The following is a 47,557-nucleotide window of genomic DNA, read 5'->3' as shown; positions in this document are numbered from 1 at the left end:
TTGCCACTTATATTTACTTGTCATGATACCTATTGCTTTTTAATTATTTTCTAATTACCTATTGACTTTTGATAGCTGGTCTCGGTTCGGAACATCACAAGTTGCGTCGTCATCACTCGCGATCTGCCCCAATTGCGATGTTGGTACTATCGTAAAACCCTAAAAGCGCGGCGCTGACTTAGCAAGGTTTGCGTGTCCTCGCTTCGACGTATGATGATACTTTGGCGAAGTGCGGCATGAAGATGCCGCGGGAAGCTGCGACAGTACCTGTCGCGGGAAGCGGTTGCGAAGCAATTGTTAAGAACTAAGGACCAACTGATTTGCAATCGATTCCCTACTGACTCCCGTCGGATGTTTTTCCGACAGATATTGCGTCATCATCATCCACGCTCTGCCCCAATTGCCACCTCCCGTATGCCACTGAGCTGGATCTGAATTTGCTTTATGAGCTATTTTTTGCACCACCCAACTGATTTGCCATCGATTTGCAATTGATTCCCAATAGACTCCCGGCGGGTGCTTTTCCCGCCTGCTTCCCCTTCTTGACAAAGTTGACATTATGTGACAAACTACACGAAATTTCAGTGAAAGGGGCGCAATGAATGCCTAAACTTCGTGAGTTTAATTTTGCAGGCTTTTATTACTTTTATTGCTTTACACGCAATAAAAGCGATTCGTGTTGCATAAACTCACATACTGAAGGCATATAAAAACGCCGGACTGAAATAATAAGTCAACAGTAAGAGGCCGCACGGGATCGAAATCCTGCGGCCTCTTTTTAATTTTGCAGAAGGGGTGATTTCAATGATCGCAATATTGAAAGAGGGAACTACGGTACAACAGAGGGAAAGCCTTTGCGACTGGTTCAGGTCGATGGGGCTTGAGGTGCATATTTCGCAGGGAGAGTATAAGACGATCATTGGACTGATCGGGGACACTACCAAAGTTGACATCAACCTTGTCGAAAGCCTCAACATGATCGAGTCGGTGAAAAGGATCACCGAACCCTTCAAAAACGCCAACAGGAAATTCCACACGGATGATTCAGTTGTGGACATCAATGGTGTCAAGATCGGCGGCGGCAGCTTCCAGATCATAGCAGGACCGTGTTCAGTAGAGTCGCGTGAGCAGATAATAGCTGTTGCGGAATCCGTGAAGGCTTCAGGCGCGACCCTTCTGCGCGGCGGAGCATTCAAGCCCCGCACCTCCCCCTATGATTTTCAGGGGCTCAAAGGAGACGGCCTTGATCTTCTTTTTGAAGCCAGGAAGCGTACAGGACTGCCGATAGTTACTGAGATCATGAACGTAAGGGATATAGATCTCTTCGAAGATATCGACGTGATCCAGGTTGGAGCCCGAAACATGCAGAACTTTGACCTTCTCAAGGAGCTGGGAATGACAAAGAAGCCGATCCTTCTGAAGAGAGGGCTTGCCAATACTCTCAAGGAACTTCTTATGAGTGCCGAATATGTCATGTCCGGGGGCAACGAGAACATTATCCTGTGTGAGCGAGGTATCAGGACATACGAGACGTTCACGAGAAACACGCTTGATCTCTCCGCAGTTCCTGCTTTGCACGAGTTGACACATCTGCCTGTAGTGGTGGATCCGAGCCATGCGACAGGACTTGCAAGGCTTGTCGAACCTATGGCTATGGCAGCTGTTGCCGCAGGTGCGGACGGCCTGATGATCGAAGTCCACAACGATCCGCAGCATGCCTTGTGTGATGGTGCTCAATCCCTGACGCCGGAACAGTTCAAAGCTCTTGTTATCAAAATAAACAAAATAAGGGAGGCGATCACATCATGAAAATTGGAATAGTCGGACTCGGCCTTATAGGCGGTTCTCTTGCCAAAGCCTACAAAAAAAATTCGAATCACCGGATCCTCGGATATGACAAGGATCTCTCTGTTGTAGAATTTGCGCAAATATACGGAGCAGTCGACGAGGCTATGGATAGAAACAACATCGGTGAGTGCGATGCTCTGCTTATAGCCATCAACCCCAAGGACACAGTGGAGTTTCTTAATGAACACGCCCCATTGGTATGCCCAAAGACCCTAGTGATAGACTGTTGCGGTACAAAGCGCATAGTCTGCGGCGAGGGATTCAGGCTTGCGAAGGAACATGGATTCACCTTCATAGGCGGACATCCCATGGCTGGCACCCACAAGTCAGGTTTTGCCAACAGCAGCGAGGACCTCTTCACGGGAGCGCCAATGGTACTGGTCCCTCATGTATTCGATGACATACAGCTTCTGGATAGGGCGAAAAAGGTGCTGGAGCCGATAGGGTTCGGCTTTCTCCACGTAACGACCGCTGAAAAGCATGACAACATAGTCTCCTTTACCTCACAGCTTGCTCATGTTGTCTCAAACGCTTACATCAAAAGCCCTACTGCCAGGGAGCACAAGGGAGTCTCCGCAGGAAGCTACAAAGACCTCACACGTGTTGCGTGGCTAGACCCGGGCATGTGGGCGGATCTCTTCATCAACAACAAAGACAACCTGCTCCGCGAGCTCGATTTCCTTATCTCCTCCCTTTCCAAATACAGGGATGCGCTTGATGCTGAGGACTTCCCGGCCCTGCGCGATCTTCTGAGAGAGGGCAAGAAAGCCAAGGAAGAGGTCGATGGACAGTGAGGAATGTATTAGTCGATACAGGCAGAAAGAGATACTCCATACATATCGGAGCCGGGCTTTCCCATAAGACCGGCAAACTTGCAGCGAAGTTGACCGGACCGACCAAGGCCGCACTCATAACCGATGACAACGTAGACCGCCTTTGGTCAGAACAGATAACGAAATCTCTCGAAAGCGCCGGCTTCAAGGTATCCGTGCATGTTATCCCAAACGGAGAGTGCTCCAAGAACATTGAAAATTACATAAAGATACTCGCTTTTCTGTCTGACAACAAATTTTCAAGGAGCGACACGGTCTTTGCTCTTGGCGGTGGCATGGTGGGAGACATAGCGGGATTCGCCGCGTCCACATACCTAAGGGGGATACGCTTTGTCCAGATACCGACGACACTCCTTGCCATGGTGGACTCTTCTGCAGGAGGAAAAACTGCCGTAAACCTGGATTCCGGTAAGAACCAGGTCGGGACCTTCTACCAGCCTGACCTTGTGGTATGCGATCCGGGACTCCTCTCATCCCTGCCCGACGATATTTTCAGGGACGGGTGTGCCGAGGTCATCAAGTACGGAGCAATAGCAGACAGGCAGCTGTTTGCCATGCTCAAAGAACCGGTCAGGGAACAGATGGAAGAGATCATTGAGCGCTGCCTCGCGATAAAAAGCAGGCTGGTATACGAGGATGAGTTCGACACAGGGGCAAGGCAGCTTCTCAACTTCGGCCACACCTTCGGCCATGCTGTAGAAAAGTGCAGCGGCTATGCCATATCGCACGGAAAAGCGGTCGCCATCGGAATGGTAATGGCCACCTCCGCCGCGGAAGAGATGGGTATATGCAATGCGGACTGCAGGATAGAGATCAAAGATATGGTCATATCATTCGGGCTTACGCACAAAACAGACCTGAGCGGGACAGAGCTTCTGGATGCAATGATATCGGACAAAAAAAGGTCACTTGAAGAAATGACCCTTGTCCTGCCGAAAAAGATCGGACACTGTGTACTTAAAAAAATACCGGTCAATGACCTGGATCCGGTAATAAAAGCCGCTATGAAGGCTGGATAGGCATAATGAAAATCACGGTCCTGCCTTCTCTCATAAAGGGAAATATACGGGCGATACCGTCAAAATCCTTCGCTCACAGGCAGCTCATCTGCGCTGCTCTTGCGGATAAAGAGACGAAGATATCATGCAGCAGCCTTTCAGAAGACATCAGCGCGACAATAAGATGTCTTGCTGCTCTTGGATCGGGGATAGAATTTACAAACGGCATCATTTCTGTCACCCCAATAAAATCTCCGGTATCGGGGGCCGTGCTAGACTGCGGCGAAAGTGGGTCGACGTACAGGTTCCTTGCTCCGGTTGCAGCGGCGCTTGGAACAGAGCCGACATTCATTCTTCGCGGAAGACTGGCGGAGAGGCCTATGGGTCCGTTGTGGGAGACGCTTGAAAGATGCGGGATTTGTATAGAGGGCAAGGGGATGGAAAAAGTCTCCTTTTCCGGCAGACTCTCGGCCGGGGAGTTCACAATACCCGGCGATGTAAGCTCACAGTTCATTAGTGGGCTTCTCATGGCGCTGCCGCTTCTCGGGAAAAAGAGCAGGATAAAAATTACGGATACGGTAGAGTCCGGAGGATATATAGACATGACTATGGATGTGCTTGGTACCTTCGGTGTAAAGACGGAGCTTAAGGAATGTTCCATGGAAGTTTCCGGGGAGAAGGGGTTTGTATCGCCCGGAAGCATTGTTACAGAGGGAGACTGGTCAAACTCGGCTTTCTGGCTTTGCGGGGCAGCTGCCACCGGCGGAAGCCTCACATGCGGGGGGCTGAATATAAATTCCTCTCAGGGTGACAGGACAATAGTAAGTGTGCTTCAAGAAATGGGAGTTGAGGCTGTTTACGGGGAAAAATCTGTAAGTGTAAAATCCGGCACCTTAAGGCCTGCACGCATAGACGCAATGGACATCCCGGACCTGGTCCCGCCTATGGCGCTCCTGGCATGCGCTGCCAACGGGGAGACGGAAATATACAATGCGGGGCGCCTGCGACTCAAGGAGAGCGACAGACTCTTCACAGTTGCCGACACGCTCAGGAAGCTTGGCGCGGACATCTCTGAAGAAGCTTCTTCGCTTCGGATCAGGGGGGGAAGGCCCCTTACAGGGGGAGAGGTACATTCACACGGCGACCATAGGATAGTTATGATGGCGGCTCTTGCTTCACTAATATCAGAGGATAACATAGTGATAAAAAGTGCAGAAGCCGTTGGAAAATCATACCCCGGATTCTTTGAAGATTTTAAATCTCTGGGCGGATCAGTCAGAAAGGAGAACTAATATGAGCTCAACATTTGGAAAAAACATCCATATATCCATATTTGGTCAGTCTCATTCCGACTCGATCGGAGTAGTTATAGACGGACTCCCTGCAGGGCACGTAATAGATCTGGAAAAGCTCGGCCAATTTATGGCAAGGCGTGTGCCGGGCAGGGACGAATTTTCGACCCAACGTTCCGAGCCTGACATACCGGAGATACTTTCAGGCATCCGGGATGGAGTCCTCTGCGGAGCTCCCCTTGCCGCAGTGATAAAAAACACTGACGCAAGATCCCGTGATTACTCTGAAATTGCGGACAAACCACGCCCGGGGCATGCCGATTTCACTGCTCAGATGAAATTCCATGGAGTACAGGACTATTCCGGGGGCGGGCATTTTTCAGGCAGGCTTACAGCTCCTCTATGTATAGCAGGCGGGATAATGCTCCAGCTTCTGGAAGAGAAGGGGATCACAGTAGGAGCGCACATCTGTGAGATAGCCGGTGTGAGTGACACCCCCTTTGATCCTGTCAGTGTATCTGAGGATGACATCGTCCGTGTTAGAATAAGCGCTTTTCCGGTAAATGATGCTGAGGCCGGAGAGTTAATGAAGAGCGCGATAAGCGCAGCAAAAATTGCGGGGGATTCTGTGGGCGGAATAGTAGAATGCGCTGCCATCGGTCTTCCTGCGGGAGCAGGCAGTCCTATGTTCGGAGGAATGGAGAACGTGATCGCCAGTGCCCTTTTTTCAGTTCCGGCTGTCAAAGGCGTTGAGTTTGGAAGCGGCTTCGCCGGGAGCAGGTCAATGGGTAGTGCCAACAACGATCCGTTCACTTACAAGGAAGGCCGGATAATGACGCTTACAAACAACCACGGCGGTATCCTCGGCGGCATAACATCCGGTATGCCCCTGATATTCAGGGCGGCGGTAAAGCCTACCCCTTCGATAAGCATTGAACAGGATACTGTCAGCTATTCAAAAAAAGAGAACGCAAAGATAAGCACAAAGGGCAGGCATGACCCTTGTATAGTTCCAAGGGCTGTCCCATGCGTGGAATCAGTTGCGGCTATAGCCATATATGATGTGCTGCTTGGCTCGGGAATATAGAGATAGGGGTGAAATTTGATGAGTCTGGAAAAACACAGAAAGAGGATAGATGAAATAGACGAGAAGCTTACGCAGTTGTTTCTTGAACGCATGGAGGTATCGGCGGACATTGCGGCATTCAAAAAGGAAAATGGCCTGCCGATAAGGGATCCGGGGCGTGAAAGGGAAAAACTTGCCTCGATAATGGAAAAGGCATCCGATGAGATGCAGCCATATCTCAGATCACTTTACCTTACGCTCTTTGAGGTCGGCCGTGCACACCAGCACAGGCTTAGCGGAACAAGCTCCAACCTTTATGAGAGGGTCGAGGCGGCTATAGCGGAAACTCCAAAGATACTGCCTGATGCTCCTTTGGTGGCATGCCAGGGAGTAGAGGGAGCCTATTCGCAGATTGCCTGCGAGAAGATGTTCACTGCACCAAGCATAATGTACTTTTCCAACTTTGAGAGTGTCTTCTCAGCTATAGACCAGGGGCTCTGCCGTTACGGCGTGCTTCCTCTCGAAAACAGCACTGCCGGTTCTGTAAACGCCATATACGACCTCATGATGAAATACGATTTCAGCATAGTCAGGAGCGCAAGGATAAAAGTCGATCATTGTCTTCTCGTAAACAGAGGATCCTCGATAAACGACATAAAGGAGATTTTTTCGCACGAGCAGGCGTTTGCTCAGTGCGCCGGTTTTATCAAGTCACTTGGAAAGGTCAAGATAACGCCTTGTGAAAACACTGCTGGTGCTGCAAAGATGCTCTATGAGTCGGGCAGAAAGGATGCTGCTGCACTATCTTCATCCTCATGCGCAGAACTCTACGGATTGGAATGCCTTCGCAGCTCTGTCCAGGATCACGGCGGCAACTTTACCAGGTTCATATGCATCTCAAAGAAGCTTGAGATATATCCGGGAGCGGACAAAACCAGCGTCATGCTCATACTTCCGCACAAGCCGGGATCCCTTTATCATGCACTTTCGAGTCTCTACGCACTGGGCGTCAACATAAACAAGCTTGAGAGCAGGCCCCTTCCTGAGAGCGACTTTGAGTTCATGTTCTATTTCGACCTCTCGACCTCAGTCTACTCAGAGTCCTTCAAACAGATGCTGGTCCGGCTTGAGGAGAGCAGCAAAATGCTCAGGTATCTTGGGAGCTACATGGAGGTAGTTTAGGTTGAAAAGCTTTGGTCTCCTTGGGGAAAAGCTTGGACACAGCTTTTCGCCCAGCATCCACTGGATGCTGGGAAGCTATTCCTATGAGCTCTGTGAGATATGCCCCAAAGATCTTGAAAATTTTTTGAAGGATAACAGCCTTGACGGTTTCAACGTGACGATACCCTACAAACAGGATGTCATCCCATACTGCAGTGAGCTGTCAGAGAGAGCGAGCGCGATTGGAAGCGTAAACACCATGCTAAAAAAAACTGATGGCTCATACCTTGGGGAAAACACCGATTATGACGGTTTTCTATTGATGATGGAGCCGGTAAAGGAAAATATCCGCGGGAAAAAAGCCCTGATACTTGGTTCCGGCGGAGCCTCAAAGACAGTGAGGACAGTTCTAAGTGACCTAGGTGCAGATCCTCTGATCACAGTATCAAGAAGCGGCTCCGTGAACTACGAAAACATTTCTGGTCAGAGCGATGCGGCCATCATAGTAAACACAACGCCGGTGGGGATGTATCCGGACAACGGAATATCGCCGATCGATCTGAGCCTCTTCAAGGAATGCAAATTCCTTGCCGACCTAATATACAACCCGGCAAAAACAGCGCTCATGCTGCAGGCAGAAAGGCTCGGCATCCCATTCCTTGGAGGTATCCTAATGCTTGTTGAGCAGGCAAGAAGAGCATCTGAGCTTTTTACTGGGATTTCCATCCCGCGCGAGAACTCGAACGTGATAGCCGAAAAGATAGAGAGGCAGACCAAAAACATAGTCATGATCGGAATGCCGGGCTCCGGCAAGACCGCGATTGGAAGACACCTTCACGACCTGACGAAAAGAAAATTAGTCGATATCGACCAAGAGATAGAAAGCAGGGAAGGAAGAACTATCCCTGCCATATTCGCCGATGCAGGCGAGGCTTATTTCAGGAAGGTAGAGAGCGAAGTCCTTGCTCAATTTTGCAAAGAAAGCGGTCTTGTAATATCCGCAGGCGGGGGAGCTGTCACATCTCCGGAAAACAAAGATATAATGAGACAGAACAGTACGGTCGTCTTTATTAAGAGGGAACTAAAATATCTCGCGACATCTGGCAGACCTGTTACAAAAGCAAAGGGGACAGAACAGATATACAGCGAACGGGCAGGACTATACGAAAGCTGGAGTGACATTTCCGTAAACAATCGGGATCCGCTTCAAGCCGCTAAGAAGATAACGGAGGTGCTCAAATTATGAAGATCCTTGTTATAAACGGACCTAACCTAAATATGCTTGGCATAAGGGAGCCGGAGATATACGGCGATGAGACCCTTGAGGATCTCATTGACTATGTTATCGATTACTGTAAGCCGAGGAATGTCGAGGTCGAATTTTACCAGTCAAACCACGAGGGCGATATCATTGACGCGATCCAGGGGGCACTTGATAAGTTCGACGGCATAATCATCAATCCTGCCGCCTACACTCACACAAGCATCGCCATCCCCGATGCAATAAAGGCAGTAAACCTGCCTGCTGTGGAGGTCCACCTTTCGGACATCAACAACAGGGAGGATTTCAGAAAGATCTCATATACAGCTCCTGCCTGCATTGCAACGGTAGCGGGCAAAGGGTTTGATTCCTACATCGATGCCATTGAGATCCTTCTGGCCTGGATGGTCGGCGCATAGCCGCAGCCACCTTACTAATTTTTGATGCCTGTTTGATTTTATGCCTTTTTCATCCTCACATTAATTAAGATTAGGCCAGGCACCAAGTTATTAGGATAATTTATATCCGCATTCTGAGCAGAACCGCAGTCCGGGCTCGATCTCGGCTCCGCATTCGGGACAGGATTTATTCTGCTTCTTTAAGACAATTTTTGCTCCGCAATGACTACAGAATTTTGCGCCCTGTGCATTTTCCCCTCCGCAATCAGGACATTTATTCAGTGCAAGAGAGGCTCCGCAATGGCCGCAGAACTTTCCGTTGCCTGCCGGTTTACCACAGGCCGGACATACTGTGGTTTTGCTTTCGATCATTTCACTCCACACAGTCGCAGACTCCGCGGCATCGTCGATATTGCGCCGCATTGCTTCTGCCCTGGCTTTTGCTACATATATTTCCTGACGGGGGGCACATTCTGTACATAGTCCTTCGTTCTCGTTGAAGCAGGCGTCACAGACCCAGCTGTTGCATGAATGACAGCGGTGAAAATGTTCTTTTGCCTCGGTCTGGGCTTTTTCAAAAGCAGCCTGATGTTCTTTATGCCAATCGGGCGACATGCCCTCGAATCGTTCTGATAGTACATTGATGCTGCGCTCAAGTGTATAACCAATATCTCCTGCACTGCCGCCGATCAGTCCGCCTATCATGTTTACACCTTGTACCAATCCTCGCAGGCCTCTGCCCTTCCTGTATGTGGTGGATTGAACAAACTCACTCTTATAGCCGTCACCGCATATATCACAATCAAAGGTAAACTGAAAACCCGCATCTGTGGAATTATCTTCGTAATTGTCATTGAAAGATTTCATCTTCCGGATCCCTCATCTCTTTTGTTGTTAATATCTGCTTGTAAAAGTCATGAGCTAAAAGGCTGCTGTAACTCTATTCAGGATGGCCGTGATGATTTTATCACTTCAGAATGGTGTACGCTAGATGAGTAGTCAGCCTGCCTAAAACGCCTTTGGAAATTTAGGATCGCTGTTGCAGTAATTTTCTGCATTTAAGAATACCTTCCATAAACAGATTCGAAGTCATTGAGGATAGTCAGCAGGCGCTTGTCGAGAAATGTTAACGCACTTTCGCGGATGTCAACAGGAATGCCATAAAAGGCTTCTGCGATGCCGCCGGTTATAGCTGCCAGTGTATCGCTGTCGCCGCCAATGGAGATCGCGTTGCGTATCGCGTCTTCAAACCCTTCAGATTCGAGAAAGGCCATGATAGCTTGGGGCACCGTCTCCTGACATGTCTCATTGAACCTGTATGTTGGCCGTATCTCTTCCAGTGTGAAATCCATGGGGTAGTAGTGATCGTTGATGTGATCTCTTATCTCTCGGATCCTTTTGCCTTCGCGTGCCAGATAAACAGCTGATGTTGTTGCTTCCGCGCCTTTGAGTCCTTCAGGGTGGTCGTGTGATATCTCGGTCACTATTTTTGATAATTTTATCGCCTCTTCAAATGAGGAAGCTGCAAATCCACAGGGGCTCACCCGCATCGCAGCACCGTTCCCGAAACTGTTGTATGGCTTCGGGTCGTCTGTGTACATCCATCTGTGGAACATCCCCCCATAACCGCAGTTCGGATATGGCCTCCCTACTTCCTGGAGGTGTCCTGCTACTGTTTTTCTGAGGATATCCTGATCTTTATTGCTTTCAAGTATCGCCTTTGCAACGGCGAGGGTCATTATGCTGTCGTCTGTTGCAAAGCAGTTCCGCGTAAACAATTCAAACTCTTTTGTTTTTATGTTGTCCCATTCAAAGCGTGAACCAACGATGTCGCCTATTATTGCGCCCAGCATCTTATAAGCACCTCTTTCCGCTATTTTATCTAGTATAGCACTGTGATCTTACAACGCTGCTTTGTGTTAATATCTTCAAGGCAGCAGTTCGGATATTTGAACAACGGGCGGGGAAAATTGATGCGGTCTTATTTCACCTACAGCTTATTGCTTGGCTCCTATTTCCTTGCATGTCTTCTCAGAAGCGCAAGTGGGGTCATTTTCCCTGCTGTCGCGGCAGAGATAAGTATGTCTCCAACTGTTGTCGGACTGATATCCGGCATGTTTTTCTACGGCTACACTATAGCTCAGCCTTATTGCGGCAAACTCTGCGACAGCAAAAGCCCTGTTTTGACGGTAAGCGTTGGACTGATCCTCTTCAGCCTTGGGCTTATGTTGTTTTCGTTTACTGATAAGCCTTATATGCTTGGAATATCCAGGTTTCTTGCAGGAATGGGGGCAGCTCCTACCTTTTGTGCGCTGCTGGCCTATCAGGCAAATGCCTTTTCATCACATATATTTGCGAGATTGACTGGCATGACTTTTGTCTTTGGCCATTTTGGCGGAGTGGTGGGCATCACACCCATAGGAACAGCGATAGACATCTTCGGTTACAGGAAAATACACTTTTCTCTGGCCCTTATCTCAATTTTTATCGCACTGATGCTTCTAATTATGATGAAGGGCGGCAATTTTCGAAAAGCTGATACTTCTGCAGGCGAGGAGAGCTCTTTGCTTACAGGATTCAGGACCCTCCTGCGATCAAGGCGCCTCTCCTCACTGCTTCTGGTTTGGAGTATGTCAATGATCCTGCAGCTGACGCTCATAGGTTTATGGGGAGTTATATGGCTGACAAATACCCACACAGATATCTCGGTATCCCAGGCAAGGATATGTATGACTCTTGGCGGGATCGGGGTTATGACCGGTGCTTTTTTTGCCGGTATATATGGCAATAGATTGGTATCCGTGCCCAAAATACCCCAAAAATTATGTATTTTGCTGGTATTGTCTTTAGTCTCTCTAACAGTGGGGATAGATCAAAGTTTTAGATGGCAGCTGATATCATTAAGTTCGTTTTTTCTGGGAGTGATGATAGGTTCGACTAATGTCATCTCAAATGTGATCCTTTTCAGGGAGATCGGTTCTGATTTGATAGGCACAGTTACTGGAGCTAATAATGTTGTCATATTTATATCGGTATTGTTAAGCCAATGGTTTTCCGGCCTCTTCATAGATTATTTTGGCAAATTTTCTTTTTCAGACGGCATATCTCCCTACTCTGCATTTTTCTCGATCTTGATTATTGCCGGAGCTGCAATAGCGGTTTATCTTGGCAGAGTAAGTTTTTCTGATGAACTATCGTAGATATAATGAATTCTACTCATATTCCAAACGGAGGATACACAATGAAAAAAGCGATCATCAACTGCCTCAGGGTAAATATTAAGGACAACGTAGTCACACTGATCAAAGAGATCACTGTAGATGAGGAACTTATTGGCCAAGACGTTCCTTCAGGTCTCCGTTCATGCTCTTCTCTGAAGTTGGGGCACAAGATAGCGATAGGGGATATAGGCGAGGGCGACAGGATAATAAAGTACGGCGAGACTATCGGTTATGCAAGCAGGATGATCGAGCCGGGCGAACATGTCCACGTCCATAACATGGTCGGCGGAAGAGGAAGGGGAGATCTGGAATGAAGTTCATGGGATATAAAAGGGCTGACGGAACTGTAGGTGTCCGCAATTATGTTTTGGTCCTTTCCTCAGTTGTCTGTGCAAACCATGTCTCCCGTAAGATTTCGGAAGCGGTTCCCGGAACTGCGCTCTTTGTGCACGGCAACGGATGTGGCCAGCTTGGCGCCGACGGAGAGCAGACCCAGAGGACTTTAGACGGCATAGCTAAGAACCCAAATATAGCAGCTGTACTTGTAGTAAGCCTGGGATGCGAGGGTTCTTCAGCGGAGCGGATCGTGGAGAATGTCAAAACAACAGGCCGTCCTGCCGCGCATGTGAGGATACAGGAATGCGGCGGGACTACAGCTACGATAAATGCAGGGATAGAGATAATAAAAGGAATGGCTGAGAAATGCCTGTCTCAGAAAAGGGAAGAAGCAGACATCAAGGATCTGGTGGTCGCACTTGAGTGCGGAGGATCTGATGCTACTTCGGGGATCAGCGCCAACCCCCTGGTAGGCTGGGTCTCTGACAGGCTGATAAGCCTTGGGGCGACTGCAATGCTCTCCGAGACCCCTGAAATGATAGGGGCCGAGCATATCCTCTCCGGCCGGGCAGTCGATCCCGAGGTCGGGAAAAAAGTAAGAGAAATAGTAAATGATGTTGAAAAGAGCGCCAATGCGATGCATGTGGACCTTCGAGGGACTAATCCCACACCGGGAAACATCGAGGGAGGACTTTCTTCGATAGAGGAAAAGTCGATGGGCTGCCTTACAAAGGCGGGTTCATCGAAAGTGATGGAGGTCGTCCGTTATGGCGAGATCCCGAAATCAAACGGCTTGGTGATAATGGATACTCCGGGCTTTGATGTCGAGTCCGTGACGGGTATGCTTGCGGGAGGATCTCAGGTCATTCTCTTTACAACTGGGAGGGGCACCCCTGTTGGGGCCCCGATCGCGCCTGTGATAAAGATCACGGGTAACCCGAACGTAGCTGAGTGGATGAAGGAGAATATTGACTTTGACGCAAGTCCGATAACACTGGGGAAGGAGTCGCTTGAGAGCGCAGGGGAAAAGCTTTTTAAAAAGCTTTTGTCAGTCATCTCCGGCGAGCAGACCTCTTCGGAGATTCTTGGCCATACAGAGACCGGGATAACCCGCATCGGCCCAAGCGTTTAAATTAAGGTGTCATCATCCCCAAAAGGGTACAAACCTGTCCCCGGATCTTTTTCTAAAAACAAAATAAAAAGCTGCCTCCCTCTTTACGGAGAGAGGCAGCAACAATTGAGCAGCTTGTTTTTTGCTCTGTTTTAGATGGTCCTTCCGACCTCAAAGCCTTCCATTATGGCTTCACCGCCAAGACCTACCTTTGAAGCATCTCCGATGACGCGGACGTCGTAACCCTCTTTTTTCAGTGTATCTGCAAGGCCCAGCACCGGTTTTGCCCCAACAGCAAGGACAACTGTGTCGCAGGGGATCACTTCATTTACGGCACCGGAAACCTTGACACCTGCATCTGTGATCTCGTCAACAGTGGTCTTTGTGCAGATCCTTACTTTGTTCTTTTCAAGGTCTTCCAGAAGATCCCAGCGCGGGACCACTATTTCATCACCTGCGATCGCGTCCAGCATTTCGATGATGGTGACGCCTTTTAAGTAGTTTGCAAGCTGGTTTGCCGTTTCAGCTCCTACGCAGCCTCCGCCCACAACAACTATGCTGTTGCCTGTGTTAACATTGCCTGCAAGCACATCATGTGCAGATACTACGTTGGGCCTGTCGATCCCGGGTATGTTTGGAATGATGGGCACTGCTCCAGTGGCTGCGAAAATGACATCCGGCTTTTCCTTTTTCACAAGTTCCGGTGTGACTTCCGTCTCCATCAGGACAGGTACGTTCAGTTTTTTGAGCTCGTTGAGCTGCCAGTTGATGTAGTTGATCATTTCACCTTTTCCGGGTGGTACGGCACCAATGCGGAACTGGCCGCCGGCCCAGCGGTTCTTCTCGAAAACCTTTACCCTGTGTCCCCGCGAGGCCGCTGTGATCGCTGCTTCAAGTCCGGCAGGACCTGAACCTATGACCATTATATTTTTGGGTGCCTCTGTCTTTTCAAGAGCTACTTTGCTCTCCCTGCCCAGGGTCGGGTTCAGGATACACTGGATCGGGACGTTGTTAAGAAGGTTTTTTACACATCCGTGATGGCATGCGATACAGTTGCGGATCTCGTCAAAACGGCCCTCTTTTGCCTTGTTGGGCGTCTCCGGATCGGTAAGTGACTGACGCCCCATCGCAACAATGTCTGCCTTGCCGGAAGCAATGATAGTTTCTGCCAGCCTGGGGTCGTTGATCCTACCGACTGATATGACAGGAAGTTTAGTTATCTTTTTTACTTCTCCTGCTGCGTCGGTGTTCCATGAATGGCCGCGGTACTGCGATGGGATGATATCATCAAAGGAGCGGTAAACGCCTGCGGAAACATGGATATAGTCAATACCAGCCTCTTCAAGGAATGGGACTATGGTCAGGGTGTCTCCGATATTCCTTCCGCCGGTAACATGTTCATCTGCAGAGATACGGTAACCGACGATAAAATCCTTGCTGACCTTTGAGCGGATATCTTTTACTATCTCTACTGCGAAACGGATGCGGTTCTGGAGCGAACCACCGTATTCGTCAGTGCGTTTGTTTGTATAGGAGGACATGAACTGTGAGATCAGGTATCCATGGGCTCCATGTACCTCTATGCCGTCAAAACCCGCATCTTCAGCTCTTCGCGCACAATCTCCGAATTCTGTAATAATTTTCTTAATTTCCTCGACACTCAACTCTTCCGGCATGTCCGGGCTGAATGGGCAGGGAATTGCAGAAGGTGCCTCAGGTGCCTCGCCAAGCACCATTTTGCTGGACTGCCTGCCGGCGTGGTATATCTGCGCGATCAAAACAGTATCATGCTTGTGGATCCTTTTCGTAAATTCTTTGAAGCCGGGGATTTGCTCATCGTTCCACAGTCCGGGCAAGTGTTTGAACCCTTTTCCGCGAGGCCGGACGGTAAAATCTTCCGTAATTATCATTCCGAAGCCGCCCTTGGCTTTTGTTTCGTGATATGCCGAAAACATTTCGGTACATGTTCCGTCTTCGTTGCAATAGTTCGTTACCATTGGAGCTACCGCCAGGCGGTTCTTCATGGTTTTCCCCTTGATGGTGATAGGACTGAATACATTTTTCAACATTTTTTCATTCCTCCTGTTGTGTTATTGTCTTAGTAAAATGAATTGTCGGTCGATGATGAACGTTTAGCAAACAATGGCTTTTGTTGATTTTAGTGCGCTGATTGTTAAGCTAAAAGGACGGACAATATCAAAAAATCGTAAGTGTAATAACTCTTTAATAATTATCTGATATATTGCATTTTTTTATATCAGTACTTTGGACGTATAATTTTAGTGTGATTGGCCTAATTTCAAAATCCGGTGATAAAAATTGAAAGTTTCAAGATAACAGTGGCGCAGGCCGCGCCTGGTGCGTTGAATAACAAATATCTTTGAAGCTATTTTATTAAGGTTTAAGAATTAATATTAAGGATGCTGCAACTTTTCTTATAAGCGCCAATCTCGATTTTCGATACGAATATCACAGGTGCTACCATTTACGCATTCCACTCCAGTTAATATTTATCTTTCCTTATCATTCGGCTATGCAAAAAATTAATTTAAATGGGCAAAATAGATAACTAATATTGACTATCAAATAACTGAAGGTAAAATGCAAATGAGTTGCATTCGATCTCTTGGAAGGAGGATGTCTGTGCTTGATATTCTTGTAAAAAAGAAAATCGGTACTCTTGATATGGATATAGGCTTTTCCGTAGAAAGGCCTCTGATAACTGTGGTTTTTGGTCGCTCCGGATCAGGCAAGACCACACTGGCAAACATGCTTGCTGGTTTGGTGTGTCCTGACAAAGGTCGTATCAGATTCGAAAATTCTGTTTATACCGATACTGAAGCAGGTGTAAACTTGTCGCCTGAAAAACGGGGAATAGGGTATGTTTTCCAGGAGCATAGGCTTTTTCCTCACTTGAATGTAAAGGATAACCTGACATTCGGGAAATTCCCCGGCGGTAGAAGAAGCAAGGCCGATTTTTCAAAAATTGTTGATCTTCTTCATATAGGTCACCTAATGAAAAGATCCCCGGATACTTTGTCTGGGGGGGAGGCACAGCGTGTTGCAATAGGCCGCGCCCTGTTTGCCTGCACTTCGTTTCTTATTATGGATGAGCCTCTTTCGTCTTTGGACAGCAGACTTAAGGATGGGCTTATGTGTTATATCGAATTGATACCTGAGAACTTTTCTTTTCCTATGATCTACATTACGCACAGCATAGATGAAGTAAAAAGACTTGCGGATATGGTGGCACTGATAAATAACGGGAAATTGGTGTCTTATGGTGTCCCTGATCAGGTTTATGATCAGAGTGGCATAAGACCATTTGCAGCATAAAAATAATGGAGGCATTGAGAATGAAAAAAATTGCGTTGTCTGTGTTTTTCTTGATCATAATGGTTTCGGCTTCGTTTGCAGGAGACGTATCAATTACTACCGGAGCTGGATATATGCAGATGGCGAAGGAACTGTGCGCGGTGTACAAGGAAATATCCGGCAGGAACGTTCAGGAAATGTATGGCGGGAACGTTGGACAGCAGCTTGCACAAATTGAAGCCGGGAGTGGGGTCAATATCATAATTTCTGATAAAGGCACACTTGAATCCGTCAAAACAAATGTCAAATTTGATTCGTATGTACCTCTCGGAAAAACAGTTCTCGTGCTTGCATGGCGCAAAGGAATTTCTCTTTCATCACCATATGACCTGCTTTATGAGGATGTAAAGTCGGTCTGTTATCCGGACCCGAAAGCTGCGATTTATGGGCGTGCTGCTGTGAGTTTTCTTGAGTCATCTGGAATCAAAAATAAAATTCCATGCAAAATATCTCAGTTGTCCACGGTGCCACAGGTATTTTCATACCTGGTGTCCGGGGAAATGGATGCCGGTTTTGTCAACCGTGTTGTAGTGAGGTCAGGCAAGGGAAAAATAGGGGGATTTCTTGAGATAGAAAGCGGTTATCCTCCATTAAATATGGTGGCTGCTGTTGTTAAGGGGCAACAGGCGAAACCGGAGGTCAATTCTTTCATTGATTTTCTTAAGACAGAAAAAGGTAAAGAAATATTGAAAAAACACGGAGTCTGGTAAGCAGGAGGAAATTACAATAGATTATCTGCTGGATCCATCGCTTGTTTATCCTATTTGCCTGACAATAAAGACCTGCTTAGTAAGCATAGTAATGTTCCTTTTGCTTGGTGTTCCTCTTGCTTTTTGGATCAGCAGATCTGAAGGATTCATTTCAAAGCTGGTATCTTTTTTAGTGACTTTGCCACTGGTATTTCCGCCGGTCGCGCTTGGCTACATCTTGCTTATGACCTTTGGCCGTTCAGGAATAGGAGGGGTACTGGAAGAACATACCGGATTTCGTTTAGTGTTTTCGCATACGGGGGTTTTTCTTGCAGCCTTTATCGCCGGACTTCCTATGTTAGTAAGGCCTCTTCAGGCTGCAATGAGAGGCGAAATGGTACTTAAACTTGAAGAGGCGGCGCGTGTGTCCGGATGCGATCCGTTCAGAACCTTTATTTTTGTTACCGTCCCGCTTGTCCGCAGTACTATAGCTTCCGGGCTTTTGCTTGGATCTGCGCGGGCATCGGGTGAAGTTGGCATAACCATGATGGTAGGCGGCAATATTTCAGGGCGCACAAATACAATATCTCTCGAGATATTCAATCGTGTGTCGCGCGGAGAATTTGATGAGGCAGGAACTCTGTGCCTCTTACTTGCAGTTTTTGGATTGCTGTTATTTGTAGCTCTTGAAAAATTACAAAAGAAAAAGGAGTCCTGACATGTTCCACATATCTGATAACTATCTTAGCTCGCTTATGGAAGAAGACCTCCAGCTTATGGACCTGACAGTAATGTCGATGAACATAGAATCTGTTCCCGCCATGCTTGAATGCCATCCTAAAAAGAATTGCATTTTGGCTGGTGTTGAGGAAGCTTCGCGATTGTTTGAAAAAACAGGTTCCAGTGTCGAAATATTATGTCCACAGCGGAAGTTTGACAGAAGGTGGGCAAATATTTCTGCGTGTGCGTGGAACCGCTGGAGCCATTCATTCATGTTGGAAACAGGCACAGAATATCATGGAATATTCGTCAGGTATTGCCACAAGAACTGCCGCTATGCTTAAAAACGCCAGAACGGCCAATCCGTCAGTTCATGTATCTGTAACAAGAAAACACTTTCCGGGAGGAAAGGCTTTGTCAATAAAGGCAGCTCTTGCAGGAGGCGCGTCTATCCACAGATTGGGATTATCGGATTCTATACTTGTATTTGAACAGCATCGGGTTTTTGTGAACAATTTTATAGGACTTATCCCTGTTATGGCGGAGAGGTTCCCTGAGAAAAAAATTGCTGTTGAAGCTAATTCTTTTGAAGAAGCTATCGCATATGTTAAAGCGGGAACGGATGTTGTGCAATGTGAAAGGTTTGAGTATGACGAACTGGAAAAATTTGTAAAAATTGCCCGTGGAATCAATCAAAGTGTCAAAATTGCTGCCGCGGGAGGAATAAATGCTTCAAATGCGGCAGAATACGCAGCTACCGGCGTTGATATACTTGTTACATCCTGGGTATATTTTGGAAAGCCCGAAGACATCAAGATTGTAATATCGCGCGAAAAATAACAACAACTTCTGCTGCAACTCTCTCCATAAAACCCGGGGACGCAAATGCGCCGCGTCCCCGGCATTAGTGCCCTCTGGTTGGGCTGTGAAATACTAAAAAAGTTCAAAACCCTTACTGTTCATCTGCAGCGCTGCTGGCTATACCGCGGAGATAGCAGCCCAGTACTGATGTAGTGTGCGTTCTCATGTCATCAGGTGAACTCTCGATTGCCCAATCAGTTAAGCAACCCCTACTTATAATAGTGATATCAGTTACAAGCTGTTTAACAGGTATATCCTTCCTAATTTCTCCTTTTTTCTGACCTTCTTTCATCAAATTGGTCATTATTTTGAAATAAGTGCGCCTGCGGTCAGTCATTATCTTAGCAAAATCAGGGTTTGAAAGCATATAAGAATATACAACTCCAATATATTCTGCTCCATAATATATACATGTTTCATTCATGTAGAGCATCATTTCTTTAATTATTTCAAGGGTGTTTTTATCTTTAGAATCAGGAGATGTTGTTAGTTTATCAAAATAATTACAGTAAAGTTCATCAAGACGAGCGTGCCAGGCAATAAGCAATTCGTATTTGTTTTTGAAATGATGATACAGAGAACCAACTGATATTTCCGCTGACTCAGCAATTTCTTCGATAGTGACGTTGTTGAAGCCTTTTTCTCTGAATTTCTGATGTGCTACATCGAAAATTTTCTTTTTTGTTCCCTGTGCCTGAAGTTTTCTTTTATTGCTCTTGATATACACGACGAGTACACTCCTAAAATAGACAATAATAATTTATTATACATCCAGATAGTACAATCCAAATTATTTCATGTAAATCAAGCCTAAAAGAAAAAAGACCACAGACAAAGAAATTTTTTTCCACGTCTGTGGTCTTAAGTAGCCTTGATTCAACTAATTTTTAATGTCTGTCAGTCATTGATCCTGCTTTCGGGAGGATAGACCTTACCTTCTTTCATAACAAATGAGCAGTCACGGAGAGCATCGGGGTCTCTTATAAGGTCTCTTTTCCATCCTGCGATGTCTGCCAGCTTGCCTGGTTCTATCGTCCCGACTTTGTCCGATATCTCGCATATTTCAGCGTTGATTCTTGTGGCGGCTTCCAATGCTCTGAAAGGATCCATTCCATTATTGAGCCACGCGTTATATTCCCAGCCACTTTCGTAATTATTGTGGACTGCGACCATATCTGTACCATATCCAAGCTTGATCTTGCTGTTTATGATTATCTCTCTGCCTTTTATGAGTTGATCTTGGTATATTCCAAGTTTTCTCCTGTATTCGGGGCTCTTTTTAGCCAGGCTTTCCTGATCGGGATGTATTGCATCTTCATACGGCATGAAAGTTGGTACGAGATAAGTTCCGGTCTCTTCGAACATTTTTGCTGTCTCGCTATCCATAAGCGAGCCGTGTTCAACTCCTGTAATTCCGTATCCAATCAATTTTTTCATCAGTTTTGGTCCATATGCATGAGCTGTTACAGAAATTTTAACTTCTTTGGCAGTGTCAAAAATTGCTTTGAATTCTTCATCATTTAACTGTATGTCTTCTGGGTCGTCATTTGGTGTGGCAAATCCACCTGTGGCCATTATTTTAAGAAAGTCTGCACCCATTTTTTTCTCTCTACGTACTGCAGATGTAAAGAAATCTGGACCATCTCCACATGTTGGATACTGAGTCATCATGTAATCAGACAAATAGGGGTTATTTCTTACAACTTGTGTCATGTCTCCATGACTTCCGGTCGTACATAAAAAATGAGAAGAGACAATCATACGTGATCCACTAATATATCCCTCATCTATTGCTCGTTTAACATCCAGCTCGTATGCCTCTCTAAACCAGCCGAGTGAACGAATAGTGGTAAATCCTGCCATCAGAGTTTTTCTAACGCATTCTGCTGTTGCAAGGGCACGGTATCCGTCTGAATTAAAAACTGTATCTGCGTAAACGTCTTTCCAGTGGAAATACTGAGGATGCATATGGGCATCTATCATTCCAGGTGTAACGGTTGAATCGAGTAGATCTATTAAGGTCGTATTTTCAGGACATGCGAGATTGTGCCCTACTTCTATTATCCTTTCCCCTTCTATGAGAACCTCCATATTTTCCTGGAGCATTGCATTCAACCCATCGTATAATTTTCCGCATTTGATTTTTGTAAATTTTTTCATTTGTTATATTGCCCCTCCCTTAATTATTTGTTAGTGAGGAAAGAAGCATGGAAGTCATAATAATTTATATTAAATCACGACTTCCATGCTAAAAAACTTTATATTCTATTCGGCTTGGGTTGTGTCAATAGTGATACTACAATGATGATAACGAAAGACAGAGGAAGTGCGACTAATATTGTCTGAAGTCCAAACGGGAATTTTAATATTTCCCAGATGATAGTGAACAAACTTCCTCCTATCATTGATGCAAGTCCGCCAATCTTAGTAACCTTTGGCCATACTAACGCGCAAAGTACAGCTGGTGTTATTGCTGCTGCGTAAATAGTGTAAGACATGTACTGGATCGCAAGTATACTTGGATAAAACTGCAGAATTATATAAGCCACTATGCCGGCAACCAGAATAAACGCCCTTGTAACAAAAACCTGCTGTTTTTCAGTCGCCTTAGGGTTAATAATTTCGGAGTATATATCTACAGTTATATTCGATGATGCAGAAAGAAGATAAGAATCTCCGGTAGTAATAATGAACGCTGATGCGGCAGACAAGAGCATGCCACCCCAGAAAACAGGCAAAAGTGTCGCTGTGGAAATAAGAGATTGTCCTGCAGATATGTTTGTCCCGAAGTAAAGCCTGCCAATAAGAGATATTGTTGCTATGATCGGCATTACAAGGATACATGCGATCATGCATCCCAGAAGACCAATTCGTGCTGTTTTTAAATCTTTTGCAGCGTTTATCCTCTGGTAGAAGTTCTGGTCTCCAACTGTCAGAAAAGCGAGAGGAAGATATGCGCTTAACCATCCAATAAAAGTCTGTCCACCCAAAAAGCTTAGTTGTTCAGGGGTTGCGGTCTCTTTTATCCATGAAAAACCTCCAACGATGTTAAGAAGTGTCGGAAGAGCAATAATGAGGCCAATGAGCATTACAAAAGCACTCATTGCATCTGTTGCAGCTACAGTCTTGAGCCCGCCTGAGAATGCTAGAGCTATTACTATTACGGCGCAAATAAGGGTACATGTTTCAACGGGCAAACCGGTAGTTACGTTAAGGACAAACCCAAGACCCCTATACTGATATGAAACAATGGAGACAAATGCGATTGCTATAATTCCTGCAGCAAGAGTTCTGGCGCCTTTTCCGTAAGAATTTTCAAGAAGCTGAGCTGTAGTATAACAATTGCTTTCACGTATTTTTCTGCTCAACAGCAAGAGTATTATCAGACCGAAAATTGCAGGAAGCATAAAACAAATACCTGGCCAGAGACCAAAATTGTAAGCTAAAGAGTTTCCTCCGCCTGTTACAGTGCCGCCGCCAAGATAGGTGGCAAAAATAGTTCCTATAGCAACGATTTTTCCAAGCCCCCTCCCAGCAAGGAGGAAATCATCTCTTGTTTCAGGACCGCTTTTTTTCGCTTTTCTGTAAAAATAAGCGCCAACGATAATCATTGAGGCTAAATAAGCAGCAACTATCCAAAGCATTTCTGAAACATGTTCAAGTGTGTGCATGAATATTCACCATCCCCTGAAATTTTTATGTTTTATGTATATACGCATTTGCTTGGAACAAATAATAAATTAGGGCCTTGCCTCCTCTCAGTAGAATCAAAGAACGGATACAACAAAACTAGAATGCATTCACCGAATGCAGTATATCATGTACTTTAGTAATTATTCAATATGTATTTTTTGTGAAATGTCCTTGCGTTGAAAAATAATCTACTTTTGATAATTTAAAAATAATAATGCAGTAAAAATTATCAGTGCAACAGAAGAAACAGAATTTTTCTGTAGGCGCAAAATCAAGGCTATAGAGTATGCTGAGATGAGCACGTATAATTTCAACATTTATTCAATTATCAAATCAGGTTATATAAAAGGTGAGTTTCAAGATAACAGTGGCACAGGTCGCGTCTGTGGTATCCGATGTAGAAAAATAGCATGAAGAGGGGTTTGTTCCTGCTCAATGATTGAACAAAAAACGGGAGTTTGCTTCTGGTATTTACCGAACCTTATCTTTCCGGATACGAGATCAAAGAGACGATATCCACTAAGGTACTTTCTCTCTTTGCAGAGAAGACTCGAAACAGCGGGTGCGATGTTCTGATGAGCTATCCTCTTATAGAGCAACCCGTAAAGTAATCCTGTATTGTACTTGAATACTTCTTAGAGGAAAGAGCCCTGCTTTACACAGGAAAATCAACCTAAGCAACTATGCACACTATTCCTAACACCTTACATTCAGCGAAGGTGATAAAGTTACAGTTGCAGAAGCTCTCTACTGCAGGGCTGGGATGTTCGTCTGCAAAGATCTGTGGTACATAATGGACGTTATTTTTTGCGGTTAAGCTGGGAACTGAAGTGATTTTTTACATCTTGGCAGCCGCGGTGCCGGAAAGAGTAGACGGGGAAAGTGTTTATCGAACTGGAAAAAACTGACCCAAATGGCAGTGTTTTCTCTGACGGGCTGTGCCGTATACCGTAAACGGTCCGCCTCCTCCGCTTCGATATACTTTGGAGGATCATATGCCGTAGATTCGAACTGGGATATAATAGTAGAGTTTCCTATCCACGAAAAAGCAGTTGCGGATGTGGAGACAGACCTGAATTATCTTCGTGAGATTCGTGAAAAGAGGCCGCTTTTGCAAAACGAGCTATAAAAAGCACATTTTGCATGACTGTTAACTCCAGGAAAGGATTTCCTGAGATTAATTGGATCCCGGATTTACAATCTACTTATTATTTCCACCACGGAGGCGGATAAAATTTTAACTTCTAAGAGAGGTACGCACAAGGGCTTCACATTGCCTGAACTGCTTGTTGTCCTGTCGCTGATTGCGGTCCTTGCGGCAGTATTTTTGCTGCAATTGTCCCCAATGTTGAATAAGACCGATAAAGCTGCGGATGCAGCATCGTTAAAGACATTGAATTCTGCAACGAATCTTTACAAAACTTTGAACAACGGCACGTCAGGTGGGGATGTTTTTGAGGGTCTTACAACGGACCATGAACGATTGACAGCTCTTTTTGAAGAGGGATATATTGACAGGATTCCTGTCCCCAATGTTGAAAACAACTCTTTTTCATGGAATATCGCTGATCAAAAATGGACCATGACTTATACATCTGCACCGGGACCTGCTACAGACAGCCATGTTGTGACCGCGTCGGAAATCATCATAGAGGAAAGCGGAGGACGTGCGGGTGTTATCACAGGCACATACAGTGGAGATGAAAAGGATATAGTAATTCCTGCGGAAATAAATGGGATCCCTGTTACATCTATTTACCAGGATGTATTTAAAGATAAAGCTCTGACGTCAGTAGTTATAGAAGAGGGCATCACGCGCATACACGCGAGGGCTTTCAAGGATAACGAACTAACAGAGATAATCTTGCCTAACAGTTTGACAAGAATAGATTGGGGAGCGTTTTCCGGGAACGATCTGACGAAAATCACTATCGGCCAGGGTGTTTATCTTGAAGGCAGTGTTTTCCCTTATCATTCTTCTTTTACGGCAGCATACAGTGCAGGAGGAGCAGGCACGTATGTATTAACCAACGGAATCTGGAGCAAACAATAAAATTCTTGCCGCAGTGCATTAAGTTTTCGTTTTCAAACGTGACCATAAAAAGCGGCCTGTCTTTTGGCAAGCCGCTTGATTTTTATGTTTGATTTAAGAAAATTCGCTTAGATATCTTTGTGTAATCCATTGTCCAATATATGACGGAATACGATCAGGGAATTTCTTATGACATCTTCAATATTAGTTGTATCACCTGAGCAAAATATCTCCATCATTTTTTCGTGATTATCCATTACTGTTTTGTCCAGAACATCATTGCCCTTTTTGGAATATGGTCTGCATAATTCCATGACAAGTGTTCCCATTTTGATAACAAATTGATTTCTGGTCGCATTAAGTATTATCTTGTGAAATTCCTGATCTGCCTGGTCTGCCGCCGGTATATGGGCTTCAGAAAGAGTTTTATATTCATGAAATTTTTGACGGATGATATGTTTCTCATCTTCAGTTGCTTTAGTTATGGCAAGTTTTAAAGCAGCGATGTCAAAAATCACCCTGAATTCATATAATTCCTCTGCGTTTGAACGTTGAAGCATCATATCCAGCAAGAGTGGTCTTAAAATCTGAGTGCCCAGAGTTTCCCTCAAATAAGTGCCTTTTCCCTGTGAAGATTCAGCTACACCCAACACCTGCAGCATCTTGATCGCTTCACGTATGCTTGATTTACCGACACCATATCTTTCAGCCAACTCGCGCTCAGAAGGCAAGCATTCCCCTGGTTTGAACTCACCATCCCGGATAGAGTTTTGAATGTTCTCAAGAACTAACTGAGACAGTGTGTTTTCCCTTTTTAAGTTCATCTCCAAGACCTCTCCTGATCATTTATTTTACATTGTAAATTGAAGGGCGCAGCAAGAATTATAAAGTTTCAGCTGTATATATTCTACTATAAACAAATTCTAAAAAACTTATTTTTATTAAAAAATTAGAATGCGGACCTTAATATTATTTAACCAATAATCATTTCAAACAATATTTTCCTTAATTGCATAATTTTAACTGCTTGACAAAATGTTTATAAAATATAAAATCTACTTATCTGATATCTGCTAATCAGACATCAGAAGTATACCACAACCGAGGTGCTATTTTTATGATGCAATTTATCAGATCTATTAATGTAGTTGATGCTCATACCGCTGGAGAACCGATAAGAGTTGTGGTTTCGGGGCTCCCTAAAATTCCCGGTTCAACAATGCTCGATAAAATGGAATGGTTTGATGAGAATTTGAACGGAGTCAGAAACTTCCTGATGCGTGAACCAAGAGGGCACAAGGACATGTTCGGCGCGATCCTTACGCCTCCTGTAACTGACGATGGCCACGTCGGAGTTTTATACACTCACACTACAGGACAGGCTACCATGTGTGGTCATGGAACCATAGGGGTAGTAAAAGTACTTGTTGAGACAGGTGTAATTCCTGTCACAGAAGGAGAAAACACAGTCAGGATAGATGCTCCTGCCGGACGTGTAACAGCAAGAGCCATTGTGGAAAACGGAAGAGTTAAAGAAGTTTCTTTTCAAAATGTTCCTTCTTTTCTTTACAAGGACAACATTGAGGTCGATATTCCAACTATAGGCAAGGTTAAAGTCGCGGTCTCCTTTGGCGGAGGTTTCTACATTTTTGTCGAAGCAAAAGATTTGGGACTTGAAGTAATACCTGAACATGGTTCTTTGATAGCAAAGCATTCGATGTGGCTGAAGGATTGGGGCAACAGGGAATTAAATGTAGTGCATCCTGAAAATCCAGGCATAAAAGGTATCTACGGAGTCATAGTTACCGGACCTTCAGAAAAGATAAGCACTGGCTGGAAATCCAAAGAGACATGTGTATTTGCAGATTCTGCAATTGACCGTTCTCCGTGCGGAACAGGGACGTCAGCAAGAATGGCACTTCTTTACGGACGTGGACAGATGGCTCCTGAAGAGACATTAGTGAATAGCAGCATACTTGATACCACATTTTATGGATCGATAGACGGACTGACAGAAATTGGAAGCATCAAGGGAATCGTTCCCAGAATAGCTGGCCCTGCCTGGATCACAGGTTTCAACCAACTGGTACTTGATCCTGAGGATCCGCTAAGTGAGGGTTTTCTGATTTAAATAATAAATTCAGCTATGAGAGGGGGATACCACCGGCAATAAAAGATTATGGTTTGTACTGAGAAAGTAAGAAATCTTAGAAACATACACTGAAAAGCAAAGGGGATCGTTAAAATGAAAGTTAAAGGTATTCATTCAGCACTTATAATCATGTTTGCCATTGTAACAGCAAGTTTTTCCTGCTTGGTTGCCCCAGCGGCATCAGATGCCGCAGTAGCGGCCCGCACGATAAAACTTGCTCACGTTCTTCCTCCTGACAGCAACTTTGATATAGGTGCCCAAAAGTTTAAGGAACTTGTCGATAAGGCCAGTAAAGGAAAAATTAAAGTTGAAATATATGCTGGTGACATGACGACAGACGAAGTAGAAGCTGCTGAGATGGTCCGTTCCGGCAACCTGGATATGGCCTGGACATCAACGGGAAGCCTTTCTGCTTTTGTTAAAGACGTCATGCTTCTTGACATGCCTTTTCTTTTCCGCGATACAAATCATGTAAATAAAGTTCTCATGGGACCAATAGGTGAAAAGTTGCTTAAACAGTTCGATTCTTCGCATATCAAAGCGCTTGCATTTGCTGAAGACGGATGGCGTGAAATTACAAACAACAAGCGCCCGATCAAAACTCTTGCAGATATGAAGGGACTTAAACTGCGCATTATGATGAACGACATGAACGCTGATATGTACAAGGCACTCGGAGCTGTTCCTACTCCTATTCCTTCAGGTGAAATCTACAGCAGTATCCAGACAGGTCTTGTAAGCGGCCAGGATAACGGTGTCTATGTTGCCAACAGCGTAGGATACCTTGCGATCCAGCCTTATGTCTGCATGATCCAGCATTTTTATTCTTCAGGAGTTGTGCTTGCAAGCGAGAAGCTATGGAACGGACTTAACGAAGAGGAACGCAAGATCGTAAAGAATGCAGCGGTGGCAGCCGGTAAGTATCAGAGAGAGTGGTTCTGGAATACCGAGATGGAACTGACCAAGAAACTTGAAAAAGAAAAGAAGATTACTGCTACATATCCTAAAGACCGTAATGAATGGGTGAAAGCTGTTCAGCCTGTATATGCCAACTACTTCAAAAAATATCCTCATTGGAAACCTATTGTAGATCAGATCAACAAGACAAAATAGTTACAAACAAGCTTGTTCCTTGTTTGCGGGCGGTCCTGCGTCGCTAGGACCGTCCACGACTATACAGATTATAGGATCTTTGATCGAAAGGCTGTGTTTCAACATGGAACTTATCTTAAAGAAGCTGCATTACATTGAAGATAAACTTGACAGGCTTGCCTCTGTGATAGCTATTCTGACATTTGCGGTTATGTCAGTTCTTGTGTGTATGCAGGTCATATCAAGGTTTTTTTTCTCACATTCTTTTCAATGGGCAGAAGAAATGGGCAGATATCTATTCATATGGAGCACTATGCTCGCTTCTGCCTGTGCTGTCCATTCTCATTTGAACATTGGTGTAGACATACTTGTAAACAACATAAAGGGCAAAGCCCAGTTTATAGTTAAATTGATGGCCCAGATTTTTATGATACTGGCAGTGTATATCCTTACAGTTTACGGAGCTGAGCAAACCATGGATGTTTATAGTGCCGGACAGACTGCAACGTCTTTTCCCGTGTCAGCAGCAGTGCTTTATCTTTCTGTGCCTGTAAGCGGTGCTATGATGCTTTTCTATAGTACTGTCCAGTTGTTGGAACTTATATTACACGGTAAATTCACGGAAAATCGAATTCGTGATTTTTTTGGGAGGGCTGCGTAAATGAGCTGGATTTTATTTGCCACATTTTTCCCTCTTCTGTTTTTAAGTGTCCCAATATCTTTTGTTTTGATCCTCTCAACAATAGCGTATATTCTCGCAATGGGCGGTGATGTTTCCTGGCTGCTGGTTCCGTCTCGAGTTGTACGCGGAATGGATTCATTTCTTTTAATGTGCCTGCCTTTTTTTGTTCTTGCAGGCAACCTAATGAACAATGGTGGCATTACAGAGAGGCTGATCAAGCTTGCACAGGCTTTTGTAGGTCACATAAGGGGCGGACTGGCGATGGTCGATGTAATGGTTTGTGCCTTTTTCGGTGCAGTCTCCGGTTCGGCAGTAGCAGCAACTTCAGCTGTTGGATCTGTAATGATCCCCTCACTAAAAAAGGAAGGTTACCCGGCAGACTTCAGCGCAGGATTGACAGCTGTTGCATCAACAATGGCGCCGGTAATTCCTCCGAGCCTTGCGTTTGTTCTTTATGGAGCTGTTAGCCGTGTTCCCATTGGGGATCTTTTTGTGGCGGGTATTTTGCCTGGAATATTGATGGCTATTGCATTGATGTCAGTTGTTTATGTATACGCAAAGCGTGATAATTATCCTCGCCTCCCGCGGACTTCATGGAAAGGAAGGCTTAAAGCAATCAAAGAATCGATACTTTGCTTGATACTGCCTGTTTTCATTCTCGGAGGGATAACCTCAGGGATTTTCACGCCGACTGAAGCTGCTGCAATGGCCGCTCTGTATGCTTTTGTCCTCTCAATGTTCATATATAAGACGATAGCATGGAGACAGTTGCCGAAGATCCTTTTGGAAAGTGCTATAGACAGCGGATCAGTTATGCTGCTGGTAGGTACCTGTTATGCCTTCGGATGGGTCCTTACAAACGAAAGGGTTGCTTTAAGACTCACTGAAGCACTTCTAGCGATGAATGTCTCCCTATGGCTAAAGCTCTTGATGATAAATTTAGCTCTTCTTGTCGTAGGCATGTTCATGGACAGCGCTCCTGCAATTATGCTTGTAGGCCCGATATTGGCTCCTGCTCTTGCTAAAATGGGCGTAGATCCGATAGTGGCCGGAATGATAGTCTGTATCAACCTTACTATCGGACTTGCGACCCCGCCTGTTGGCGTCTGTCTTTTCTCAGCTACCAACATATCTAAGGTGCCTTTTGAAAAGGTATCAAAGGCTGCGTTGCCGTTTTTGGGAACTATGATTTTAGTGCTGATGTTGGTTACGTATGTTCCGTGGGTCTCTTTGGTTTTGGTCAACCTGATTCGATAATTAGCCTGCAGGCATTGTAAGTTATATAAAATGCAGATAGCGAATGTTAATATAAAACTCCCAAACCTGTTTCAACTATCAGGAGAGGGAGTTTTTTTATTTTTTATGACAAATTAAAAATTAATGGGGTGTTTCAATATGTTGGTTTTAAACGCTGAAGATATAAGAAAAGTATTCACAATGGAGGATGCAATAAATTCAAATGAAGATGCTTTTGTTATTCAAAGCAACGGTGGTACGGAAGTTCCGGTACGTATAAATTTCGAAGTTAAAAAAAATGGCATCACATCTTTCATGCCTGCTCTTATCAAAGATTTCCCCGTTGCCGGTATAAAAATCGTATCAACATACCCCGATAACGCGAAGAAAGGTATGCCCGCGGTAACAGCAACAACACTGCTGACAGACCCTGAAACAGGAGTGGTCAACGCAATGCTTGACGGTACTGAACTTACTCGTATGCGAACGGGAGCAGTGTCAGGACTGGCAACAAAATTCCTTGCAAATAAAGACGCGAAAACTGCCGCGCTCTTCGGGACCGGAGGACAGGCAATGTCACAGCTTGAAGCTTTATTGACAGTAAGGAAATTATCAGAGGTACGCATTTACGACTCCAACCATGAATGGACAGCGTCATTTATCGACAGAGCATCTGCTCTTGCTGAGAAGTTCAATGCTAAGCTGGTTGGTGCGGTTTCTTCAGATGAGGCGGTCGATTGCGCCGACATAATCACTACTGTTACTACAAGTGCTGATCCTGTATTTGACGGACGAAAAATCAAAAGGGGGACTCATATTAATGCTGTTGGAGTCTTTATGCCGCATAAGCGTGAGCTTGATGAATATACGGTGACGCACGCCGACAAAATTTTTATAGACAATACAGAAGCCATAATGTCTGAGGCAGGAGAGTTTCTTATACCTATATCGGAGGGTAAGTTTAAGAAGGAATCTATAACCGGTGAACTTGGAGATCTGATCCTTGGCAAAGTTATAGGGCGCACGGACAGTAAACAGATCACGCTTATGAAGACGGTTGGTTTTGCAACTCTCGACATAGTTATTGCTTACAATGTTTATAAAAAAGCTGTCAAAGCAGGTGTAGGAAGGGTATTTTGATATACAACGATTATGAAAGACAGAGAGGATATATCAATGCGTAATACTCAATCGATATTTGCAGTAGATGCACATACTACAGGTACTCCGATAAGAGTCATCACTTCGGGTATCCCGCCTCTGAAAGGTGATTCCATCGAAGATAAAATGAAATATATGAAGACTCATTATGACTGGATAAGAACATGTCTGATGCAGCAGCCCAGGGGCTTTCTTTCTTTGGTTGGAGCAGTACTGACGGAGCCTTGCTCTCCGGATGCTGATTACGGACTGTTTTATATTGATGCACTCACATATCAGCCAATGTGCGGTGCCGGTACTTTTTCCGTTGCAAAAGCACTTGTGGAAACAGGCATGGTACGAAGGACAGAACCTGAAACAATAATTAAACTTGAAACACCCAGCGGTATAGTTACAGTATTTGTTGAAATAAAAAACGGAGACGTTCAACGCATTTCGTTTGAAAACGTTCCTGCCTTTTTATATCGCAAAGACCTGAAAATTGAAGTTCCTAAAGTTGGAAATATCAGTGTTGATATAGGATTTGGAGGAAATTTCTTTACTATCGTAGACATCGATACGTTAGATATGGAGATTTCCAGAGACAATATGGATGAATTGCGTAAGTTAAGCAAAATAATCCTTGTTTCCGCTAATGAAGTGATCAAAGTACAGCACCCTGTTAATAAGTCAATAAATTACATGGATCAATTGCTTTTTGCGAAGAATACTCCAGATGAAAATGGAGATTATTTGTGTCAGTGTATTTTTGGAGATGCCCAGGCAGATATTTCTCCCTGTGGTACAGGTACATCAACCCGTATCGCACAGCGGTATTTTAGGGGTAAGATAGGTCTTAATGAAACGTTTTGTCAGAAAAGTATTTATGGAGGAAAATTCACAGCTTCAGTTCTGCGCGAGATCGATTTAAACGGGATAAATGCGGTTATCCCGAGGATTTCGTGCAGGGATGTCCATATCACAGGATTCAACCACCTGATCGTTGAAGAAGATGACAAGCTAAAAAATGGATTTATCAGCTGGTAGAAGGAGAGATCATGATGGAAAAACTTCCCTCAAGCATATTTAATGACGTTATCGGGCCGGTAATGAGAGGTCCGTCCAGTTCTCATGTCGCAGGGGCTTCGCGAATCGCTGATATTGTGCGGCAGTCTCTTAACAACAATGTAAAAGAAGTTGTTGTTGATTTTGATGTAAACGGATCGCTTGCCGAGTCTCACGACGGTCACGGAACAGACATGGGATTTGTGAGCGGTATTCTCGGCATGCCTGTTACTGATCCTAATGTTTCAAATTATGCAGAGTTTGCGCATAATGCAGGAATAAACATAGAATTTAGGATTCTTGATTACGGTGCGGTCCACCCCAACAACTACAGGATATCCGCAAGAAGTGAGGATGGATATTCACATGACTGGGAAGCTGTATCTGTTGGCGGTGGCATGATCGAGATGCAGAAATATGATGGATTTCAATTAAACATAGCGGGAGATTTTTACGAAATATTGATCACGGCAGACTGCTCTGAAAAAAGTTCCGATGATATTTTGGAGATGATCAGATCTTATCTCCCCGGCTTTGATTTTGTGCTGACCGACAAAAAAGAGCAGCATGCCCTCTTTGAATTGAAGTTTGCAGAAAAACCCTCTTTGGATGCGTTGGATCCACTTAAAAAAGATGATTTCATAATTGACATCGTTTATATTGAACCGATACTTCCTACTCACTCCAGTGCAGGATGTAAGGTTCCGTTTCTGACCTCTGAGGAATTGATCGAACTTGCAAAGACCGATCCCGGGGAACTGTGGGAATTTGCTGTCCGGTATGAAAGCTGCAGAGGAAATACCAGTGAAGAAGATGTATTTCAAAAGATGTCAGATCTGGTCTCGATCATGGAGAACGCTATTGAAGCGGGGCTTAGCGGTACTGAATATAAAGACAGAATACTGGGATATCAGTCGTATAAAATTGACGAAGGAACAAGGAAGAAGAAACTGGTTCCGTGTGACCTGCTTAATACAGTAATTAAGTACATAACTGCGATAATGGAAGTCAAAAGTTCGATGGGCGTTATAGTTGCTGCTCCTACAGCAGGATCATGCGGGTGCCTTCCCGGGACTCTGATTGGCGTTGGCAGATCTATCGGAGCCTCAAAAGATGAAATAACCAAAGGAATGCTGGCGGCAGGGTTGATCGGGATATTTATAGCTGAGTCAGCAACTTTTGCTGCAGAAGTTGCCGGTTGTCAGGTCGAGTGCGGTGCAGGCTCATCAATGGCTGCTGCAGGAGTTGCCCAAATGCTGGGAGGAACAGTGGAAGAATGTATAAATGCAGCTTCTATTGCGCTGCAGAATGTAACAGGTCTTGCATGTGATCCTGTAGCCAATCGGGTTGAAGTTCCCTGTCTCGGCAAGAATATCATGGGAGGTTCCAATGCCATATCCAGTGCAAACATGGCATTGGCGGGGTACGATAAGGTCATTCCATTGGATCAGACGATAAAAGCGATGTACGATATAGGCCTGAAACTGCCGCTGGAACTTCGCTGCACATTCGGGGGGCTCGGCAAAACAGAAGCCTCTCTGGAGATCAGAAAAAAACTGGAAGAACAGAATCGCTCATAATACAAAAATTACGGATGATATATTAAAAAGTTGGGTCGGCTTTATTTGCCTTCCCAACTTTATTTTTTTACTGGATAATTTCATGTGTCAGAAAACAGGTTCTGGTAAAAATATGGCGGAGAGGGTGGGATTTGAACCCACGTGACAGTTCAGCACCGCCAAGACGATTTCGAGTCGCCCGCCTTCGACCACTCGGCCACCCCTCCGTTGAATATAAAAAAACAGCTTGTCTGGATCGATACAAAATGGCGGAGAGGAAGGGATTTGAACCCTTGGAACGGGGATAAGCCGTTCACTCACTTTCCAGGCGAGCGCCTTCGACCACTCAGCCACCTCTCCGCATGTGTCGCATCAACTACCTATAACAAACTGACGGAGCGCATTATAGCTTATTCCATAGTGAATGTCAAAATGGATCAAACCACTTAAGTTCGCCTTTTTTGGAAAAAAATCCGGAGCAATTCTGCACACTCATCTTTCAATATTCCTGACCTCACAACGCACCTGTGGTACATTCTCGGATCTCTGAGAATATTATAAAGCGAACCTACCGCACCGGCCTTAGGGTCACTTGCGCCGTAAACGAGAGTCCCGAGCCTCGACTGTACCATCGCGCCGGCACACATAACGCATGGCTCCAGAGTCACGTAGAGAACGCAGTCGTCAAATCTCCAGTTATCAAGAACTTTTGAAGCGTGCTGCATTGCAACGATCTCCGCATGCCCAAGAGGAGAGTCTTCAAGCGACCTGTTGTTCGATCCCCGTCCTATGATCTCACCGCTTCTGACCATTACAGCGCCGACAGGGATCTCGCCCTTTTGAAAGGCTTTCTCTGCTTCTTTTAAGGCTTCTTTCATGTAAAGAGTGTCGTCCATCGGTGACAGCTCCATTCTTAATGTGCTATACTTCCTCTGTTCCGGGTCTTGTGCCTGTAGCTCAGCTGGATAGAGTGTCAGCCTCCGGAGCTGAAGGTCTCGGGTTCGAATCCCGACAGGCACGCCATTTGAATAATGTTATGCTATCATATATCGATGAAAAGCGAGTGTTTTTTGCAGGGTGTCCAGTCCTATGCGGCGAAAGCCCGTGAACCCCGTCAGGTCCGGAAGGAAGCAGCGGTAAGCGGAGTCTTTTGGGTGCCATGGGGTCACTGGACTCCCTGCAGAAAGCACTCTTTTCGTAAATACGATCCTTAAATAAGCCGGAGGATAATAATATGGATGCCCAACCTTCAGGATATCTGCCGATGAAGGAAAGACCGGAGCCCGGAGACAAACTTATCTTTATCCCTGTCTACATCGCGCCTGTTGAGATCCTTGAAAGAAGCCTGATGCACGGTCCCAGGTATATCTATCAGGTGGTCATCGTCGACGGGTATAACGGGAAGACGACGCTTGTAGATAGGAAGGCAGTAACGCCCGAGATGGACTATATGCCGGAAGCCGAAGAAATAGAGCGTCTGGATATCAAAATATCTCCGATGCTTGCAAAGGAGATCGCTGAGTATGGAGCGGTGCCTGATGATTTCAAGAGCTGGAAAAAAATCATCAGAAACAGATATGTCTCAGTATCAGAAGGATCGATAAACGTTGCGTGGCGCGTCTATGCAGTCAGGGGAAAAGAGATACTGGATACCTTCTCAGGGCAACGGATACAGTCTGCAGGCCTCGCAGGAATGCTTTTCAGCTGAAACACTGAATTTTGTGACTTTCTTTTCTTGAGCTTGCAAAAATAAATATCTCCATGTTATACTGGGGAGCGGTACATAACACACAGGTGCGGATCGCAAGAATGTTGCCCGAGAGGGTTTTTTTGCGGGATGAAGTGCCTGGAGGAAAAAACAGGAGGGATACACATGGGAGTAGTAAGTATGAAACAGCTGCTTGAGTGCGGTGTTCATTTCGGACATCAGACCAGGCGCTGGAACCCGAAGATGAAGCCATATATCTTCACGGAACGCAACGGCATCTACATCATCGATCTTCAGAAGACAGTCAAAGGACTTGAGAAAGCCTATGACTTCGTCCGCGAAGTATCAAAGTCAGGCGGCACGCTTCTTTTTGTCGGAACAAAGCGCCAGGCGCAGGATCCGATCAGGGAAGAGGCACTCAAGGCCGGACAGTATTACATCAACCAGCGCTGGCTGGGCGGTCTTCTTACCAACTTTGCGACGATCCGCCGCAGGGTGACCCGCATGGTCGAACTTCAGGGAATGGAAACTGACGGATCGATCAACAAGTATCCCAAAAAAGAAATCATCCAGCTTCGGAAGGAAAAAGACAAGCTTGAGAAGTATCTTTCCGGCATCAAGGATATGAAGGACATCCCCGATGCACTCTTCATCATCGACCCGCGCCGTGAAACGATCGCAGTCCTCGAGGCCCATAAGCTTGGTATCCCAGTAATCTCGATCGTCGACACGAACTGCGACCCCGATGTGATCGATTATCCGATCCCCGGAAATGACGACGCTATCCGCGCAATAGAGCTGGTAGTCGGACTCATGGCCAACGCCTTCATCGAAGGACGTCAGGGACAGGATTCGAGGGTCGAAAGCGCAAGCGAAGCAACAGAGGTAGAGGAAGTAAAAGAAGCCACTGTTGTCCCTGAAGAGCTTGATGCAGTAGTAGAGGAGATCGACAAGGAAGCAGTAAAGGCAATAGAGGAGCAGAAAGGCTGGAAGGAGACTAACTAACGATGGCTGATATCACAGCAGGACTTGTGTCCGAACTTCGCGCCCGTACCTCAGTAGGTATGATGGACTGCAAAAAAGCGCTCGTAGAGTGCTGCGGCGACATAGACAAGGCAGTTGACTTCCTTCGCGAGAAGGGACTTGCCAAAGCGGCAAAGAAGGCAGAACGCAACGCAGCTCAGGGTATGATCTTCAGTTATATCCACAGCAACGCAAAACTTGGCGTTCTTGTAGAACTCAACTGCGAGACAGACTTTGTTGCCCGTACAGAAGAGTTCCAGCAACTCGGCCACGAGATCGCAATGCAGATCGCTGCGGCGAACCCCGGTTTTATCGTGCCGGAAGATGTGCCCGAGTGCGTAGTGAACCACGAGATCGAAGTCATCAAGGCACAGGCTCTCGAAGAGGGCAAGCCTGAAAAGATGCTTGACAAGATCGCAGAAGGCCGTATTAATAAGTTCTACGAAGAGAACTGCCTGATGGAGCAGAAGTACATCCGTGATCCCGATAAAAAGATCAAGGATCTCGTTGTCGAGAACATAGCTAAAATCGGAGAAAACATTAAAGTAGGTCGCTTCTCCCGTTTTATCATCGAAGGATAAAATAATTCATAAAAAGAGCGAGGGAGAATCCCTCGCTCTTTTTTATAACCTTTTACAGGAAACGGACGTTAATAACTGCACAAGTCGCGGGCTTATGCGGGATAATTATTTGAGCAGCATCATTATTTACCCGGCTTTATTACATTAGATCAATATATTTAAAAAAATATAAACAAGGAGTGTGCCCTGATGGATCGAAAATATAATCGTGTTTTGTTAAAACTCTCGGGAGAGATACTTGCAGGTGATGCGCATTTTGGACTGGACTACGAAGCTATCAGAGGGATATGCGAAGAGATAGTAGAGGTTGCAAGAGAAGGTGTTGCTATCTCTATGGTAGTCGGTGGCGGAAACATCATTCGCGGTGCGCAGACAGTGAGTGTTGAGAGGGCGCAGGCCGATTATATGGGAATGTTGGGTACCGTCATAAACGCACTTGCCCTGCAGGATGCTCTTGAGCGTCTCGGTCAGCCGACAAGGGTACAGTCTGCCATTGAAATGAAGCAGGTCGCTGAAACTGTGATCCGCAGGAGGGCGATACGCCATCTGGAAAAGGGAAGGATCGTCATCTTTGCCGCAGGAACAGGTTCCCCTTATTTCTCTACAGACACAACAGCAGCTTTAAGGGCTTCTGAGATAGGGGCCGAATGTCTAATAAAGGCGACCAAGGTAGACGGTATTTACGACAAAGATCCGGAGAAGTATCCCGATGCTAAGCGTCTTAAAAAGCTTACCTACATGGATGCGCTGAGGATGCAGCTCAAGGTCATGGACGCTGCGGCCTTCTCGCTTTGCCAGGAAAATAAGATACCGATAATCGTTTTCGACGTTCATAAAAAAGGCAACCTAAGAAAGCTTCTTATCGAAGGACAGGACATAGGATCGACAGTAAGTGATTAGCTCAAGAAGTATATAAAAGAAGCCCTGATTATTTGCCTGAAATCTTAAAAACAATTGCAGTGCCCAATAAAATCGCCCATTTTGTGTGAAATTTGGTATATACTATTGTTCAGGTCGGATGACTTGGAGTGGAGTAGGCTGATGATCCGCTGAGGTTTTCAAGACTGATCGAATGCCTGCAGGAACGGTATATTAATCTTATAAGGAGTGATCTGCGTGCCTCAAAATTTGATGAAAGACTTAATGACCCGCAGTGAAAAGACGCTGGAGTTCCTTAAGGGGACGCTTCAGGGCATAAGGACGGGAAGGGCTCATCCTGCCCTTGTAGAAGACATAAGGGTCGACTACTTCGGAACCGCCACACCTATTAAGAATATGGGCACAGTAAGTGTTCCGGAAGCGCGTCAGATCATGATTAACCCCTGGGACAAGACTGCTATGAAAGCAATTGAAAAAGCCATTCAGGCTTCCCCACTTGGGATAAATCCACAAAACGACGGAGAAACAATACGTCTCAACCTGCCCGAACTTACTCAGGCCCGCCGTGTTGAACTGTCCAAGATAGTCAACAAGTCGGCTGAAGAAGCAAGGATAGCTATCCGCAACGTTCGCAGGGATGCCATAGACTCTCTTAAGAAGATGGAGAAAGATAGTATCATCACTGAGGATGACCTGAAGAAGTATCAGAAGGAAGCCCAGGATCATACAGACGCATTTATCAAGAAGGTAGACGCGATGCTGGCTGATAAAGAAAAGGAAATAATGGAAAAATAGCTTCATAAAAATAAGACATATTCAGGGAGGCATTGCTTAGGCAGTGCCTCCCTGTGTTATATTATTCAAATGATGACAGAGATAGAGTTCCTCAGGAAAGTCACAGAGATCGGTGGAACAGCTTATGTCGCGGGAGGCTGGGTTCGGGACAGGCTAATGGGGCGCTGCCCCCACGACAAGGATTACGTGGTTTGCGGGATTAACGAAAACAACTTTACCTCAGGCTTTCCTGATGCTCAGAAAACAGGAAACTCCTTTCCGGTCTTTATTTTATACATTGACGGCCGCCCCTGCGATGTTGCCATGGCACGGACCGAGAAGAAAAAAGGTATTGGCTATAAGGGATTTGTGGTCGAATACGGACCTGACGTAAAGATAGAAGAAGATCTTTTCAGGCGGGATACTACGATAAACAGCATAGCATGGTCGCCTGAAGAGGATAAGCTGATAGACCCATTTGGCGGACAGACTGACATCGAAGGAAAGAAAATAAGGGCGACCTCTGATCACTTCTGTGAGGATCCCGTAAGGGCTCTTCGTGCTGCCAGGCAGGCAGCCGAATTCGATTTCACTATTGAAATGCGGACCCTTGAGATGATGGAATGCTGCGGCCCAGAACTTCTGTACGAGCCGAAAGAAAGGATCTTTGGCGAATTGAAGAGGGCGATGATGTCTGACAGACCCTCCATATTCTTCTCGATGCTGGCGGAGGCGGGTGTCATTGCTGCTGTTATCCTTCCCCTTGGTGAGATTTGGAAAAGGCAGTCTGAAGATGGCGGGGAAGATTTCAGCTATGCGATGAGTCTGTTGGATAAGACTGCGAAGCTATGCCAACGGCCAGATGTCAGGTTTGCCTCGCTTGTAAGATCGATTGGACTCTCACTTGAAGGTCGTGAAGATCTGTTGGATGAGATCGATCGAACGCTGAGGCTGCCGGGTGTATGGCGAAGGTGCGCTGAGTTCGCATCCCTGCATCTGCCTGAACCCGCAACAGGGAAAGCCCCCGCTGTCGCCGTGGATACTCTTACTAAACTTCAAAATCACCCCATAGGAATTGACGGATGCATAGCCATAACAAAAGCGGAGGGTACTATAGACTCTTATCCCTTCCTTGAGAACAGCGAGATGTATCTTGATGTAATGAAAAAAGCCCGTGCGGAACTCCCGGCAGGAATAGAAGGAAGGGCCAGAGGAGAGTGGATCCGCGCACGGCAAATAGAGGCAGTTTCAAAGTTAATATTGTGAAACTGCGACAAATACGGTCGCGTGAAACTGTAGTGAAGCAATGGTGAAACGATTGAAAAACCTAATGGACTTAGCTCCTGATAGTCTTCCCGGTATGCAGTTGTCAGGAGAGCACTGTTTTCCGATTAGGAAAACTTGTAAAATTTACCTTAGTGCTCGAACTATTTCGAATGCGTTTTGAGATGCCGGGATCAAGTGATTTGGGTCTTAGTAATAATAAAAGCAACAATAACTTGAAGCCAGAGACACTGGGCTCCCGTTTGGAGGCTTCCGGGAGAGACGATGAAAAGATAACGCCAAAGTTTGAATTGAAAACTTTTCAAGTAATTTTAGGTAATAATATTTGATAATAAAGAAGGGAGCAGAATACTCCCGCTCCCTGAAAACATTATCTTCACCGTAATCAAGCTGTTTTGACAGTGGTTTTTTGCCCTTACGATCGCTTCGCAACTGCTTCCCGCGACATTTTTAAGGTCGCAGCTTCGCGCGGCATCTTCATGCCGCACTTCGCCAAAGCACTAAACATACGTCGAAGCGAGGGTCCGCAAATGTTGCTAAGCTAGCGCTCCGAGAAGCCCCAATTGCGCCTACAAAGCTTGTAGGAATTCCTTTAGGCGCTGCATCCCCTCGCGTATATTTTCCATTGAGCACGCATAGGAGAATCTCACAAACCCGGGGGCGAAGAACGCAGCGCCGGGAACTGCGGCAACAAATTTTTCCTCCAGGAGTTTTTCGCAGAACTTAATATCGTCGGGGATCGGGCTCTCCCTTACATCGATGAAGATGTAGAAGGCGCCCTCCGGGTCCCTGACCTTTACATAGGGCATGCTCCTGACGAGCTCAAGGATGACCTTGCGGCGTTCCTCGAAAGCTTCGCGCATCTTTTCAACATCCGGGTCGGCGTCTTTTACTGCTCCCCAGGCTGCCCACTGGGCTATCGAGGATGCATTTGAGGTAAGGTGTGTCTGCAGCGTGTTCATCTTGGCAATGAGAGGTTTCGGTGCAAGTGCGTAGCCGATACGCCAGCCGGTCATCGCATAGGCCTTGCTTGCGCCGTTTATGATGATGACCTTGTCTCTGAGATCCGGGGCTACGTTGAGGATATTGACATGTTTTGCCGGTGCGTAGACCAATCTCTCGTATATCTCGTCGAAGATGATCCAGAGGTCCTTCTCCCTTGCCACATCGGCGATCATTTTCAGTGTCTCTTCGTTATAGATGGCCCCTGAAGGGTTTGATGGCGAGTTTATTATCATACCCACCGTCTTATCGCTCAGGACGGCCTCAATGGCTTCCTTTGTGGGTATAAGGTCTGTCTTGAGGGTATCGACTATGACATCTTTGCCTCCGGCGAGATGTACCTGTTCAACATAGCTGACCCATGCCGGTGAGAAAAGGAGCACCTCATCGCCGGGGTCAACAAGCATCTGGAGCGCCTCGTAGAGGAGCGGTTTTGCTCCGGGAGCTACGAGCACTTCGTCAGGAGTGTATTCGAGGCCAAAACGTCTCTTGTAGTAGTTGCAGATCTCCTTGCGGAGTTCAATTATTCCGGAGTTAAGTGTGTAGTGCGATTCACCGCGGTTGATAGCGTCTATTGCGGCTTTTGATGCGCATTCAGGAGAATTGAAATCAGGTTCTCCTAGGCTGAATGATATTATGGGTTTGCCTTCCGCTTTCATTGTTTTTGCCTTGGCTGAGATACTTAAAGTAGCTGAAGGTTTGATCTCAAGTATTCTCTTTGACATTTTCATGACATTTTCCCCTCTTTCATTTTTCTGCTCTTTTGAGATTATACCTTAGGCTTTTTTTGCGTCAATCGAGCACTTTTTCGAATAGGTAATTATACATATTATATAGGTTTGAGAGTAGCCTGATATGATGATACAATTGATACAGCAGCAATTAATATATCCACATCAGTACGAATGGAGGAGTTGCTATGGAGGTACGTTTTCTTACGCGCAATGTGGAACTGCCGGCAGAGGTCAGAGAATATATGGAGAAGAAGGTCGGTAAGATCGAAAAATTCTTTGACAAGATCATTGACACGCAGGTTGCGTTGAACTTCAAGCGCGGGATGAATGTAGTTGAGATAACCTCCAACGTTAATGGGGTAGTAATGAGGGGCGAAGACTACGCGCCTGACCTCAGGAAGGCTTTTGACAAGGCACTGAAGAATATTGAGCGCCAGGTCAAGAGGCATAAGGGATATCTTACAGACAAGGCAAGGATGAAAGTACAGGATTTCTCATTTGACATAGATCCCGAACTTTTGCCCGCATATCCTGATAAGGAAGAGATGTCGCGCGAGATAGTCAAGACGAAGAAGTTTAACGTTGATGTCATGACTCCTATTGAGGCGACGATGCAGATGGACCTCCTCGGACACAGTTTCTTTATTTTCAAGAACGACCAGTCCGGAGGTATAAATGTAGTCTACCGCAGGGAGGAAGGCGGATACGGCCTGTTGGAGCCCAAGTGATCTCCGGCTGACTGCAGAGCGGACCCTGTTGCAGCATTTAAAGTTTTATTTGTAGCAGGAGTGATTAGTTGTAATATAGAGGGGCCGAAAGGCCCCTTTTTTTATAAACCGTAAATAGAGACTAAAGGTGATAATAGACATATGTCAGATAAAATCATTGATTCTTTAAACCCCAAACAAAAAGAAGCCGTTGTATACTGCGACGGTCATGAACTTGTGCTCGCCGGTGCGGGCAGCGGCAAGACACGCGTCCTTACTTCAAAGATAGCTTATCTGATCGGGACTAAGAAGGTCGCCCCCTGGAGGATACTTGCTCTTACTTTTACAAACAAGGCTGCAAAAGAGATGAAGACAAGGGTGGAAAGTCTCCTTGGCTCAGACCTCAGAGGGATGGAGGTCTCGACCTTCCACGCATACGGGCTCCGCTTTCTTCACAGGTATTCCGATTCCTTAATGAGGCTTGGGTATCCAAAGAGCTTTGTCATCTTTGACCGGGGAGACACAAGGAACGTTATAAAAAAAGTTCTGAACCAGCTTGACATCGATCCGCGGATAATGGACGCCGGAGGAGCAATAGAACTTATATCTAGGGTCAAAACGGAGTCGAATCCGGTCACTAGGGAGCCTGCAATACAAACCAGATGGCTCCCCCTCTATGAAAAATACCAGCAGTATCTGATTTCACAGGGAGCACTGGATTTTGACGATCTTATGGTGCTTCCCCTGCATATTCTTGCCACTGACAAGGAAGTTCGCGAGCGTGAACGCTCCCGTCTTGACTGGCTCCTCGTCGATGAATACCAGGATGTCAACAGGCCCCAGTACCTGCTTTTGCGCTGTCTCGTAGATTCAGGAAGAAAGATAATGGTGGTCGGCGATCCGGACCAGTCAATATATGGATGGCGCGGAGCAGACATGGGTATGATCATGAACTTCGCCAATGACTTCAAAGGCGCGAAGATAGTGGTCCTTGACCAGAATTACCGCTCTACCGGAAAGATACTTGAGGGTGCGAACGGAGTCATACAAAAGAACTCCGACAGGCATCCCAAGGATCTGTGGACAGCTGCGCCAAGGGGCGAGTTTATAAGCATTTACAGGTCTCGCACCGATCAGGATGAAGCAGTTTGGATTGCCGATCAGATAGAGAGCCTGAGGGACGACGGGTACAGGTACTGTGAGATGGCGGTACTTTACAGGATGAACGCGCTCAGCCGCGGCATCGAACAGACGCTTCTGGAAAAAGGGATCCCGTACAGGGTCATCAGGGGACTTGCCTTCTATGAAAGGCTGGAAGTCAAGGATGTCCTTTCGATGCTGCGCCTTGCAGTAAATCCAAGGGACAGCATATCTCTTTCCAGGGTCGCTAACGTTCCCGTGCGCGGAGTAGGAAAAAAGAGCGTCGAGATACTTTCGGAACAGCTCCAAATGACGACCGGTTTGGATCCCGCAACTGTCTGGAGTGAGATGGCAAAGACAGGCGGGGGACTGAAGGGCAAATCTGGAAATGGTGCGAAGGAACTGGCAAAGAACATGCTGGAGATACTGGGGTTCTCTTCGGATGTCCATGAGGCAGTGAGGACTGTCCTCTACTCTCAGGGTTACGAAGAATATTTAAAGGCCAATTATCCCGAAGACTGGGAAGAGAGGGTGGAGAACGTTCTTGAGATACTTTCACTTGTTCCTGAGGACGGAGACATTGCACAGGTGCTGACAGAAATTCCACTCTTTACGGATCAGGATACGCAGGATGACATGGAGGACAGGGTCAATCTGCTTACACTCCACGCGGCAAAAGGACTGGAATTCCCTGTCGTCTTCATAACGGGCATGGAAGAGGGCATCTTCCCGAGTGCGCGCGCTGTCGAGGGAGAGAGCGACCTCTCCGAGGAACGCAGGCTCTGCTACGTTGGCATGACGAGGGCCAAGGAAAGACTATACATGAGCGGTTCGTCATCGAGGCTGCTCTTCGGAGGAGTACAGAGGAACAGAACTTCAAGGTTCATCGGAGAGATCCCAAAGAGCTCAACTGAGATAAAAGACGATACAGCCGGAGGCGGTTATTTTGCTGACAGTAGGACTGACAGGAGACGTTGGCGCTGGTAAGAGTACCCTGTCGAGGGTGTGGGAAGAGATGGGCGCAACAATCATCGATGCCGACAGGGTCGCCCGTGATATGTGGATATTTCCCGATGTGCAGAAGAAGGCCGCTGAAAGATGGGGCAGTGATTTTTTCGAGGGCGATCAGAAGTCCGTTTTTGCAAAAATAGCTGCAAAGATATTTTCTGAAGAGGAAGAGTATGAGTTTGTATCAGATCTTCTGCATCCTGCAACTATCGCGGCTATAGAAGACATCGTAAGGAATGCCGAAGGCTGGGTCGTTGTCGAGATACCGCTGCTTTTTGAATGTGGGCGTCCCGAATGGATGGATTTTGTGGTATTCGTTTCGGCGTCCGCAGAAAAGCGTGTTGAACGCAACGCATTAAGGGGATGGGATGCCGCTGAGATAAAAAGGCGCGAGAGCAGGCTTATGCCGAGGGATGAAAAGATCAGGAAGTCAGACTGGGTCCTGGAGAACTCCGGCTCGAAAGAAGAGTGGGAAACCAAGGCCAGGGAGCTCGGAAAGATCTTCTTAGAGAAGGAAAGATCTTCTAGATCATAATATCCTCGAACCGGCCTATCACAGATCTCTTTTCAAGGGAATAAAGCACAGCCGCACCGATAGCGGCACCGGGCACACTGCTTACGAGGAAAGAGAAGGCAAAGAAAGCAAAGCTTACAGAAGCTCCTGTCAGAGGAGCAACGATGGCTGCGCTGACCCATGCACCGATGATACCTGTCCCGAAAGGTTCAGCCATAGCTGAAAAAAGTTTATGCCTCCCGTGCAGCGATCGCCCCGCCATTCCGACAAGGAGTGCCCCGAACATGCTTCCAGGAAATGCGAAAAGGCTGCCTGTGCCGATCAGGTTTCTTATCAGACTTGTAGTGAACGCTGCTCCTACAGCCCAGAATGGACCAAGTAAAACACCCGCGATCACGTTTATGGAATGCTGGAAAGGAAAGCATCTGGTTGGTCCCACAGGAATGGAGACAAAGGAGAGAGCTACTCCCACACCTGCCAGAATCCCCGCAGCGAGTGCCTTTTTGAAGATAATTTTTTTTAATGTTTCATTTTTATTCATTCTGTACACCTCTATAAATGTAACTTTGCATTTTACTGTCTGGCTTATTGTTCTGGCTAAGCTTCAGGGAACCGGAGCAGGCCTATGCCGGCCAGCATATTCTATCAGAGAGAGGGTAATAATGAAAGTAATTTTCAGCCGCCTACCCTTCCCTTAATGTATAATTGCCCAATAGTCAGCCTTTTCACGGGAGTTGTTTTTATTGAAAACGATTGTTCTGCCTGATCTGACCATTGAGACAGAGTGTGATCTCGATATAACTATGATGGTGCTTGGCGGCAGGAAGCCCTCTGCCGACTGGATGAGATCCCTTGGTTTTTATAAGAACCTGTGGGCAGTGGACAGCGGCGTAGATCCCTGCTTTGAAGCTGGGATCCTGCCGGATAAACTTGTGGGAGACGGAGACAGTGCCTCTCCTGAAGCATGGCAGTGGGCCGTGGATAACGGCGTAGACGTTTCAAAATTCAACAGGGACAAGGATCTTACAGACTTTCAGATCGCCCTTGATCTTTTGTCCGGAAAAGGCGGGGAAAAACAGAAGGCTCTATTTATTACAGGAGGGTTGGCAGGCAGGTTTGACCATCTCTGGGCTACTGTCATTTCTTTTATTAACTGCGGCGAAAATATCAGGCCTTTTGGGATGGCTGACGAGATAGAGGGAATGATCTTCCTGAGTGGGCCTGAAAAACTGAAGATCGATTTTAAGAGATCACCTGGCGCAATTTCACTTATACCCTTCACCGGCGAAAGCAGGGGGGTCTCAATAAAAGGAGTCAGGTGGCCCCTTGAGGATGTCTGCCTTAAGTATGGGAAACCTTACAGTGTCAGCAACAGGCTTGCAGATGGAAAACAAGCGGAGGTCTCCGTCAAAGAGGGAACTGTCGGAGTATACTGGGTCTGGGAAATTTAAAGATATGCGTAATTTATGAGACAGTGCAATTTGTCAGTCATGATAAAATACTTTCTGTTAGATTTTGGATCGATAGGGATGTGATCGGCAGTGTTTTTTGGAGGCGGAAATATTACAGCACGTCTGGCTGAACTTCTTCTCAGCCTGCCTGCAGTGCTTTGGGCTATAACTTTTCATGAATTTTGTCACGGCTATGCTGCTATGAAACTTGGAGACCCCACTGCGAAGATGGACGGAAGGCTCAGTCTGAATCCTATGCACCACCTGGACCCTATTGGAGCGCTCTGTCTACTTCTCTTCAGATTTGGATGGGCTAAACCTGTGCCTATCAACCCCGGGTATTTTAAGAATCCGAGAAGGGACATGGCAATCGTCAGCCTGGCGGGGGCAGCCGGGAACATACTTACAGCATTTGTTTGTGCACAGCTTGTGAAGATCTTCCCAGCGCTCTTCCAGACATATGCGGCGCAGCAGTTTATCCTGATAATGATATACATGAACGTGGGGCTTGCTGCATTCAACCTTTTGCCCATCCCTCCACTTGACGGGTCGCGTGTCCTTTATGTCATGCTTCCTTATAAATATTTGAATGTCTACTACACATTGGAAAGGTACGGGATGTTCGTCATTGTAGCGCTGATGATACTGGGAGTGATCCCAGTGCTGATGAGCCCGATAATGAGCCTTATCCTGAATATAATACTCTAGGTGGTAAAAATGAATATTCTGCTGACAAACGATGACGGAGTTTACTCGATAGGGATACAGACGCTTGCCAAAAAACTTACCGAGGCGGGACACAATGTCCTCCTTGTAGCTCCGGACAGGGAAAGGAGCGGATGCGGTCACGCGATGACGATGGACAGGCCGGTGCACATACGCAACGTGAACAGGCTCTTTCTCTCTGCAGATTTTGAGGCAAAGGCCTGCG

Annotated in this window: 44 protein-coding genes, 3 tRNA genes, 1 other RNA gene and 2 pseudogenes (1 of these 50 running past the window's edge); 38 read left to right on the top strand and 12 right to left on the bottom strand. The window is 46.1% G+C overall.

The genetic code is table 11. From position 1 onward, the window contains the following. Positions 1–804: 804 nt before the first annotated feature. The 8 genes and pseudogenes from aroF (at position 805) to aroQ (ending at position 8,878) form a co-directional block, all read left to right on the top strand. Positions 805–1,809, top strand: a complete 1,005-nt coding sequence (aroF, locus tag CVV54_03580; protein PKL05045.1) for a 3-deoxy-7-phosphoheptulonate synthase — start codon at positions 805–807, stop codon at positions 1,807–1,809. Beyond that, positions 1,806–2,642 carry a prephenate dehydrogenase/arogenate dehydrogenase family protein gene (locus tag CVV54_03575; GenBank protein PKL05044.1) on the top strand — a complete coding sequence of 279 codons (837 nt, stop codon included), beginning with the start codon at positions 1,806–1,808 and terminating at the stop codon, positions 2,640–2,642. The genes aroF and CVV54_03575 overlap by 4 nt, the downstream gene beginning before the upstream one ends. After that, positions 2,639–3,700 (top strand): 3-dehydroquinate synthase, encoded by a 1,062-nt coding sequence (aroB, locus tag CVV54_03570; GenBank protein ID PKL05043.1) that lies wholly within the window; start codon positions 2,639–2,641, stop codon positions 3,698–3,700. The genes CVV54_03575 and aroB overlap by 4 nt, the downstream gene beginning before the upstream one ends. 5 nt (positions 3,701–3,705) lie before the next feature. Continuing rightward, the gene (gene aroA / locus CVV54_03565) at positions 3,706–4,971 is read left to right on the top strand and encodes a 3-phosphoshikimate 1-carboxyvinyltransferase (protein ID PKL05042.1); all 1,266 of its coding nucleotides are present in this window, start codon (positions 3,706–3,708) and stop codon (positions 4,969–4,971) included. 1 nt (position 4,972) lies between these two features. After that, the gene (locus CVV54_03560; GenBank protein PKL05041.1) at positions 4,973–6,058 is read left to right on the top strand and encodes a chorismate synthase; all 1,086 of its coding nucleotides are present in this window, start codon (positions 4,973–4,975) and stop codon (positions 6,056–6,058) included. 18 nt (positions 6,059–6,076) lie between these two features. After that, positions 6,077–7,219: a bifunctional chorismate mutase/prephenate dehydratase gene (locus CVV54_03555; GenBank protein PKL05040.1), complete on the top strand. Its 1,143-nt coding sequence runs from the start codon at positions 6,077–6,079 to the stop codon at positions 7,217–7,219. A gap of 13 nt (positions 7,220–7,232) precedes the next feature. After that, positions 7,233–8,444 (top strand): annotated as a pseudogene (locus CVV54_03550) (shikimate kinase). Then, positions 8,441–8,878, top strand: a complete 438-nt coding sequence (aroQ, locus tag CVV54_03545) for a type II 3-dehydroquinate dehydratase (GenBank protein ID PKL05039.1) — start codon at positions 8,441–8,443, stop codon at positions 8,876–8,878. The pseudogene CVV54_03550 and the gene aroQ overlap by 4 nt, the downstream one beginning before the upstream one ends. 90 nt (positions 8,879–8,968) lie before the next feature. Here the strand turns inward: aroQ and CVV54_03540 are convergent, their stop codons facing one another. Continuing rightward, complete coding sequence (locus CVV54_03540) at positions 8,969–9,724, bottom strand: zinc ribbon domain-containing protein (protein PKL05038.1); 756 nt, start codon at positions 9,722–9,724, stop codon at positions 8,969–8,971. 191 nt (positions 9,725–9,915) lie between these two features. After that, positions 9,916–10,710, bottom strand: coding sequence for an ADP-ribosylglycohydrolase (locus CVV54_03535; GenBank protein PKL05037.1), 795 nt, complete (start codon positions 10,708–10,710; stop codon positions 9,916–9,918). 120 nt (positions 10,711–10,830) lie between these two features. Between CVV54_03535 and CVV54_03530 the strand changes: the two genes are divergently transcribed. The 3 genes from CVV54_03530 to CVV54_03520 are packed head-to-tail and all read left to right on the top strand — an operon-like array spanning position 10,831 to position 13,546. Beyond that, entirely contained in the window at positions 10,831–12,057 is a 1,227-nt protein-coding gene (locus tag CVV54_03530) for a hypothetical protein (GenBank protein PKL05036.1), read from the top strand. A 41-nt stretch (positions 12,058–12,098) separates the two neighbouring features. Further along, positions 12,099–12,392, top strand: coding sequence for a D-galactarate dehydratase (locus tag CVV54_03525; GenBank protein PKL05035.1), 294 nt, complete (start codon positions 12,099–12,101; stop codon positions 12,390–12,392). Then, positions 12,389–13,546, top strand: coding sequence for a carbohydrate hydrolase (locus CVV54_03520; GenBank protein PKL05034.1), 1,158 nt, complete (start codon positions 12,389–12,391; stop codon positions 13,544–13,546). The genes CVV54_03525 and CVV54_03520 overlap by 4 nt, the downstream gene beginning before the upstream one ends. A gap of 131 nt (positions 13,547–13,677) precedes the next feature. Here the strand turns inward: CVV54_03520 and CVV54_03515 are convergent, their stop codons facing one another. Next, positions 13,678–15,594 carry an NADH:flavin oxidoreductase gene (locus CVV54_03515; GenBank protein ID PKL05033.1) on the bottom strand — a complete coding sequence of 639 codons (1,917 nt, stop codon included), beginning with the start codon at positions 15,592–15,594 and terminating at the stop codon, positions 13,678–13,680. 532 nt (positions 15,595–16,126) lie between these two features. On the opposite strand from CVV54_03515, the gene CVV54_03510 reads away from it, so the two are divergent. The 4 genes and pseudogenes from CVV54_03510 to modD all read left to right on the top strand — a co-directional run bounded on the left by CVV54_03510 (position 16,127) and on the right by modD (position 19,149). Then, on the top strand, positions 16,127–16,861 hold the full coding sequence (locus tag CVV54_03510) for a molybdenum ABC transporter ATP-binding protein (GenBank protein PKL05032.1): 735 nt from the start codon (positions 16,127–16,129) through the stop codon (positions 16,859–16,861). A 5-nt stretch (positions 16,862–16,866) separates the two neighbouring features. Continuing rightward, positions 16,867–17,610 (top strand): molybdate ABC transporter substrate-binding protein, encoded by a 744-nt coding sequence (modA, locus tag CVV54_03505; protein ID PKL05031.1) that lies wholly within the window; start codon positions 16,867–16,869, stop codon positions 17,608–17,610. A gap of 91 nt (positions 17,611–17,701) precedes the next feature. Beyond that, positions 17,702–18,307 carry a molybdenum ABC transporter permease gene (locus tag CVV54_03500; protein ID PKL05030.1) on the top strand — a complete coding sequence of 202 codons (606 nt, stop codon included), beginning with the start codon at positions 17,702–17,704 and terminating at the stop codon, positions 18,305–18,307. Between the two features lies 1 nt (position 18,308). Further along, positions 18,309–19,149, top strand: a pseudogene (gene modD / locus CVV54_03495) (ModD protein). Between the two features lie 112 nt (positions 19,150–19,261). Here modD and CVV54_03490 read toward each other — a convergent pair. The 3 genes from CVV54_03490 to CVV54_03480 all read right to left on the bottom strand — a co-directional run bounded on the left by CVV54_03490 (position 19,262) and on the right by CVV54_03480 (position 22,841). After that, positions 19,262–19,930, bottom strand: a complete 669-nt coding sequence (locus CVV54_03490) for a hypothetical protein (protein PKL05029.1) — start codon at positions 19,928–19,930, stop codon at positions 19,262–19,264. Between the two features lie 137 nt (positions 19,931–20,067). Continuing rightward, positions 20,068–21,330, bottom strand: a complete 1,263-nt coding sequence (locus CVV54_03485; GenBank protein ID PKL05028.1) for a peptidase — start codon at positions 21,328–21,330, stop codon at positions 20,068–20,070. Positions 21,331–21,428: 98 nt separating this feature from the next. Continuing rightward, a complete protein-coding gene (locus CVV54_03480; protein ID PKL05027.1) occupies positions 21,429–22,841 on the bottom strand; it encodes a sodium:proline symporter in 1,413 nt (470 codons plus the stop codon). A gap of 935 nt (positions 22,842–23,776) precedes the next feature. On the opposite strand from CVV54_03480, the gene CVV54_03475 reads away from it, so the two are divergent. Both CVV54_03475 and CVV54_03470 read left to right on the top strand, forming a co-directional pair. Continuing rightward, positions 23,777–23,992, top strand: coding sequence for a hypothetical protein (locus CVV54_03475; GenBank protein PKL05026.1), 216 nt, complete (start codon positions 23,777–23,779; stop codon positions 23,990–23,992). Positions 23,993–24,136: 144 nt separating this feature from the next. Then, the gene (locus CVV54_03470; protein PKL05025.1) at positions 24,137–24,916 is read left to right on the top strand and encodes a hypothetical protein; all 780 of its coding nucleotides are present in this window, start codon (positions 24,137–24,139) and stop codon (positions 24,914–24,916) included. A gap of 107 nt (positions 24,917–25,023) precedes the next feature. Here CVV54_03470 and CVV54_03465 read toward each other — a convergent pair whose 3' ends face one another. Beyond that, positions 25,024–25,719 carry a hypothetical protein gene (locus CVV54_03465; GenBank protein PKL05024.1) on the bottom strand — a complete coding sequence of 232 codons (696 nt, stop codon included), beginning with the start codon at positions 25,717–25,719 and terminating at the stop codon, positions 25,024–25,026. 293 nt (positions 25,720–26,012) lie between these two features. On the opposite strand from CVV54_03465, the gene CVV54_03460 reads away from it, so the two are divergent. The 7 genes from CVV54_03460 (at position 26,013) to CVV54_03430 (ending at position 33,842) form a co-directional block, all read left to right on the top strand. Beyond that, positions 26,013–27,026: a proline racemase gene (locus tag CVV54_03460; GenBank protein PKL05023.1), complete on the top strand. Its 1,014-nt coding sequence runs from the start codon at positions 26,013–26,015 to the stop codon at positions 27,024–27,026. Positions 27,027–27,140: 114 nt separating this feature from the next. Continuing rightward, the gene (locus tag CVV54_03455) at positions 27,141–28,160 is read left to right on the top strand and encodes a hypothetical protein (protein ID PKL05022.1); all 1,020 of its coding nucleotides are present in this window, start codon (positions 27,141–27,143) and stop codon (positions 28,158–28,160) included. Between the two features lie 103 nt (positions 28,161–28,263). Then, entirely contained in the window at positions 28,264–28,800 is a 537-nt protein-coding gene (locus tag CVV54_03450) for a hypothetical protein (protein PKL05021.1), read from the top strand. Beyond that, positions 28,801–30,078 (top strand): C4-dicarboxylate ABC transporter permease, encoded by a 1,278-nt coding sequence (locus CVV54_03445; protein PKL05020.1) that lies wholly within the window; start codon positions 28,801–28,803, stop codon positions 30,076–30,078. A 138-nt stretch (positions 30,079–30,216) separates the two neighbouring features. Next, positions 30,217–31,197, top strand: a complete 981-nt coding sequence (locus CVV54_03440; GenBank protein ID PKL05019.1) for an ornithine cyclodeaminase family protein — start codon at positions 30,217–30,219, stop codon at positions 31,195–31,197. A 36-nt stretch (positions 31,198–31,233) separates the two neighbouring features. Beyond that, on the top strand, positions 31,234–32,244 hold the full coding sequence (locus CVV54_03435; protein ID PKL05018.1) for a proline racemase: 1,011 nt from the start codon (positions 31,234–31,236) through the stop codon (positions 32,242–32,244). 14 nt (positions 32,245–32,258) lie between these two features. Next, entirely contained in the window at positions 32,259–33,842 is a 1,584-nt protein-coding gene (locus tag CVV54_03430; GenBank protein ID PKL05017.1) for a serine dehydratase, read from the top strand. Between the two features lie 113 nt (positions 33,843–33,955). Here the strand turns inward: CVV54_03430 and CVV54_03425 are convergent. From CVV54_03425 to CVV54_03415, 3 genes are all read right to left on the bottom strand, one after another. Next, positions 33,956–34,048, bottom strand: a tRNA-Ser gene (locus CVV54_03425). Positions 34,049–34,088: 40 nt separating this feature from the next. After that, positions 34,089–34,181 (bottom strand) — tRNA-Ser (locus tag CVV54_03420). 86 nt (positions 34,182–34,267) lie between these two features. Next, a complete protein-coding gene (locus tag CVV54_03415) occupies positions 34,268–34,732 on the bottom strand; it encodes a tRNA adenosine(34) deaminase TadA (GenBank protein ID PKL05016.1) in 465 nt (154 codons plus the stop codon). 35 nt (positions 34,733–34,767) lie between these two features. Between CVV54_03415 and CVV54_03410 the strand changes: the two genes are divergently transcribed. From CVV54_03410 to CVV54_03375, 8 genes are all read left to right on the top strand, one after another. Further along, positions 34,768–34,844, top strand: a tRNA-Arg gene (locus CVV54_03410). A gap of 55 nt (positions 34,845–34,899) precedes the next feature. Further along, positions 34,900–34,999: signal recognition particle sRNA small type (ffs, locus tag CVV54_03405), an RNA gene on the top strand. Between the two features lie 56 nt (positions 35,000–35,055). Beyond that, positions 35,056–35,529: a hypothetical protein gene (locus CVV54_03400; protein ID PKL05015.1), complete on the top strand. Its 474-nt coding sequence runs from the start codon at positions 35,056–35,058 to the stop codon at positions 35,527–35,529. Positions 35,530–35,694: 165 nt separating this feature from the next. Further along, positions 35,695–36,534, top strand: coding sequence for a 30S ribosomal protein S2 (rpsB, locus tag CVV54_03395; protein ID PKL05055.1), 840 nt, complete (start codon positions 35,695–35,697; stop codon positions 36,532–36,534). A 2-nt stretch (positions 36,535–36,536) separates the two neighbouring features. Continuing rightward, complete coding sequence (gene tsf / locus CVV54_03390) at positions 36,537–37,133, top strand: translation elongation factor Ts (GenBank protein PKL05014.1); 597 nt, start codon at positions 36,537–36,539, stop codon at positions 37,131–37,133. Positions 37,134–37,322: 189 nt separating this feature from the next. After that, complete coding sequence (locus tag CVV54_03385; GenBank protein PKL05013.1) at positions 37,323–38,033, top strand: UMP kinase; 711 nt, start codon at positions 37,323–37,325, stop codon at positions 38,031–38,033. A 216-nt stretch (positions 38,034–38,249) separates the two neighbouring features. Beyond that, positions 38,250–38,807, top strand: coding sequence for a ribosome recycling factor (locus tag CVV54_03380; GenBank protein ID PKL05012.1), 558 nt, complete (start codon positions 38,250–38,252; stop codon positions 38,805–38,807). A 69-nt stretch (positions 38,808–38,876) separates the two neighbouring features. Further along, positions 38,877–40,052, top strand: coding sequence for a tRNA adenylyltransferase (locus tag CVV54_03375; GenBank protein PKL05011.1), 1,176 nt, complete (start codon positions 38,877–38,879; stop codon positions 40,050–40,052). 587 nt (positions 40,053–40,639) lie between these two features. Here CVV54_03375 and CVV54_03370 read toward each other — a convergent pair. Beyond that, the gene (locus tag CVV54_03370; protein PKL05010.1) at positions 40,640–41,803 is read right to left on the bottom strand and encodes a pyridoxal phosphate-dependent aminotransferase; all 1,164 of its coding nucleotides are present in this window, start codon (positions 41,801–41,803) and stop codon (positions 40,640–40,642) included. A gap of 188 nt (positions 41,804–41,991) precedes the next feature. Here CVV54_03370 and raiA point away from each other — a divergent pair, with 188 nt between their 5' ends. From raiA to coaE, 3 genes are all read left to right on the top strand, one after another. Beyond that, positions 41,992–42,534, top strand: coding sequence for a ribosomal subunit interface protein (raiA, locus tag CVV54_03365; GenBank protein ID PKL05009.1), 543 nt, complete (start codon positions 41,992–41,994; stop codon positions 42,532–42,534). Positions 42,535–42,675: 141 nt separating this feature from the next. Next, on the top strand, positions 42,676–44,640 hold the full coding sequence (locus tag CVV54_03360; GenBank protein ID PKL05008.1) for an ATP-dependent DNA helicase PcrA: 1,965 nt from the start codon (positions 42,676–42,678) through the stop codon (positions 44,638–44,640). Then, positions 44,579–45,196, top strand: a complete 618-nt coding sequence (gene coaE, locus CVV54_03355; GenBank protein PKL05007.1) for a dephospho-CoA kinase — start codon at positions 44,579–44,581, stop codon at positions 45,194–45,196. The genes CVV54_03360 and coaE overlap by 62 nt, the downstream gene beginning before the upstream one ends. Here the strand turns inward: coaE and thiW are convergent. Further along, positions 45,186–45,716 (bottom strand): energy coupling factor transporter S component ThiW, encoded by a 531-nt coding sequence (gene thiW / locus CVV54_03350; protein PKL05006.1) that lies wholly within the window; start codon positions 45,714–45,716, stop codon positions 45,186–45,188. The two genes, coaE and thiW, sit on opposite strands and share 11 nt — an antisense overlap. A gap of 202 nt (positions 45,717–45,918) precedes the next feature. On the opposite strand from thiW, the gene CVV54_03345 reads away from it, so the two are divergent. From CVV54_03345 to CVV54_03335, 3 genes are all read left to right on the top strand, one after another. Further along, complete coding sequence (locus CVV54_03345) at positions 45,919–46,626, top strand: thiamine diphosphokinase (GenBank protein ID PKL05005.1); 708 nt, start codon at positions 45,919–45,921, stop codon at positions 46,624–46,626. A gap of 111 nt (positions 46,627–46,737) precedes the next feature. Further along, a complete protein-coding gene (locus CVV54_03340; GenBank protein ID PKL05054.1) occupies positions 46,738–47,334 on the top strand; it encodes a site-2 protease family protein in 597 nt (198 codons plus the stop codon). Positions 47,335–47,343: 9 nt separating this feature from the next. Further along, positions 47,344–47,557, top strand: partial view of a 5'/3'-nucleotidase SurE gene (locus CVV54_03335; protein ID PKL05004.1) — the 5' end (the start) only. The gene runs 587 nt beyond the window's last position; the window shows 214 of its 801 coding nt (coding positions 1–214); the start codon lies at positions 47,344–47,346; its stop codon lies off the right edge, out of view.

Source organism: Synergistetes bacterium HGW-Synergistetes-1 (genome assembly GCA_002839185.1).
Taxonomy (GTDB): domain Bacteria; phylum Synergistota; class Synergistia; order Synergistales; family Synergistaceae; genus Caenicola.
Note: the sequence above shows the minus strand (reverse complement) of the source record. Positions and strands in the feature narration are given on the sequence as shown.

Bases quoted from the DNA above. Each gene is read 5' to 3' on its own strand.
- aroF (PKL05045.1), top strand. From the start codon at position 805: ATGATCGCAATATTGAAAGAGGGAACTACGGTACAACAGAGGGAAAGC.
- CVV54_03575 (PKL05044.1), top strand. From the start codon at position 1,806: ATGAAAATTGGAATAGTCGGACTCGGCCTTATAGGCGGTTCTCTTGCC.
- aroA (PKL05042.1), top strand. From the start codon at position 3,706: ATGAAAATCACGGTCCTGCCTTCTCTCATAAAGGGAAATATACGGGCG.
- CVV54_03560 (PKL05041.1), top strand. From the start codon at position 4,973: ATGAGCTCAACATTTGGAAAAAACATCCATATATCCATATTTGGTCAG.
- CVV54_03555 (PKL05040.1), top strand. From the start codon at position 6,077: ATGAGTCTGGAAAAACACAGAAAGAGGATAGATGAAATAGACGAGAAG.
- aroQ (PKL05039.1), top strand. From the start codon at position 8,441: ATGAAGATCCTTGTTATAAACGGACCTAACCTAAATATGCTTGGCATA.
- CVV54_03540 (PKL05038.1), bottom strand. From the start codon at position 9,724: ATGAAATCTTTCAATGACAATTACGAAGATAATTCCACAGATGCGGGT.
- CVV54_03535 (PKL05037.1), bottom strand. From the start codon at position 10,710: ATGCTGGGCGCAATAATAGGCGACATCGTTGGTTCACGCTTTGAATGG.
- CVV54_03530 (PKL05036.1), top strand. From the start codon at position 10,831: ATGCGGTCTTATTTCACCTACAGCTTATTGCTTGGCTCCTATTTCCTT.
- CVV54_03525 (PKL05035.1), top strand. From the start codon at position 12,099: ATGAAAAAAGCGATCATCAACTGCCTCAGGGTAAATATTAAGGACAAC.
- CVV54_03520 (PKL05034.1), top strand. From the start codon at position 12,389: ATGAAGTTCATGGGATATAAAAGGGCTGACGGAACTGTAGGTGTCCGC.
- CVV54_03515 (PKL05033.1), bottom strand. From the start codon at position 15,594: ATGTTGAAAAATGTATTCAGTCCTATCACCATCAAGGGGAAAACCATG.
- CVV54_03510 (PKL05032.1), top strand. From the start codon at position 16,127: ATGCAAATGAGTTGCATTCGATCTCTTGGAAGGAGGATGTCTGTGCTT.
- modA (PKL05031.1), top strand. From the start codon at position 16,867: ATGGAGGCATTGAGAATGAAAAAAATTGCGTTGTCTGTGTTTTTCTTG.
- CVV54_03500 (PKL05030.1), top strand. From the start codon at position 17,702: ATGTTCCTTTTGCTTGGTGTTCCTCTTGCTTTTTGGATCAGCAGATCT.
- CVV54_03485 (PKL05028.1), bottom strand. From the start codon at position 21,330: ATGAAAAAATTTACAAAAATCAAATGCGGAAAATTATACGATGGGTTG.
- CVV54_03480 (PKL05027.1), bottom strand. From the start codon at position 22,841: ATGCACACACTTGAACATGTTTCAGAAATGCTTTGGATAGTTGCTGCT.
- CVV54_03475 (PKL05026.1), top strand. From the start codon at position 23,777: ATGGCAGTGTTTTCTCTGACGGGCTGTGCCGTATACCGTAAACGGTCC.
- CVV54_03465 (PKL05024.1), bottom strand. From the start codon at position 25,719: ATGAACTTAAAAAGGGAAAACACACTGTCTCAGTTAGTTCTTGAGAAC.
- CVV54_03460 (PKL05023.1), top strand. From the start codon at position 26,013: ATGATGCAATTTATCAGATCTATTAATGTAGTTGATGCTCATACCGCT.
- CVV54_03455 (PKL05022.1), top strand. From the start codon at position 27,141: ATGAAAGTTAAAGGTATTCATTCAGCACTTATAATCATGTTTGCCATT.
- CVV54_03450 (PKL05021.1), top strand. From the start codon at position 28,264: ATGGAACTTATCTTAAAGAAGCTGCATTACATTGAAGATAAACTTGAC.
- CVV54_03445 (PKL05020.1), top strand. From the start codon at position 28,801: ATGAGCTGGATTTTATTTGCCACATTTTTCCCTCTTCTGTTTTTAAGT.
- CVV54_03440 (PKL05019.1), top strand. From the start codon at position 30,217: ATGTTGGTTTTAAACGCTGAAGATATAAGAAAAGTATTCACAATGGAG.
- CVV54_03435 (PKL05018.1), top strand. From the start codon at position 31,234: ATGCGTAATACTCAATCGATATTTGCAGTAGATGCACATACTACAGGT.
- CVV54_03430 (PKL05017.1), top strand. From the start codon at position 32,259: ATGGAAAAACTTCCCTCAAGCATATTTAATGACGTTATCGGGCCGGTA.
- CVV54_03415 (PKL05016.1), bottom strand. From the start codon at position 34,732: ATGGAGCTGTCACCGATGGACGACACTCTTTACATGAAAGAAGCCTTA.
- CVV54_03400 (PKL05015.1), top strand. From the start codon at position 35,056: ATGGATGCCCAACCTTCAGGATATCTGCCGATGAAGGAAAGACCGGAG.
- rpsB (PKL05055.1), top strand. From the start codon at position 35,695: ATGGGAGTAGTAAGTATGAAACAGCTGCTTGAGTGCGGTGTTCATTTC.
- tsf (PKL05014.1), top strand. From the start codon at position 36,537: ATGGCTGATATCACAGCAGGACTTGTGTCCGAACTTCGCGCCCGTACC.
- CVV54_03385 (PKL05013.1), top strand. From the start codon at position 37,323: ATGGATCGAAAATATAATCGTGTTTTGTTAAAACTCTCGGGAGAGATA.
- CVV54_03375 (PKL05011.1), top strand. From the start codon at position 38,877: ATGATGACAGAGATAGAGTTCCTCAGGAAAGTCACAGAGATCGGTGGA.
- CVV54_03370 (PKL05010.1), bottom strand. From the start codon at position 41,803: ATGAAAATGTCAAAGAGAATACTTGAGATCAAACCTTCAGCTACTTTA.
- raiA (PKL05009.1), top strand. From the start codon at position 41,992: ATGGAGGTACGTTTTCTTACGCGCAATGTGGAACTGCCGGCAGAGGTC.
- CVV54_03360 (PKL05008.1), top strand. From the start codon at position 42,676: ATGTCAGATAAAATCATTGATTCTTTAAACCCCAAACAAAAAGAAGCC.
- thiW (PKL05006.1), bottom strand. From the start codon at position 45,716: ATGAATAAAAATGAAACATTAAAAAAAATTATCTTCAAAAAGGCACTC.